Here is a 57,671-nt window from a genome sequence, read left to right on the forward strand (position 1 = left end):
CCGCCCTGGCCAGCGCCTGCCACCGGTCCTGCCGTGGCAGGCTGCTGATGCGCTCCAGCAGGGAATCCGCGTGGAAGCGGTTGAAGACCGTGTAGTAGACGGCTGCGATTTCCTCCACTGGGTCCTTCCGGACGCGGGCAATCTTGGCAATGTCCAGCAGGACAAAGCTTTCGAAGAGCTCGGCCCAACGCAGGGCCAGCCCTTCCGGCAGCTCCCAATCCCGCGCCTTTTCCAGCCAGCCGGCAACCCTGTCCCGGTCATTGCCGCGCAGGTACTCCAGCAGGCGGGCCCGCATGGGATCCAGGAGGGGTTTGAATTCGTCCACGACGTCGGCAATCGGCTGGGAAACACTGCCCTGCCCCAGCAGCCAGCGAACGGCCCGGTCCAGCAGCCGCCGGATGTCCAGGTGGACGGTGCTCCAGTGCTCGGTGGGGAACGAGGCCGGCAGGTTGTTCAACTCCTCCACCATCACGTCGAGCTCGTACACCTCCCTCAGCGCAACGAATGCCTTGGCTACAGCCACTTCCGAGGCCGACGTTTCTTCCATGGTCCGGAAGGCAAACGTAATTCCACCCATGTTGATCATGTCGTTGGCCACGATGGTGGCGATAATTTCGCGCCGCAGCGGGTGGGTGTCCAGCTCCGCGTCAAACCGTTCGCGCAGCTGCTTCGGGAAGTAGGCACGCAACGTCTTCCTGAACCAGGGATCGTCGGCCAGGTCGCTGTCCCGCAGGGCGGAGGTCAGCTCGATCTTGGCGTAGGCGGCCAGCACGGACAGCTCAGGCGAAGTCAGGCCCTGTCCCTGCTGCAGCCGCTCCCTCAACACTTCCGTGGTGGGAAGCGCCTCCAGCTCACGGTTCAGGTCAGCTTTCTTCTCCAGCCAGTCCATCAGCCGTTCGTAGCTCGGGCTCCACTCGGCCACCCGGGTCCGGTCATTCAGCAGCAGGATGTTCTGGTCAATGTTGTCTTCCAGCACCAGCCGACCCACCTCATCGGTCATCGAGGCCAGGAAGCCCGGGCGCTCTTCGGCCGACAGCTTTCCGGCAGCAACCATCCGGTCCACAAAAATCTTGATGTTGACCTCATGGTCGGAGCAGTCAACGCCGGCAGAGTTGTCGATCGCGTCGGTGTTGAGGATGACCCCCTGCAGTGCGGCCTCGATGCGGCCACGCTGGGTCATGCCCAGGTTTCCGCCTTCACCCACCACCTTGACGCGCAGGTCCTTGCCGTCAACACGGATGGCATCGTTGGCCTTGTCCCCCACGGAGGCGTTGGATTCGGTGCTCGCCTTGACGTAAGTGCCGATGCCGCCGTTATAGAGCAGGTCGGCGGGAGCCAGCAGGATTGCACGCAAGAGCTCCGGCGGGCTGAGCTCGGTTGTTTCGGCGGCAAGCCCCAGAGCTGCCCGTACCTGGGCTGAAACAGGTATCGACTTTGCCTGGCGGGGGAACACTCCGCCACCTTCGCTGATGAGGGACTTGTTGTAGTCCTCCCACGATGACCTCGGCAGTTCAAACAACCGCTGCCGCTCCACAAAGGAGGCTTCTTCGTCCGGGTTGGGGTCCAGGAAGATGTGTCGGTGGTCAAAGGCTGCCAGGAGCCGGATGTGGCGCGAGAGGAGCATACCGTTGCCGAACACGTCGCCGGACATGTCCCCCACCCCCACCACGGTGAACGGCTGGGTCTGCGTGTCCAGGTCAAGCTCGCTGAAGTGCCGCTTGACGGATTCCCACGCGCCCCGGGCGGTAATGCCCATGGCTTTGTGGTCATAGCCCACCGATCCCCCGGACGCGAACGCATCGCCCAGCCAGAATCCGTATTCCTTGGCCAGCCCGTTGGCGATATCGGAAAAAGTCGCAGTTCCCTTGTCGGCCGCCACCACGAGGTAGGAATCGTCGTCGTCGTGCCTTACAACGTCCGACGGCGGCACCAGCCTTTCGCCGTGGCTCTCGGTGACGAGATTGTCAGTGAGGTCGAGGAGTCCGCGGATGAAAGTTTTGTAGCTTTCGATGCCTTCGGCCATCCAGGCGGACCGGTCAACAGCGGGGTCCGGAAGCTGCTTCGCAAAGAAGCCGCCCTTGGCCCCTGTAGGCACGATGACGGCGTTCTTTACAGTCTGTGCCTTGACCAGGCCCAGGACCTCGGTGCGGAAATCCTCGCGGCGGTCGGACCAGCGCAGCCCGCCGCGGGCAACCTTGCCGAAGCGGAGGTGGACGCCCTCGACGCGCGGCGCGTAGACCCAGATTTCGAACATGGGGCGGGGGAAGGGCAACCCCTCAATTTGCGCCGGGTCGAGCTTGAAGCTCAGGTGGGACTTGTACTGGTAGAAGTTGGTCCTGAGCGTGGATTCGATCAGGTTCACAAAAGTCCGCAGGACCCTGTCGGCGTCAAGCGTGGCCACTTTTTCGATGGCTGCGGCTAGTTCTTCACGGACGGAAGCCTGCGCCTTGAGCCGTTCTTCTTCATTCAGGGAAGGATCAAAGCGGGCGGCGAAAAGCGCACTCAGCCCCTTGGTCACTTCCGGATTCGCCAGCAGGGTATCGGCCATAAACCCGAAGGAGTTGGCATTGCCCATCTGGCGCATGTATCGGGCATATGCGCGCAGCACGGTTATCTGGCGCCACTGCAGTCCCTCGCGCAGGACCAGCCGGTCAAAGGCGTCCGATTCAGCGGCGCCGGTGACTGCAGCGGAAAAGGAGTCAGCCAGCAAATGGCCCGTGGACACAGGATCAACTCCCGCCGGGTACTTCAGCCCCAGGTCGTAGAGGAAGAAATCCCTCCGGTCCGCCGTCTCAATTTCGAACGGCCGCTCGTCAAGCACCTCCAGGCCAAGGTTGTGGAAGAAGGGCAGGATCTGGCTCAGGCTTTTCGGTTCCAGCATGTAGAGCTTGACGCGTGCGTCCTCCTCCAGCGTCGCACCCGCTCCTTCGGGGAGGTAGACGTGCACGCCTGGCCGCTCCTGCTTGGCACCAGCAGTGCGCTCCGCCGTCGCGCCGTATTTCTCGAAGCGGGCAATGTCTTCAAGTGCATCCTCAACCTCGTAGTCCACGCGGTAGGTGGCGGGGAAGGCCTCGGACCAGATGGCGGCCAGCTCCTTGGCCTCGGCAACGTCCCGTCCTTCACGCAGCACCTCGGCGATGCCCTCGCTCCACGAGCGGGCGGCGCGAACCAGCCGCTTTTCCAGTTCCTCGGTGTTGACGTTGCTGACGTCCGCACCCTTGGGCAGGCGGATGCGGAAGAACAGCCGGGCGAGCGCGGACTCCGTCATCCGTGCCTCGTAGTCGATGGACACGGCCTGGAACGTCTCGCGGAGTTCCTGCTCAATGCGGAGCCGGACATTGGTGGTGTACCTGTCCCTGGGAAGGTAGACGACGGCGGACATAAACCTGCCGTAGATGTCCGGCCGCAGGAAGAGCCGGGTGCGCCTGCGCTCCTGCAGTTTCTGGATGCCAAGGGCTGTGGCGGCAAGGTCCGGAACCTCGATCTGGAAGAGCTCATCCCTGGGGTAGGTCTCCAGGATTCCCAGCAGGTCCTTCCCGGAGTGCGAGTCCGGCGGGAAGCCCGCGCTGGCCAGAACGGCATCAACCTTTTCCCTGACAATGGGTATGTTGCGGACGGAGCCGGTGTAGGCACTGGTGGCAAAGAGGCCAATGAAGCGGCGCTCGCCGTTGACGTTCCCTGCGGCATCAAAACTCTTGACCCCGATGTAGTCGAGGTATGCCGAACGGTGGACGGTGGAGCGGGAATTGGCCTTGGTGATAACGAGCGCACGCTTTTCTCGTGCCTTTTTCCGGCCCGTGTCCGTGAGGTGCTGGATGTGCGGTGAATCCGCGGCTGCGCGCAGCAGTCCCAGGCCGCTGTCTTCACGCAGCTCCAGGACATCTTCGCCGTCCACATTGACCAGGTCGTACTCACGGTAGCCAAGGAATGTGAAGTTCCCGTCGTCCAGCCAGTGCAGGAGGTCCTGCGCCTGGCGCAGCTCGGCGATCTGCGCCGGGTTCGCCACCTTGTTTAGGCTTTCCGCGATCTGCAGCGCCTTTTGGCGCATGTGCGGCCAGTCTTCTACCGCCGCCCGCACATCGCTCAGGACCCGCTGCAGGCCTTCGAGCAGCGCTGCTTTCGCTTCATCGGATACGCGGTTGATTTCGACTGCAATCCATGACTCCATGTGCGAGGCGTTTTCACCTTGCGCTATGAGGTGGGACAGATTCGGCATGGCAGCGGTATCGCCGCTGGAGATGCCCAAATGGGAAGGAACCTTGTTGACCTTCATCAGCGCCGCGGATTCCCTGTTGCGGGTAGCCACGAAGAGAGGGTGGACCACCAGTCTGATGGCCGCGTGCTGGCGGACGAGTTCAGCGTTGACGGAATCGACAAGGAACGGCATGTCGTCGGTGACCACGAAGACGACGCTGCTGTCCTCCTCGTCGACGATGGAGACGTTCGCCTGGCCTGGCTTCCGGACCGACGCGACGTTGCGGTGCGCTTCCGCGCGCGCGGTCAGCATGTCTGAGGGATAGCTCCGCGCATCCTCTTCGGCTAGGTGCTGATAGTAGTCCCCGATGAAGCCTTCATGGGCTTCAATGGAAAGGGGCTGATCCTCCACGCTGGATCCAGACGACATCGACACACGCCTCCATCACAAGATATTCGCTGCTTCCTTGCAGCTCTTACGGCGAGCCTAGTCTTTTAGCCTGCGGGCTGCTGTGGAAGAAAAGACAGAGGTTTTGGATTTTTGCTGGTCGGGTGCACAAACGAGTTGTGCGATGGCCCGACGAAGGGGAGAGTCAGGTGCCGCCTCCAGCAGCAGCGAACCACCCAGCAGGGCGGCGTCCGCCGCGGCACTGTCTTCAGGCAGGAAGGCTTTCAACTGTGACGCCGGTCCGAACCTTTCCCACGCGTCCTGCAGCTGCCGCTCGGGTACCCGGCCCACCGAGGAGGCCCTGACCTTGTTCATGACCACAATGGGCGCGGCTTGTGGAACAGCGGTTTCAAGCTCGGCCAAACCCCGCACGAGTCTTGGCACACCGACAGGATCGGCGGCCCCGACAGCGTAGACAGTGTCGGCTAGTTCAAGGGACCGCAAAGTAGCCGCGTTCCGCCGGGGAGCCATGGTGTCAAAACTCAGCTCCTCATCAGCCTCGAGGCAGAATCCGGTATCCACCACAACTACCTCTGCAATCTGCTTCGCCCGTTCAAGGACAAGAGCCAGTGCAGATGCCCGGAGCTCCGTCCACCGGTCCGCGCGGGTGATTCCAGTAAGAACACGGAAAGAACCGAGCTTTGTGGCCACCGGCGTGGCCACCCTTTTCAGCGCCTCCGCGTCCAGGAGCCCCTGGTCAGCCAGCCTGCATGCCTGTGCCAAACCGGCGGACTCATCCATCAGGCCCAGCACAGCCGCTATGCTCGCACCGTAGCTGTCGGCGTCCACGAGAACAACGGACTTCCCCTCGGCAGCGAGCTCGCCCGCGATGTTGGCCGCAACAAGGGTCCGTCCAGGAGCCCCTGCGGGACCCCAAACTGCGATGATCCGCCCTGGCCCCGGCTCCTCCGGGCTGCTTGGTGGTTCCACCGGAACCGGATGGAGGGCAGCGCCGGTGTCGGCGGCACTGCTCCGGTGCGCGCCCCGGGGTCCCCCGCCTGTCAGTTGGGCGACGGCCTCGGCAATCCCCTCTGACAGCACGGCGGATTCAACTCCTGTGAGGGCGGAAGCGACTCCTATACCCTGGAGCCTCGCCGCTTCCTCGGCCGAGTCGGTCAGGGCAATAATGGCGACACCAACCGCTCCGAGCCGGTCCACGAGCGAAGCGGTCAGGCCCTCGGAACCTTCGGCGACAACGGCGGCCCTCGCCAGTCCGCTTTGGCAGGCTGCCAGCAATTCGGCCAGTTCCGCGCATCTCCGGACTACAGTGACCGGACCGTGCAGGCGTTCCAGCCCACCGACCAGATCCTCGCGGCTCTGCCCGACGGTGACGACGGGAATACTCATCTGCTGCCGCCTCCGGGGTTCCACACCACAGAAATTTTGGCTTCATTCGCCTGCGCCCCCAGCAGCGCAGGCATCTGGTTATCCTCCACCAGCACCATCAACACGGTGGTACGGGACGACCCAAGGGCTGTTGAACCCTCAGTCACCTCGGCGATTTCAGCTCCCGGAAGCAGAAGTTTAGGTTCGCTAAAGCCATTGCGCGCATCGGGCTGGGCCACCCAGACATCGACCCTGGCGCCGGCCACTGCCTGCGCCGGAAGCGTCTCCTCGATGGCCAAGGCAACGGGCTTGCGGTCCAGTTCGTCCACTGCACCGAGGCTGGCCCGGGGAACCAGCTGGTCCTTGCCAATCCTTTGCACCGCCACCACGTTCTCCGGCAGGCCGGACTCGGCGCTAATGTACTGCGCCTCTGTCTCCCCCAGCCTGACCTTGGCCCGAACGACGTTCTCCGGCGTCAGCTTCTCGCCCACCGCTATGCCGTCGCGGGCCGCGTAAACCTCCGTGGTCCGGTCCGCGCTTCCCACCAGGAATACGACGCCCGCCACGGATGCCAACACCAGGAGAACACCTACCAGCAGGCGGGGGTCCTTCCACGAAGGTCGTTTCAGCCTTGCCGCCGTGGCAGATGACTCAGGAACCATTACCGTTTCTCCCCCTATGCGCCGGGACTGCTTGCTGTGACGGACTCCTCATTGTTACGGCAGGGACGCCGGAACAAAAGTCATAAGTCCAAACGAGGCCAAATTGTGGATAACAGCAGCAAACTGCCCGTTCGGTGGCAATATGGATACATGCCCCGGTTTCTTACACTCGCAGACGTCGCCGAGCAGCTTCAGATCAACTCTCCGGCTGCTTACGCCCTGGTCCGCAGCGGCGAGCTCAAAGCTATCCAGGTTGGCGGCCGGGGACAGTGGCGGGTCGAAGAAAAAATGCTTGAGCAGTACATCGAGGAACGGTACGCCGAAGCCAGCCGGATGATCCAGGAATCCCGGTCCAAGTCAGTCTGACTTTCCCTTTCGACGTAGCGCTCCGGCCTTCCTGGTCATTCCGGCAGTGTGCGCCGGCACTTAGATCTCGTTGGCCCGTCGCGACCTGATCGCCGCCAACGCGGTAAAGGGAATTGTCGTCACCTGGCTAACCCGATGGCTGCGGCGCGCTTCGCCCGGGGTGAGGACAGCAAGCTCGAAGTAGTCCCTGCCAACCCGGTCTATGACTCCTGCCATCCGCAGCGCACCCCCGGCATTCCCGATAAGGACCGACAGCTCGGCCCGGTCCCGGGCCATGCCGCGCAGGGCGCTGGCGAGGCCAATTCCCCGGCGCACGGACGACGATTCCGCCAGCGACAGCCGGCCGAGGCCCGCGTAGCGCACCGCTGCCGCGTAGGGAATGAGCAATTGGTGCTGTTCTTCATCCAGCACCAGCGCGTCTCCACCGGCGTGGGTGAGCGTCCCTGAAAAAGATTCGCCGGACGACAAATAGACGGTCAATCGGCAGCCCAAAACCGCCCGCAGCCGGTCAGCCAGTTCCAGGCCAACCATCTCCGCCCGCGCCCGCTCATTGACTTCGGCGTCTAGAGCAAGCCGCTCCGCCTCCGCGAGTTGGCTCTCGAGGTCCTCAAACAGTGCATCCCAGCGCATTCGGCCAGCGTAGGGCCCATGCCAGACAGCGTCAATAACACAACTTTTTCTCTCCAACGTCTGGACAAAGGAAGAAAAAGCAAGGCAAACTGTCCCTACTGATGTCAAACCGCATCAAACTGCATTAAAAGGAAAAGTAATGACTCAAGCAGCAGCAGAACCTGGCCGAGGGACCGATGTTATAAGCGCGACGGCCATATTGCTCTTGGGTGTCCTGCTTTATGCGGTCGGTTCCGGGATTCTGGAGCAATGGCAGCAATCCTCCGCCCGGCACCAGGGACTTCAGGCGGAGCACCTCCTGGGGGCAGCCGCGGCAGCCGCCGGAGCTGGATTGGTGGGCTGGTGGTTTCTTGCATTGCTCTTCGCTGGCGCCACCACTCTCCTTGATCGAAACGGCAAGACCCGTGCGGCGGCACTAACCCGGAAACTCTCGCCCGCCCTCATGCAGCGGCTGGTGCTTGCTGCACTTTCGGTTCAGCTCGTATCCGGTCCGGCCGCGAATGCGCACCCGATGCTGTCCGGACCGGAATGGACCCCCACCCAGGACCATGCAGCATCGGCTCCCGCGAGTCCCGGGAGCCACGTCAACCAGGCATTGGAGCCGGCGGTCGAGGCAACAGCAAAAGCCCGCACGGCTTTAAGAGAGATCAACCCGGGTTGGCAGCCGGCTGCCCCGGTCCCAAGCCCTGGACTGCTGGCGCCTCCTGCAGCACGCGCCGACGACGACACGGAAAGCGGCGCCGGCGCCGTGACCGTCCTGGCCGGAGACACACTTTGGGACGTTGCCGCCCACGCTATGGGTCCAGGGGCCTCGGACGTGGAGATCGCGATGCAATGGCCGCGGTGGTACGAGGTCAACCGGGCGCTCATCGGCCAGAATCCGGACGTGCTGCTACCGGGACAAATACTTCAGCCGCCCTCCGCAGCATAGGCACGGCGGGGCTTCAACCATTCGAGCGATAACTCAAGCCACTAACCAAAGGGGAAAGCAATGACCGCAGCCACACCAATTCGAACCCTCCAAGCACCCGGAAGCGAGGGCAGCCCCACCCCCAGGCGCGTTCCACCGCAGCCTCCCGCCAGGACTTCCCTCCAGCACAGACTGGTACGGCTCCGGCTCTACGTCCGGTCGACTCGTTATCGGAGGTACGGGCGGTCACCCGCGGCACCATCCAGGCAGCCATGGAAGTGCTTGCAGGAATCCGCCCTGTCCATCAGCTGGCACGTCGGCTTGACCCACAATGCCTGGCAGCGCTGCAGCACCGCGCGTGCCTGATCAGGCGCGAGATCACCCGTACCGGCAACCCGGCCCTGGCACGGCTGCACAGGAATTCCATTGTTCGATCGGTCCGCGTTTGCGAAGTAGCGGACGGAGTTTACGAAGCCAGTGCCGTTGTGGTGGACGATGTTCGCGCCAGGGCTGTGGCCGTGCGGCTCGAGCGGGGCAAACAGGTGTGGCGGGTGACTGAGCTTGTTATTGGCTGACGGACTTGCAGCAACGAGCCCTGGCAGTAGCGGGCACCGGCAGATGCAGCGGGACGACAGCAGGGCCGGGGATCATGCCCCGGCCCTGCCCTATCTTCGACTATCAGCTTTCACGTAACCAACGTGTCAGCGCTTTTTCTTCTTAGCCTGCCGCCTGGCAGCGTCCTGGCCCGCGGCTTTAGCAGGATTTCCTGAGCGGCCGGAGGACCGGGTTTCCACCCGGGTCTGCGTGCCGCCATCTTCGCGGGGAGCGGTGTACTGCAGCTGGGCAGGCTGAGCCGGCGCTTCCAGCCCGGCGGCCCGGACCTGCGGCTCCACGTGTTCGGTGTGTTCACCCTCATCGTCCGCCACAACGACGTCCTGGGCAGGAGTGACTTCCACTTCGAGGTTGAAGAGGAATCCTACGCTTTCCTCCCGGATGGCCTCCATCATGCCCTGGAACAGGATGAAGCCCTCACGTTGGTACTCAACGAGAGGATCACGCTGTGCCATCGCGCGCAGGCCGATCCCTTCCTTGAGGTAGTCCATCTCGTAAAGGTGCTCCTGCCATTTGCGGCCGATGACCGACAGGACAACGCGGCGCTCCAGCTCGCGCATGCTTTCAGAACCGATGGCTTCTTCCCGTGCCTGGTACACCAGGCGGGCGTCGGACAGCAGCTCCTCCTTGAGGAACTCAACTGTAAGCCTGGACTTTCCGCCGGCTTCCTCGATGATCTCGTCGGCCGTGACGCTGACCGGGTACAGGGTCTTGAGGTTGGTCCAGAGCTGGTTGAAGTCCCAGTCGTCGCCGTTGCCCTCCGCTGTCGCAGCATCAATGAGGGCGATGATCGTGTCCTCCACGAAGAACTGCACCTTTTCGTGCAGGTCATCGCCTTCGAGGATCCGCCGCCGGTCGCCATAGATGGCCTCGCGCTGGCGGTTCAGGACGTCGTCGTACTTCAGGACGTTCTTGCGCTGTTCGGCGTTGCGGCCCTCCACCTGGCCCTGCGCGGAAGCGATGGCGCGGGAGACGAGCTTGGATTCCAGCGCGACGTCGTCCGGCACCGAGCTGTTCATCAAGCGCTCTGCTGCACCGGAGTTAAAGAGCCGCATCAGGTCGTCAGTCAGCGAAAGGTAGAAACGGGATTCGCCGGGGTCACCCTGACGGCCGGAACGGCCGCGCAACTGGTTGTCGATGCGGCGCGACTCGTGCCGTTCAGTGCCCAGCACGTAGAGGCCGCCCAGGTTGAGGACCTCCTCGTGTTCGTCTTTGACGGACTGCTTGGCAGCTTCAAGGGCTGCCGGCCAGGCGGACTCGTACTCCTCGGAGTTCTCTTCCGGATCCAGCCCGCGCTTGGCGAGCTCGGCCACGGCGGTGAACTCGGCATTGCCGCCGAGCATGATGTCGGTACCGCGCCCTGCCATGTTGGTTGCCACGGTGACGGCGCCCTTCCGGCCCGCCTGCGCCACGATGGCTGCTTCCCGGGCGTGGTTCTTGGCGTTCAGGACTTCGTGGCGGATTCCTTCCTTGGAAAGGAGCCGGGACAGGTATTCGCTTTTTTCCACGCTCGTGGTGCCCACCAGGACCGGTTGGCCCTTTTCGTGCCGTTCGGCGATGTCCTTCACGACGGCGTCGAACTTCACGGTCTCGTTCTTGAAGACCAGGTCCGACTGGTCGAGCCGCTGCATGTCGCGGTTGGTGGGAATGGCAACCACACCGAGCTTGTACGTGCTCATGAACTCGGCTGCCTCAGTTTCGGCAGTTCCGGTCATGCCCGAAAGTTTGCCGTACATACGGAAGTAGTTCTGCAGCGTCACGGTGGCCAGAGTCTGGTTCTCGGCCTTGATCTCCACGCCTTCTTTGGCCTCGATGGCCTGGTGCATGCCCTCGTTGTAGCGGCGGCCGGCAAGAATGCGGCCGGTGTGCTCGTCAACGATCAGGACTTCGCCGTCCAGGATGACATAGTCCTTGTCCCGCTTGAACAGTTCCTTGGCCTTGATGGCGTTGTTCAGGAACCCGATGAGCGGCGTGTTGGCCGATTCGTACAAGTTCTGGATACCGAGGTAGTCCTCAACCTTTTCGATGCCGCTTTCCAGCACACCGACGGTGCGCTTCTTTTCGTCGACTTCGTAGTCCTTCTCCGGCTGGAGACGCAGGACCACCTTGGCAAATTCGCTGTACCAGCGGTTGGTGTCGCCCTGCGCGGGACCGGAAATGATAAGCGGCGTACGGGCTTCATCGATGAGGATCGAGTCCACTTCGTCAACGATGGCGAAGTTGTGCCCGCGCTGGACCAGTTCGGACTTGTCCCAGGCCATGTTGTCGCGGAGGTAGTCGAAACCGAACTCGTTGTTTGTGCCGTAGGTGATGTCCGAGGCGTACTGATGACGGCGAACGGCCGGGTCCTGGTTGGCGAGGATGCAGCCGCTGGTCAGGCCGAGGAAACGGTAGACGCGGCCCATGAGGTCGGACTGGTATTCGGCCAGGTAGTCATTGACGGTAATGACGTGGACGCCTTTGCCGGTGAGCGCATTCAGGTAGGCAGGAGCAGTTGCCACCAGGGTTTTGCCTTCACCGGTTTTCATTTCCGCGATGTTCCCCAGATGCAGTGCTGCCCCGCCCATCAGCTGGACGTCGAAGTGGCGCATGCCCAAGGTTCGTGCGGACGCTTCCCGGACAGCGGCAAAGGCTTCGGGAAGCAGGTCATCAAGCTTCTCCCCCCCGTCCTGGTGGCGTTCACGCAGCCGGTCCGTTTCTTCGCGGAGTTCGGCGTCCGTGAAGGTCTTGAACGAATCTTCCAGGGCGTTGATGGAGTCGGCGTAGTTCCGCAGTTGCCGGAGGGTTTTTTTATCGCCGGTGCGGAGAAGTTTTTCGATGAGTGATGCCACGTGAAGATGCTCCCAGTCTTTGCCGCCGAATTCTGGCGTTTTTAGTCTACGGGAGAGACACCGCCCCGCGGCTCGTTTGTTCCCTGAGAGCGGATACGGGCTGAGTGCCGGCCACTGCCTTTCCGAGGTTCGCCGCCAGATCGCCGCGGTCACCCACCTCCACGTCCGGCAGTCCCAGCCAATCTGCCATCAATCGAAGCTCCGCGGCGAGTTCGACGGCGGTGTCCGCCGGGGCGCCGGGCTCGGCGAAGGCGGACTTGGCCAACAGTTTCCCACCTGCGCGGTCAGCCTTCAGGTCCACCCGCGCCACAATCCGGTCCCGTAGGAGAAAAGGAAGGACGTAGTACCCGTAGCGCCTCTTGTGCTCCGGAGTATAGATCTCAATCCGGTAGTGGAAGCCGAAAAGTTCCTCCAGTCGGCGACGTTCAAAGACCAGGGAATCGAACGGGCTCAGCAGGGCCCGGCCGGCCGCGCGCCGGGGAAGGGTTGCCTCGACGTGGCGGAACACCTCACGGTTCCAGCCGGCGACGGTCACGCGCTCCAGCCTGCCGCAAGCCACCAGACGTTCCACGGATGCAGCTGCGGCCTTGACCGGCGTGCGGAAGTAGTCAGCGAAGCAGCGCACCGTTCCGATGCCGTGCGCCTGGGCAGCCGCATCGATAAGGCGGTGCAGGGCAGGGGCGGGATCCGGTTCACCCGGCTCAGCAAGGTGCACGGCCGGCAGAACCCTGGCGGCCAGCGTGTACTTGCGCTCAAACTGCTCGGTCCGGGAAGCTGCCGAAACCAAGCCCTCCTCAAACAAGTGCTCCAGGACCCGCTTGACGGCGCTCCAGTTCCAGCCCCAGTTGCCCGACTGCTTTTCCTCGATGTGACCGATCCTCGACGCTATTTCGGCAGCTGTCATGGGGCGTGAGGATGCGAGCGTTTCCAGGATCCTGGCCGAGATGGTGGCCCGCACACCCGGGTCCATGCCGGCGGCGCCCACCCAGGCCCTCTTCTGCCAGAGACGGAGGTCGGGAAAATGCTCAGGGCGGATAAAGCTGGCTTCGTGCGCCCAGTACTCCACCATGCGCCGCGGATGGTTACCGGACATCCGCTGGAGGATGGTGCGGTCGTAGTTCCCCAACCGGGAAAAGAAGGGGAGGAAATGACTGCGGGCCAGAACGTTGACGGAATCAATCTGGACGAGCTGGAGCCGGGCAAAGGTGCGGCCCACCGTCCGTGATGTCACGGGGCCGGTGGGCCGTCCTTTGTCGAGTCCCTGTGCCGCCAGAGCGATCCGCCGGGCCTGATCCAGGCTCAGCGTCGCTGGCACATCAGTCCTCTCTGTGGATGGTGTTCACAACCTAAGCGTTTGCTGCTGCGTCATCCGAACGGTACGCAATGATTTTTTCTTCGACCACGGTGTCACCCGGTTCGCATTCATGGTCAAGGGTGATGACCCCATAGGTCCAGCCGCGGCGCCGGTAAACGACGGACGGCGTATTCGTAGCCTTATCCACGAACAGGTAGAAGTCGTGGCCGACAAGTTCCATGTTGTCCACGGCGTCGTCGAGGGAAAGTGACGCCGCCGGGAAGACCTTTCGCCGGATCAGGACCGGGGAATCGCCGGCCGGGATGTCGTTGTCCACATCGTAGGGGGACGTCTCTGCGGGGGCCTCCGCGGTTTCATTCCGGTGGCTCGCCTCGACATAGAGGGGTTCGCGGGTACTGGCAGGCTCCAGCGTGGCGGTTGCTTCCCGGACAGCTTTCGGCGTGTGCCTGCCGTGATGGACCTTCTTGCGGTCCTTGGCCCGGCGGAGCCGCTCAAGCAGCTTGTTGTATGCGAGGTCGAATGCGGCGAATTTGTCAGCGGCGCTTGCTTCGGCACGGATTACCGGTCCCCTGCCCAGTACTGTCACCTCGACTGTCAACTGATCGCCGGTCTGCCGCGAGCTGGTCTCCTTGGAAACTTTCGCATCAACCCGCTGGACTTTGTCTCCCAGCGACTCGATCTTCGAGATCTTCTCCCCGGCATATTCGCGGAACCGGTCTGAAACTGTCAGATTTCGTCCGCTGATCATAAACTCCATGGTGCCCTCCAAATGACTTCGGTGACACGACGGCAGCGCTTCCCTGGGCCGATCTGTTTGACAGTCAAGCCCCTCTCCGAGCCGCCATCGAAAGGTACATTCTGTTCTTGGTACCCACCACCGACGTTAGTTCATAGCCACATGTTATTCATCCTTTCTTGGTTTATTTTTTTCTAAGTCATGCTCCATTCCCCGGGGTTCCGCGGATGCGGCGCCGGTGCCCGAAGAGTCGGGCGGGCGTGTCGCTGCCAGGACCACAGCACCGGTCACGACGGCTCCAGCGAGGTGCAGTGCGCGGGCTGCCTCCGCAAGTGTCGCGCCGGTGGTGAGGACGTCGTCGACGATGATGCAGCGTTGTCCGGCCACCTTGTTTCGTCCGCGCCTGCGGACCCGCATGGAGCCCCGCACGCGCTTGGCGCGGCCGCCACGGTCCAGGCCCTTTTGGCCTCCGGGCAGCTGCAGCCCGGAGGGGCCGGTCTTTTCCAGTACGTCCTGCACAGCGGGACCCGGCAACTGACGTGACACTTCACCCAAAAGCAGGTGGACCGGGCTGAATCCGCGCTTCAGGAAGGCCGCGTTGCTGCTCGGCACCGGAACCAGGCAGTTCGCCTCCGTCCCCGGTAATGCCGAACGGAGACCACCGGCGAGTGCCCGGCCCAGGCTGCTCCTGAGCTGATACTGGCCGTGCCGTTTGAAGGACAGAAGGGCCTGGGCGAGCTCCTCCCGGTAGACGCCGGCAGCCACCACGGGCAGCAGCACGGCCCCGCCGACGTCCATCAGGGCAGGTGCTCCGCTTTCGGCCCGGAAGGGGTCGCGCGTCAGGCGGCGGATGTGGCGGTCGCACTGGATGCAGAGGGCCCGGTCTTCGGCTCCGCAGCATACGCAGTCCACCGGAACAACCAGCGCAAGGAGGTCTGCCGCGGCTCCGGCTGCCTGGTCCGCCAGGCGCAGGAGGACGCTCTGGTACTCGGAGCGGTGCGTGCCGGACCGTTCCGCCGCTGGTAGAAGGTCCGGGTCCAGCCGTATCCTTCTCTCCGCTCCGGCTACATCGAATCTTTTCCTCATCCGGACAAGCTTCCGCCTGAAGTTCCTCAACGGGCAGGCCGTTCCCCGCTATGTGGACAACTTTTGTGTGGGCAATGGCCAGGTGGGCAAGGCGCACCTGTTTACGGCGTCAGCCGGGGAACGACAGGTCGATGGGACCCTTGATCTGCGGGGACCAGCCGTTGCCAAGCCTCTGGAAAACGCCCTCCGCAGACTGCGCGTAGATTTCCTCGGCGCCGTTGCCGGCGCTGAGTGACACCAGGCCTGGCCACGGCGCCAGCTGTTGGGGCTGGCCTGAAGTGAGGGAGAGCAGCTCAGGCGTAACATTCGACGCCGCGGCCCCCTTCATCACGGCAACGGTCGTGTCGCTGACCCACACGCCCTGGTCGGGTTCGCTGTCGGTAACCAGGGTGACGGGCGGAGTCAGCTCCCGGGGTGTTCCGTCCCCGGCCCTGATAATGCCGGTGACCTGCACGCGGGTCTTCCCGTTTTGTTCAGAGATCACCAGCGCACGCACTCCTTCGCGTGAAATCCGAAATTCCTTGACGGTTTTCCCCGCCAGCCAGGCAGGCGCAAGGGTTACTGACGGTACGTTGGCTCCCTCGGGCACGTCGGTGGGCCGGAAGGCAACCACCTCAGTTCGCCCCTGAGCTCCCGGTCCCGCCGACCACACCCAGTCATCCAGGCTGAAGGAGGGCCGGGTCAGGGTACTCCGTGTGGTGAGTGCCCGTGCCGGCTGGCCTGGATTGATGCTGTAAAGGGTGGTGCGGCTGTTGTTAAGGAAGGCCGCGGTCTGCGATACCTGGGATTCTGCGGGGAACCGCGGTTTAAGCGACGACACCGGTTGCATATCCGGCAGCGGTGACACCCTGTTGTTCTCGTAGCGCACCAGCTCGTTGCCACTGACCGCAATCTGGCGCGGGGGCACGCTCTTGTCCAGCACCGGCGGCAGGACCGAACCATTGTCCTCCACCCGGACCAGGTCCTGGTTGGCGCGCAGCTCAACGTTGACCACGTCCGGCTGGCTGCGGAAAGTCAGCGTCAGCTGCATCTGCATCCGCAGGCGGTCTTCGGGAGAGGTTTCGGTAAGTTCCTTGGCCGTCAGGTCCACCTGTGCCGCCCCCGAGACGACCGGCACCGACTCACGGGCCAGCTTTATCCCCGAAGGAAAGGCACTCACCACAGCACCACGCAGGTACGGGGCAGGCCCGGCAAGCAGCGCACTGGTCATCGCCTTGACTGTCTTGTTTTTGATGAACCAGCGGACATCCGGCACCGCGTACGTGAAGCTCGGATCGTAGAAGTAGATGGGGTAGGCGCCGTAAATCACCTTAAACGTCTCTTCGGCAATGGCTGTGCCGTCCGGAAGGGCGGAGATGCGCCATTCCCCGTCCACCTGCGTGACCGTCACCGGGATCTTCTCGACGGTCCCTTCGGGTGACTGGGTAGCGATGCCGTCGGCATCAACCGTATAGGCGACGTCGAGCTCGTAGTTATAGACATTCTCGACCTCTGCCGCCACCACGCGCGCTTCGCGGTAAACAAGGGCGCGCTGGTCTGGCTTCCAGGATACGGACGACGCCTGGGTCAGGTACTGGCGGGCGACAGCGTAGTCGTCCTCATAACCGCTGCCGGCCCGGTAGAAGTAGTCGATGATGGTTTCCGGCGAAGCGCCGGCCTGCGGTGCCGCCGGCAGGAACACGGGTGCGCTCAGGTTGCCTGCGCTTCCCTCGCTGCTTTTGCCCACCGGCCCGGACGTGGGTATGCGGGCACAGCCTGCCAGCAGGACCACCAGCAGGACCAGCAGTAAAGTCAGGGGTCTTGCCCGGCGCGGGGCATGGCCCGTCATGTAGTCTCCTTCGACGTCGACGCCGGAGCCAGCGGCGCTCCGCCGGCTTCCAGCACCAGCATGTTACGGTTGTCCATTTCGCCGGGGATGGTGATGTCCCCCGGTTCCAGCTGGACCGGCGACTTATCGATCTCCTCGCCCTGGCGGAGGGGCAGGGTCAGCCGGAAGTTCGCGCCGCTGCCCTTCTTCCCCCACGCCTGCAGCCAGCCGTTGTGGAGCTTGGTGTCCTCCATTGCGATGGACAAGCCCAGGCCGCTGCCTCCGGTGGTGCGGGCGCGGGCAGGGTCTGCGCGCCAGAACCTGTCAAAGACGCGGGCGGCTTCCGCCGGTGCCATGCCGATGCCATAGTCCCGGACGGCTATCCCGACGGCGGTCTGGCTCGCGGCCACGGTAACCCTCACCGGTTTCCCTTCGCCGTGTTCCACAGCATTGAGGATGAGGTTCCGCAGGATCCGGTCGATCCTGCGGGCGTCCATTTCCGCGATGACGGCGCCGGCGGGGGCACTGAGAATGATTTCGGAACCATATTCAGCCGCGACGGGCGCAGCGCCTTCAATGACGTGGGCCACCACCTGCAGGATGTCCTCGGGCTCGGCGTCAAGCATGGCCACGCCGGCGTCGAAGCGGGAAATCTCCAGCAGGTCCGAGAGCAGGGACTGGAACCGCTCCACTTGGTTGTACAGGAGTTCCGCGGAGCGTTTGTTGATGGGATCGAAATCTTCCCGGGCGTCGTAGAGCACTTCCGCGGCCATCCGGACGGTGGTCAGGGGGGTCCGCAGTTCGTGGGACACATCGGACACAAAGCGCTGCTGCATCTGGGACAGCGTGGCCAGTTGGGTGATCTGCTCCTGGAGGCTGGCAGCCATGTGGTTGAAGGAGGCGCCCAGGCGGGCCACCTCGTCTTCACCGCGGACCACCATCCGCTCCTGCAACTGTCCCGCCGCCAGCTTTTCCGACACCATCGCGGCGTGGCTGACGGGGCTGACGACGTTGCGGGTGACGTACCAGGCGATGGCACCGATCATCAGGACCAGCACGGCGCCGCCGGCCCACAGCACCCTCTGGATCTCGTCGAGGGTTTGCTGCGCCGTGTTGAGATCGTAAATCAGGTACAGCTCATACACGGTGCCGTTGAAGGTCACCTTGTTGCCCACCGCAATGCCCGGACGGTCCTCAGTTCCAACCGGGATAACGGTGGATGCCCAGTATTGGTCCTTCCCGGACTCCTGCACGGATTTGCGCAGTTCCGGCGGGATGACGCTGACCGTCAGCTGGTCCGAAGCCCGCGACTCCACCCACCGGTTGCGCGGCTTGGTCTGTTCGGGCATGGCTTCGAAGACATACCTCCGCTGGATCACCGAACCGCGGCCCTCCACGGCGTTGAGCGTGTCGTACACCAGGGTGATGACGCTGGACTGATCGGTGACCTGGGCGCCGTCGAACGTGTCCTGGACCTGCTTGACGTTGTACCGGGTCTCCGACTCGGCCTGGGTCAGCCGCTCCTGGAAGAGGTTGTTGGCGATCTGGTTGGACAGGTACGCGCCCACTACTGCAAACGAAGTGACGGCCAGGAGCAGCGTGGTGAGAACGGTGCGGAACTGCAGCGAGCGGCGCCACCGCTGGTGCAAGGCCTGCCCTATGTAGCGCAGCGCCGGAAGGAACCGCCGGAACCCTGTTCGGACCAGGCGGGCAACGCGGAGGGTGACGATCAGGGCGCGGCGTTGCCAGATCCGGGCGCGGAAGGACAGCCTCTGGAGGCGGGCTGTTACGGCGTCGGTGTGCTCCGGGGACTTGCCGGGCTCAGGCCGGTCAGGCCCGCCGTGGGGTTCCGGAGAACTTCCCGCAGCGGGCGCGTTGGCAGTTCCCCTCTGAGGAACCTCGGGGTCAGGCCCCTGCTTTGTAGCCGACACCACGCACCGTTAACACAACTTCCGGAGCTTCCGGATCCTGCTCGATTTTGGACCGGAGGCGCTGGACATGGACATTGACCAGCCGAGTGTCGGCGGCGTGCCGGTAACCCCAGACCTGCTCGAGCAGCAGTTCACGGGTGAATACCTGCCATGGTTTGCGGGCAAGGGCCACCAGGAGGTCGAACTCCAGGGGCGTGAGGGAGATCCGCTCGCTGCCCCGGCTCACGGTGTGCCCGGCGACGTCGATGGTGATGTCGGCGATGCGCAGGGTTTCCGGTGCTTTCTGGTCGCCGGGCCGAAGCCGCGCGCGGACGCGGGCCACGAGTTCGGCCGGTTTGAACGGCTTGGGCACGTAGTCGTCGGCACCGGATTCCAGGCCGCGGACGACGTCGGACGTGTCCGCCTTGGCGGTGAGCATCACGATGGGCACGTCCGACTCCCCGCGGATCTGCCGGCAGACCTCGATGCCGTCCACGCCGGGAAGCATAAGGTCCAACAGCACAAGGTCCGGCCGGGATGAGCGGAAAACGTCAAGCGCCTTGGCGCCGTCTGCGCAGAAGACCGGCTCGAAGCCGTCATTGCGAAGAACAATCCCGATCATTTCGGCCAGCGCTTCGTCATCGTCTACCACCAGGATGCGTGCCTTCATAGTTATATATTCCCTTATCAGGCAGGCTTTGTCCTGTTCAGGGCGTTGCGGCATGGCGTAGCGCTAGGTGGCCTGCTTGCCGAACTATAGGCTGGGACCATGCCGGGCATCCCCCGGTGCCCACCGTACGCTGCGGCCCGGGCGCCGGCAGCCGAGGCACTGGACAGGGGGAAGGAACACGGGTGTCACAACAGGATCCTGACGCGCAGCAGCCTGAGGGCGGGGACCGGCCTGCAGAGGACGGCGGCGACCGCAGCAAGAACCCGGGCATCGACGGCGGCCGGGACGCCCAACGCCGTGCGCACAACGACGGCGGGCCGGGCTTTGGCCCGAACTTTCCGCCCGCGCCCCCCAACGGCCAGCCCGGGTGGGGTGCGCCGCCCGCATGGGGCGTGCGGCCTGGAGCGGGTAACCAGCCAGGGTGGGGCGTGCCGCCCGCGTCCCAGCCAGGGCAGCAGCAGTGGGGCGGACCCCAGCCCCCTTACCAGGGCTCACCCTACGGCCAGCCATCGTACGGCCAGCCGCCTTACAACCAGCCCCGCTACGTGGCCCCGCCCAAACCGGGGATCGTTCCGCTGCGCCCCCTGATGTTCGGTGAGATCCTGGACGGTTCCTTCCAGACAATCCGGCGGAACGCAAGAGCCATGCTGGGTGCCGCCGTCCTCGCCCAATCGCTTGCAGCAATCCTCGCAGCGGTCATCACTGCCGTGACCGCCACTTCGGTGGGCTCCTTTGAAGCATGGGTGGAAACCGCCAGCCCAGCCGACCTTGCCTCGCTCGGCATGGGGTTTCTGGCTGCCATCCTGGTGGTGGTTATCCTGACGCTCTTTATCTCGGCCGTGCTCCAGGGCGCGATGGTGGTGCCGGTGGCACGGTCCATCCTTAACCGCCCCACGGGGTTCAGGCAGATGTGGCGCCTGGCCCGTTCGCGTGCCTGGGCGCTGGCCCGCCTCGCAGCGCTGATAATGGCGGCGGGCCTACTCGCGTTCCTGGTACTGGCCGGGATCGCCGTGGCGCTGGTCGCCGGCATGGAGGGCACCGGTGCCCTCCTGCTCATTCCCCTGGTGCCGGCTTTTATCGCCCTGTTCGTGTGGATCTATACCAAGCTGATCGTGGCCCCTGCCGCCGTCGTCATCGAGGAACTGGGCGCACTTGACGGCCTGCGCCGTTCCTGGTCACTAACCCGGGCCAACTGGTGGCGGATTTTCGGGATCACTCTGGTAGTGAGCATCATGGTGGGCGTTATCGGGCAGGTGGTCATGATCCCGGTGAGCCTGCTGCCCACCTTCCTTGGCGGAACCATCTCCCCGCACGGCGGTACCGAACAGGCGATCGGCCTTGCGGTTGCGGTGGGGGTTGCCACTGCCGTCCTGGGCGCCCTGGTCGGCGCCGTAGGCTACGCCTTCCAAACCTCTGTGATGGCGTTGATCTACATGGATCTTCGGATGCGGAAGGACGGACTGGACATCGCCCTGCTCCGGCTGCTGGAAACGGGCGCAGACCCTGAAGGCATTCCGGGACGTGGGATGACTGCCGCCGGGCCGGGCCCATATTCCGGGAACGGCCCCGGCGGAGCATGGCCGAATGGCCGCTGAACCTCCCGTGCTCCCGGGGGCCGAGGAAGCCCGGCGATGGGCAGCCGAGGAACTGGCTAAATCCGAATACCTGGATGCCGAGCCAAGCTGGCTTGAATCGCTGTGGCGCAGTTTCCTGGACTGGCTGCTGTCCCTGGACGGGCCATCCGGCGAAGCGGGCCCGGTACCGAGCCCTGTCATCGGCATCGTCATCGCCGTGGTCATCGCCATCGCCGTGATCCTGGCCCGGCCCCGCCTGAACCCGAAGGCCCGGCAGAACAAGGAAGTCTTCGAACCGGACAGCGAACTGACAGCTTCTGACTACCGGCAGCGCGCGGAAGCTTCGGCTGCGGCAGGCAAGTGGGCGGACGCCGTCGTCAACCGTTTCCGCGCGCTGGTCCGGTCCGCGGAAGACCGTACAGTCCTGGATCCACAGCCGGGCCGGACGGCGGACGAAGTGGTCCTCGCCCTGTCCATCCCGTTCCCGGCCGAGGCGGCGCGCCTGGACCAGGCCGCCAGGACCTTCGACGCAGTCCGCTACGGAAACTGGATGGCAGGCAGCTTTGATTACCAGGCCATAGCGGCCCTCGACCAGGACCTCGAGGCAAGCAGGCCCGCTAAAAGCTTCGGGCCGCAGGATGACTCCGTGGGGCAGGATCCGGCGGTGCTGCCATGACCGGAACGGCTTCCGAAGTCACTGACAAGGAAAGCCACAGCCCGGAAACCAAGGTTCCCAGCAGGAATCCGCTCCGTTGGCTCCACCGGCACCGGGCGCTCGCGGCCGTGGCCGTTGTGGTGGCCGCGGCGCTGGGACTGGTTGTCTGGGGACAGTTGGCGCCCAGGGGAGACGGTGTTTCCCTGTCCGTCCACAATCCGGGACCCAACGGGGCACAGGCAGTCAGCCAGATTCTGGGCCGTCACGGGGTGAACGTCCGCGACTCCAACACGTACAAAGACGCCACGACGGCCTTGGAAAACAGTGACTCCCCCACCCTTCTGCTGCACGACCCGAACGGGTTCCTGGATGAGTCCCGGCTGAGGGAGTTGTCCCGTGCGGCGGAGCGGGTGGTGGTTGTATCGCCCCGGCTGCAGACACTTGCCGCACTGGACAGCGGAATCAGCCAGGCAGGTGTAGTTCCCGAGGCATCGCCGGTGCTGGAGCCCGGCTGTTCGCTTCCGGATGCGCAAGCAGCCGGCGCCGTCTCCGGCGAGTCAGGCTTCGTGTACGACGGCGGGACGTCCTGCTACCGGCCGACGGCGTCCACCGCCGGGCTGCTTGCCGTCGGCGGGGACGGGCACGTTTCGGTCCTGGGCAGCACCGCCATCCTCAGCAACGCACGGCTCGACGAACTGGGCAACGCCGCCCTCGCGATCAGGATGCTGGGCAACTCGCCGGACCTGGTCTGGTACCTGCCGTCCGTGGCAGACCTGGATACTTCCGGCTCCTCGCAAACGCTCGATGAACTTGCACCGGACTGGGCTCGTTTCCTTGGCCTGTGGCTCGCTCTGGTGGCCCTGGCCGCGATCCTGTGGCGGGGCCGGCGCCACGGGCCGCTGGTTTTCGAACCACTGCCCGTGGTGGTGAAGGCCTCGGAGACGGCTGAGGGAAGGGCACGGCTTTATCACGACTCGCACGCCATCGACCAGGCACGGGACAACTTACGGGCCGGAACACTGGTGAGGCTTGCAAGGAAGCTGCGGCTGGGGCCGGGGGCCACCGCGGACGGCACGGCCGAAGCTGCGGCCCGCTTCCTGGACCGGCCGCCCCACGACATCAAACAACTCCTCAACGAACGTCCACGCAATGAGGCACGGCTTGTGGCCTGGTCGCAGGAACTGGACACCCTAGAGAAAGTGGTCAACAGCCGATGAGCGAACAAGGCAGCGGCCCCCGGGTCCTTGACAACACCCATGATTCGGCCCGGCAGGCGCTGCTGGACGTGCGCCATGAGGTGGCAAAGGCTGTGGTGGGGCAGGATGCCACCGTCACCGGCTTGCTGATTGCCCTGCTCTCCCAGGGGCATGTGCTGCTGGAAGGAGTACCGGGTGTGGCCAAGACCCTGTTGGTGCGGGCGTTGTCCGCAGCCCTGAGCCTTGACACCAAACGCGTGCAGTTCACCCCGGACCTGATGCCGGGTGACGTCACCGGGTCCCTCGTGTATGACTCACACAGTTCCGAATTCTCGTTCCGGGAAGGGCCGGTGTTCACCAACCTGATGCTTGCAGACGAAATTAACCGGACCCCGCCCAAGACCCAGGCGTCGCTGCTCGAAGCAATGGAGGAGCGGCAGGTCTCCGTGGACGGGGTTTCCCGCCCGCTGCCCTCACCGTTCCTCGTTGCCGCCACCCAGAACCCGGTGGAGTACGAAGGCACCTATCCCCTCCCCGAAGCCCAGTTGGACCGGTTCCTGCTCAAGCTCACCATGCCGCTGCCGGAGCGCCGCGATGAGATCGAGGTCATCAGGCGGCACGCCGCCGGCTTCGATCCCCGTGACCTTGCAGCCGCCGGCGTCAGGGCAGTGGCAGGTGCCGCCGACCTGGAGCGGGCCCGGCAGGCGGTGGCGACCGTTGCTGTGGAGCCCGAAATCATTGGCTACATCGTGGACCTGGTGCGGGCCACCCGCTCGGCGCCGTCGTTCCAGTTGGGCGTCTCACCCCGCGGTGCAACGGCGCTGCTGAACACGTCCCGGTCCTGGGCATGGTTGTCGGGACGGGGTTTCGTCACCCCGGACGACGTCAAGGCGCTGGCCTTGCCCTGCCTTCGGCACCGGGTGGCACTGCAGCCTGAAGCCCAGATGGACGGGGTCCGCGTGGACGACGTTCTGGCCAGCATCCTCGCATCCGTACCCGTACCGCGCTGATGGCCATTTCCGGGCGGTTTGTGCTCTTGGTGCTGCTGGGCCTTTTGCCGGTCCTGCTGCTGCCCGGTTGGGGAACGGTCCTTGTAGTGGCCGGCTGTCTGCTGGCCCTGGCAGCCGTGGACCTGGTCCTGGCCGGCTCGCTCCGCCAGGTCCAGGTTGTGCGCCGGGAACCCGGGAACGTGACGCTGCATGGGACGGCCGAGTCCGTGCTTGCTGTCCGCAATAGCGGACGGCGCCGGTTGCGCGGGACGTTGCGGGACGCCTGGCAGCCTTCCGCCGGGGCACAAAAAGCCCTTCAGGACATCAACGTGCCGGCCGGCGAAGGCCGGCGGACCACGGTGCGGCTGAAGCCCGTCCGCCGCGGCGACCTCAAGGCCCCGCACGTCACCGTCCGCTCCTTCGGCCCGATGCTGCTGGCCGCCCGCCAGCGGACTATCGACTGCCCCGGGTTACTGCGGGTCCTGCCCCCTTTTCATTCCCGGCGGCACCTGCCGTCCAAACTGCGTAAGCTGCGCGAACTCGACGGTAAGGCCGCCGTCCAGATCAGGGGCGCCGGCACTGAATTCGATTCCCTGCGGGATTACGTCCGGGGTGACGACGTCCGGTCCATCGACTGGCGGGCAACGGCACGCCGGACTGCGGTAGTGGTGCGTACCTGGCGGCCGGAACGCGACCGGCGGGTCGTAATGGTTCTGGATACATCCAGGACGTCGGCCGCAAGGATCGACGATGAGCCCCGCCTGGACACCGGCATGGAAGCAGCCCTCCTGCTGGGAGTCCTCGCGGAAAGGGGCGGCGACCGTGTGGACTTTCTGGCCTTTGACCGCCGGACCCGGGCCAGGGCTGGATCTGCCGGCCAGGGTAACCTCCTCGGCCGGCTGGTCCAGGCGATGGCCCCGCTGGAGGCGGAACTCATCGAACTGGACTGGTCAGCGATCCCGGGGCAGGTCCGCGCCGTATCCGTGCACCGGTCGCTGGTGGTGCTGTTGACCTCTTTGGAGGGCGGTGCGCCGGAGGAAGGCCTCATCCCCACCGCGGTGCAACTGGCCCGTCAGCACGTCGTGGTGGTCGCAGCAGTCCGTGACCCCCAGCTCGGGCTGATGCTGCGGGAGCGCGACAGCGCTGCAGGTGTGTTCCGCGCCGCCGCCGCCGAACGCGCCCTTCTGCAGCGCGCGGCGGTGACTGCCGAGCTCCGGCACCACGGCGTGGAAGTGGTAGACGCCGAGCCGCAGGAACTGCCGCCCCAACTGGCTGACATGTACATCAGGCTCAAGGCTGCAGGTAGATTGTGAAGTCACAATCTACCTGCAGATGCCCCCAGGAGGTCTCCATGAATGTACCGATCTATCAGCAGGCCCTGGGATCGGACTTCCGCCGGCTGCAGCCCGAACTGCAGCAGTACTTTACATTGACGCCGGGCAGCGGAAAGTATGGCGTGGGCGAGGGAACGTTCGACGTCGTGGGTTGCCGGCAGGACTGGCTGCGTCCCCTGTTGCGGCTGACCAGAGGGGAGGAAGCGTTCTTTCCCGAGTACGGCGAGAACATTCCGTTCCGTATCGAAAACCATGCCCACCAGGATCCCTTCGGCCGCTCCAGCCTGACGGCCCGGCGTGAAATCCGCTTCCCGGAGCGGACCCGGATCTTTCAGGACACCACCAGCGTGACCCGCGGGAACGGGGCACCCCAACTGGTCGACTACGTAGGCCGGTACCGGCGGCTCGTGACAAATCTGAACCTGACAGTGACACCGGAGGGACGGCTCCGCGGCGTTTCAGAAGCTTCCCGGCTTTTCCTTGGCCCCCTCCGCATTCCGCTTCCCGCCGCCTTGGATGCCAAAGCCTACGCGGAACAGTGGTGGGACCCGGCCGACGGCAGCAACGGCCGGCACCACATCCAGGTCAAGGTGATCCAGCCCCAGATCGGCCTCGTGCTGGTCTACGCCGGCAGCTTCGACTACAGGCTGCGCCCCTACACGGGCGGAAGCTCCGCACAAAGCTTCCTGCCGCGGTACGCACAGCCGGACCGTTGGGAAAACCGGGTCTGAGCAGCTGCCTGCGGTGGCGCTTCGTCCTCGGCGCTAGCCCTGCGCGAGCTGGTTCAGCCCATCGGCGAGCTGGGTAATGCGTCCAAGGACGGCCTTAGCCTGGGCCGGACTACTGCCGGCGAGCCCGGCAGAGGGTGTGACGCGCAGGGTGCTGAGGGCCGTTGCCGCCAGGCCCAGCTGCCGCCAGGGGCGCCACACCGCCTCAACGCAGTCAGCCACTCTGGGCAGGGAGTTTCCTGCCACGTCCAGCGCGCCAAGCCACAGACGCTTTTCCGATTCCACGGCACCTGCCAACTGCTCCCATTGCCGGGCGGTCAGTGCCTTCAGCGGAACGGCAATACCATCGGCTCCGGCCGCGAGGATCTGCTCGAAGGGCGCCTCAATTTCAGGAACAGCTATAACGATTTCAGCGGCGCCCGCGGCCCGCAAAGCATCCAGTACCACCCGCCAGGACTCGCGCGCTTCAGAGGCCGCCACGGAACGCAGGGTGCGGTAGCCGCTGGAGGTGGGAATGGTGCCGGCCAGGACAGCCGCGATATCAGGCTCGTCCACCTGTACCACCAGCCGGGCGCCGGGCACAGCTGCGGACACCCGCGAAAGATAAGGCCCGACGCCGGCAGCAAGTGAGGCAGCCAGATCCCGCCGCGCGCCGTAGTCAAGCAGGGCGCGCTCGCCGTTGTGCAGGTGGAGGCCGGCAGCCAGGCTGAGCGGACCCACCAGCTGGACCTTGACCTCGGCAGCAGGCTTTTCCTCGGCCCCGGCTACGTCAGCGAGGATGTTGATGTCAGTGGCAAGGGCAGAGGCGGCGCGGCGGAAGTCCTTGCCGGGTCGGTCCACCAGGCGCCAACCGAAAGGCTGGACGTCCACCGCCAGCTCCTCCAGGAGGCTGGCAGTGCGCCCCAGGGCATCTGAACCGACGCCCCGGTCCGGCAGTTCGGCGAGGAACGGCAGGTGGGGGCTGCCCAGCTCGCCCCGGATGATTTTTGCCGCTTCCACCGGAACCTCGCCCGGCCATGGGCCCAGCCCGGTGGCGGTTACTTCCCGCGGCGGCGCCTCGTTCCCGCGGATGGCACCGGAACCTGCTTGGTGCTGTTCACCCGCGCTCACGCGAGTGCTGATGCCTGCGGGTGCTGTCCCGAGGCGGCCTCATGGTCCTCAGCGATCGCCTCGTGATGCCGGATGACCTCGCCGATGATGAAATTGAGGAACTTCTCCGCGAACGCCGGATCCAGGTGGGCGTCTTCGGCCAGCCTGCGGAGCCGGGCGATCTGAGCCGCCTCACGCCCCGGGTCACCGGCCGGCAGCCGGTGGGCCGCCTTGAGGAACCCCACTTTCTGGGTGGCCTTGAAGCGCTCGGCCAGGAGATAGACCAAGGTGGCATCGATGTTGTCGATGCTGGAGCGGATGGACAGCAGTTCAGCCATCACCGAGTTGTCCACCTGGCCGGCCAACGAACTGGCGGAGGGGTCGAAGTCATCGGAGTCAGGAGTGTGAAGGTTGTGCTGCGTCATGGTTCAAGTCTATGGGAGGGCAACTGAATCGACCGGGTGTTAAGCGCCGGTGCCGGCATTGCTCACCGGCGCTAAACAGGGGTTTGGACCTCTACCGGTCAGATGCCTAGCAGTGCCCGGTGTTCTTCACGCCGCCTGGCCTGTTCCTGCGGATCCGGTACGGGCAGGGACGCGATGAGCCGCCGCGTGTAGTCATGCTGGGGGTTGCCCATCACCTGGCTGCCGATCCCCTGCTCCACCAGCCTGCCCTTGTACAGCACGCCCACCCAGGAGGACAGCGTGTCCACCACGGCCAGGTCATGGCTGATAAAGAGGCAGGCAAAGCCGAACTCCTGCTGGATGTCCTTGAACAGCTCCAGGACTTTCGCCTGTACCGAAACGTCCAGGGCCGACGTCGGCTCGTCAGCTATCAGCAGCCGCGGATTCAGGCTGAGGGCCCGCGCCAGGGACGCGCGCTGGCGCTGGCCGCCGGACAGTTCGTGCGGGTACCGTCCAGCGTACGACGCCGGCAGCTGGACTGATTCGAGCAGCTCGCCTACGCGTTTCCGCGCCTGCGCCGGGCTTGGCTTGGTGTGGATAACCATGGGTTCGGCGATGCAGTCCCCGATGGTCAGTTGCGGGTTGAAGGAGGCGGCCGGGTCCTGGAACACGAAACCGATGTCCTTCCGGAGCGGCTTGAAGGTGCGTTCCCGGAGGTTCAGCATCTCGTAGCCCAGCACGCGGAGGCTGCCGCCGGTGGTCCTGCTGAGGCCGGCGATGGCGCGCCCGATGGTGGTCTTTCCGGAGCCGGACTCCCCCACCAGTCCGAACACTTCTCCCCTGGACAGGGTGAAGCTGACCCCGTCCACGGCCTTGAATGCAGGCGTTCCCAGCCTCCCGGGGTACTGGATGGTCAGGTTGCTGGCCTCCACCAGGACTTCCTCATCCTGGTGCGCCCGGCCGGTCAGCCCTTTCGAGGCGGAGTTGTGTCCAAGGTGGGGCACCGCAGCCAGCAGCTTTCGCGTGTAGTCCTGCCGCGGTTCTGCAAACAAGGTGCGGGCGGGCGCTTCCTCGACGACGTCTCCCTGATACATCACCACCACGCGGTCTGCGAGGTCTGCCACCACCCCCATATTGTGCGTGATGAGCACGATGGAGGTCCCGTACTTGTCCCGCAGGTCCCGGAGCAGTTCCAGGATTTCGGCCTGGACTGTGACGTCCAGCGCGGTGGTGGGTTCGTCGGCGACGATCAGGCCGGGATTCAGTGCAAGCGCCGCGGCGATGACCACCCGCTGCTTTTGCCCGCCCGAGAACTGGTGCGGGTAGTAGTTGACGCGGTTTTCCGGATCGGGGATGCCGACCTTACGGAGGGCCTCGATGGCCCGGGCCTTGGCTTCCTTCGCTGAAACCCGTTTCCCTCCGGCGCCCGCGTGGGCGCGGATGCCTTCGGCAATCTGCCAGCCGACGGTGAAGACCGGGTTGAGTGCTGTGGACGGTTCCTGGAAAACCATGGCCACGTCCCGGCCACGGATTTGGCGGAGGCGGGCGGCACTGACGCTGATGACATCAGCCCCGTTGATCACCACTGTCCCCAAGCTGCTGGCCGTTTCCGGCAGCAGGCCGAGGATCGTCTTGGCGGTGACCGTTTTTCCGGAGCCGGACTCCCCGACGATCGCGAGCACTTCTCCCTTCCTGACCTCCAGGCTGACGTCCTTGACTGCATGGACAGGACCGCCGTCGGTGGCAAAAGTGACCTGGAGGTGATCGATGTCGAGGACTGGGCGGCCGCCGACGGACTGGCCTTCGCCGGAATGCCGGCCGGACAAGGGATTGATGTTGACGGTCATGATGCCCTCACTGCTGTCTCGACGGCGGATGTGTCCACCGGCGCCGGGGAGTTGCCGCTTGTGCTCTTGCGTCCGCGCAGGCGCGGATCGTTGAGGTCGTTGATGCTCTCGCCCACCAGGGTCAGGCCCACCACGGTCAGGACGATGGCGAGGCCCGGGAACATGCCGGTCCACCAGATCCCGGAGGTGGTGTCGGCGAGCGCCTTGTTGAGGTCGAAGCCCCATTCGGCGGCCGAGCTGGGTTCGATGCCAAAACCCAGGAATCCCAGTCCGGCAAGGGTGAGGATGGCCTCGGAGGCGTTGAGCGTGAAGATCAGCGGCAGGGTGCGGGTGGCGTTGCGGTAGATGTGGCGGCTCATGATGCGGATGTTGGAAGCACCCACCACTTTGGCGGACTCTACGAACGGCTCAGCCTTCAACCTGACGGTCTCGGCCCTGATGACGCGGAAATACTGCGGAATGAAGACCAACGTGATGGCTGTGCCGGCGGCGAAGATGCCGCCGATGAGGCTGGACTGGCCGCCGCTGATGACGATGGCCATCACGATGGCCACCAGCAGCGACGGAAAGGCATACACGGCGTCGGCGATCACCACCAGGATCCGGTCCAGCCACCCGCCCAGGTAGCCGCTGACCAATCCAAGGACGACGCCCACGACGATGGACATGGCCACGGCGACCACGATCACCAGGATTGCGGTCTGCGCTCCCCAGATCACCCGCGAAAGGACGTCGTAGCCGCCTACCGTCGTTCCGAGGAGGTGCTTGCCGCCCGGGGCCTGTTGCGTGGGAAAGTTGCCGTCGGCGTCGGAAAGCTGGGAGAAGCCGTAGGGCGCGAGCAGCGGGGCAAAGATCGCCGTCAACACAAAAGCGCCGGTGAGGATCAGGCCCGCCACCAGCATGCCGCGCTGGAGCCCGACACTCTTGTTGTAATGCGAGATGACGGGAAGGCGCCGGTACCAGGGGGCCCGGGGACTTTCCATGGGGACGGGAACTGCTGGGATGCTCATGGTCAGTACCTCACGCGGGGATCGATCAGCGCGGCGATGATGTCCACGATGAAGTTGGTCATGGCCACGATGATGGCGAGCAGCACCACGATCCCCTGGACGGCGACGAAGTCACGCGCCGTGAGGTAGTTGGCCAGCTGGAATCCCAGGCCCTTCCACTCGAAGGTCTTCTCCGTGAGCACCGCACCGCCGAGCATCACGGCGATCTGCAGCCCCATCACGGTGATGATGGGAATCAGGGCCGGCTTGTAGGCGTGCTTGGTGACCAGGCGGTATTCGCTGACTCCCCTGGACCTGCCGGCCTCCACGTAATCCCTGCCCAGGGTTCCAATCACGTTGGTCCTGACAAGGCGCAGGAAGATCCCTGCTGTCAGGAGCCCAAGCGCCACCGCGGGAAGCACAGCGTGGGCAAGGACGTCGCTGAGCGCCGCCATGTTTCCGCTTCGAAGGGCGTCCAGCCAGTAGATCCCGGTAGGGGCCTCGAGGGATGTCAGGGCAAGTTCGCTGGATGTTTTGGCCCTGCCCGCCACCGGGAGCCAGCCCAACCAGACAGCGAAGGTGAGCTTGAGCAGCATGCCCGCGAAAAACACGGGGGTGGCATAGCAAAGAATGGCGAAGACCCGCAGGACGGCGTCGGGCGCCTTGTCCCTGCGGTGCGCGGCAACCATGCCGAGGGGGATGCCTACCAGGAGGGCGACGAGCAGTGCGTTGATGGTCAGCTCGAGTGTCGCTGACCCATAGGTGGTGAGCATTTCGACGACGGCCCGGTTGTCCGTGAGCGTGCGGCCGAAGTTGCCCGTGGCCAGTTGGCCGAGGTATTCGAAGTACTGGACCAGGAGGGGCCTGTCGTAGCCTGCGGCCTGAATCCGCTCCTGAAGCTGGTCCGCGGGGAGCCGTCCGCCCATGGCTGCAGTGATGGGGTCACCGGTGATCCTCATCAGGAAGAAGACCATGGTCACGAGGATGAAGATCGTGGGGAAGATCAGCAGGAAACGGATCAGGATGTACTGTCCCAGCCCCCCGCCGGAGGATTTCTTGGTGGCCGGCAGAAGGTTGTCCGCGTCGCTTGGGGGCGCGTCTATGAGTGTTGTCATGGGTACCTAAGGTTGTCGTTTCCGGCGCTGCGGCCCAGCAGGAGGGCGGCGCCGTGACCAGCCCACTGGGGCGGGACGCCCAGCAGGCGTCCCGCCCCCTGTGCGGTCATAACCGGGTGGCGCTTGGACCTACTTGGACATCACGCCAAGACGGGTCTTGAACGACGCGTCCAGGGTCTTTTCGACTCCCTGGACATCCGTTCCCGCCACCATCACCTGGGCACCCTGCAGCAGCGGCAGCGTGGAGAGGTCCTTGGCGATCGCTTCCTGGGCCTGGCCCAGCAGTTCACTCCGCTCCGCCTTGTCCGTGGTCACCAGCTGCTTCTTGACGATGTCCGTCACGGCCGTGTTCTCGTAGTGGTTGCCGAGGAAGTTGCCGGGAATGAAGAACGGGGTCAGGTAGTTGTCCGCGTCCGAGTAGTCAGGGAACCAGCCAAGCTGGTAGGCCGGGTAGGCGTCCGCCCGGCGCTCCTTGGTGTAGGTGGTCCACTCCGTTGACTTGAGGTCCACTGTGAAGAGACCTGACGTCTCAAGCTGTTCCTTCACGAGGGCATACTCGTCTGCGGCGGAGGTGCCGTACCGGTCCGTGTACTGCAGCTTGAGGTCAACCACCGAGGTGATGCCGGCGTCCGCGAGGACCTTCTTGGCCTTGTCCAGGCTGGGCTTGCCGCTGCCGTCCCCGTAAAGGCTCTTCAGCGGCTCCGTGGCTCCTTCGAATTCCTTGGGGACGTAGGAGTAGACGGGAGTGTAGGTGTTCTTGAAGACCTGGGAAGCAATGACGTCGCGGTCAACGAGGTGGGCGACGGCCTGCCGGACGGCCAGGGACTTGGCGGCATCAGCCTCGGGTGTCTTCGCGCCGAAGGGCATGGTGTCGAAGTTGAACACGATGTAGCGGAGCTCACCGCCCGGACCCTTGTGGACCTTGACCTTGGAATCCTTCTCCAGGTCCGAGACGTCTGTGGCAGTGAGGATGCGGCCGGCGACGTCGATGTTGCCCTGCTGCACATCAAGCTTCAGGTTGTTCGGGTCCGCGTAGTGCTTGAGCGTGGCGCCGTCGTTGGCTGCCGCGCCCAGGAGCCCCTGGTAGTCCGGGTTGGGCTTGAAGCTGACCAGTTCGTTCTTTTTGTAGCTTTCAATCGTGTACTGGCCTGCGAACGGCTTCGCGGCGATGATGGCGTCGTCGTCCATGATCTTGTCCGCCGGGAAGACCTCCTCGTCCACAATCGGTCCCGGGTTGGAGGCGAGGACGCCGGGGAACACCTGGTCGTTTCCGGCGGCGAGGGTGAACACGACGGTGTTGGCGTCCGTCGCCTCAATCTTCTCCATGTTCGAGAGGAGCGAAGCGGGGCCGTTGGGATCGTCGATAGCCTTCACGCGCTGGAAGGAGAAGACGACGTCGGAGGAGTCGAGGGTGTTGCCGTTGGCGAACTTCAGGTTTGGCTTGAGTTTCACCGTGTACTCGGTGGGGCTGGTGAAGGAGGCCGACTCAGCGATATCGGGGCTGGCATCGGCGGTACCGGGCTTGTAGTTAAGCAGGAAGGGGTAGATCTGGTTCATCACCATAAACGAACCGCCGTCATACGATCCGGCGGGATCCAGCGTGACAACCTTGTCCGTGGTTCCGTAGGTGATGGCACCGCCGCCGGCTTCACCGGTCGAGGTTCCGCCGCCGCCTGAGGGGCCCGTGCAGGCAGTCAGTGCCAGTGCGGAAATACCTGCCAGCGCGATAGCGCCGTGCAGTGCCTTGTTGCTCTTCGTCATCTGTGAACTTTCTGTTCGATGAATACGCGCCCCGCCGACCCTTGTAGGGTGCCTCTGCTGAGGCGGGAGCGCGCTGTGCTGATGCGTAGATTCAATCAGAGAGTCAACCCCCGGACGGGACCATTCAGTGAGTTGAGACACAAAATTTACCTGAATGATGCGGGGCTCTCATTTACCGCGCATTACCGGCGCACAACGAAGAACGCCGCCCCGGCGGATCCGGGGCGGCGTTGGGTTTTTCGGGTTTAGAGCTCGGCGCGCTGGAGTGAGCGGGCGGCGTCGATGGTTGCCTGGCCGAGTACCCTGCTGCCTTGATAGAGGACAACGGTCTGCCCTGGGGCAACGCCACGCAAGGGTGTGGTCAGTCTGACCACCAACTGACCGGCGGCAGTGCCCGCGCCCTCTTCGGCGGGTTCCATGTGCGCTGTCGCGGGGACTGGGTCCCCGTGCGCGCGGACCTGGGCGTAGCAGTCGAACTCCGTGCCCGTCTCCACCTCGGCGATGGGCAGTCCCGCCCAGGACACCTTGATGCCCCGAATTTCGTCGATGGCCAGCAGGGCTTCCGGACCCACCACCACCTTGTTCTCCTTGGGCCGGATCTCGAGGACGAACCGCGGCTTGCCGTCGGCTGCGGGGGTCCCCAGCTTGAGGCCGCGGCGCTGGCCCACGGTGAAGGCGTTGGCACCGGGGTGCTCCCCTACCTTGGCGCCTGTTTCGTCCACGATGTCGCCGGTGGACATGTCGATTTTTTCAGCCAGCCAGCCGGCGGTATCGCCGTCAGGGATAAAGCAGATGTCGTGGCTGTCGGGCTTATTGGCCACCGACAGGCCGCGGCGCTCGGCCTCTGCACGCACTTCAGCCTTGGAAGGAGTTTCAGCCAGCGGAAACATCGAGTGCTTGAGCTGCTCGTGGGTCAGGACACCCAGGACGTAGCTCTGGTCCTTGGCCCAGTCGGCGGCGCGGTGCAGTTCGCGGTTGCCGTCGGCGTCCTCGATCACCTTCGCGTAGTGGCCGGTGCAGACGGCGTCGAAGCCCAGGGCTATCGCCTTTTCCAGCAGCGCGGCGAACTTGATCCGCTCGTTGCAGCGCATGCAGGGGTTGGGCGTGCGGCCCGCAGCGTATTCATCGATGAAGTCCTGGACGACGTCCTCTTTGAAGCGTTCGGAGAAGTCCCACACGTAGTAGGGAATGCCCAGGACGTCGCAGGCGCGCCACGCGTCCCGCGAGTCCTCAATGGTGCAGCAGCCCCGGCTTCCGGTGCGCAGCGTTCCGGGCATGCGGGAGAGCGCCAGGTGGACCCCGACGACGTCGTGTCCCGCCTCGACGGCGCGGGCGGCGGCGACGGCGGAGTCAACTCCGCCGCTCATGGCTGCTAGAACTCGCATACTGGCTTTCTGTTGGGGGTGTTTCCGGCCTGGCCGGTGCTACGGGCCGGCTTTGACTGCAGCAAAGGAGGCAGGCAGGCTTCCGGAAACGATCTTCGCCTATCTAGTCTACGGCCTGCGGCGGAGGCACTGTCAGCGGGTGCCTAAACCTTGGCGGGCCACGGTACCGGCGGTCTGGATGGAGGACTCGTGGCTGGCCATTCCTGCTTGCCGTGCCCGCGAGTAGGCATCGGGAAGAGCGGCCAGCAGCACATCGACATCCTCGGCTTTCGAGGAGTGCCCCAGGCTGAAGCGTTGGGCCCCGCGCGCCGTTGCCTCATCCAGTCCCATGGCGAGCAGCACGTGCGAGGGGCGAGGCACACCCGCGGTGCAGGCTGACCCGGTGGACGATTCCACACCTGCCAGGTCCAGGAGGAACAGCAGGGAATCCCCCTCGCAGCCGGGGAAGGTGAAGTGCGCATTGCCCGGGAGGCGCCCATCCCCCGCTGCGCCGCGCAGGACCGCTTCCGGCACCCGGTCCTGTACGCCGTCGATGAGGCGGTCACGAAGGGCTGCAATGCGTGCGGACTCCGGGCCGAGGTTTGCAGTTGCAGTCTCGGCGGCCGCGGCGAAGGCCGCGATCGAGGCGGTGTCCAGCGTGCCGGAGCGGACGTCGCGCTCCTGGCCGCCGCCGTGCTGGACCGGGGTGAGTTTCACGGCCCGTCCCAGCAGCAGCGCGCCGACTCCTACCGGTCCCCCGATCTTGTGCCCGGAGACAGACATGGCGTCCAGGCCGGACGCCTTAAAATCAACGGGCAGTGACCCGAAGGCCTGGACCGCGTCGGAGTGGACGGGAACACCGGCGGCGTGCGCCAGTTCCACTATGCGCGCGATGGGCTGGATGGTACCCACCTCGTTGTTGGCCCACATCACGGTCACCAGGGCGATGGTGTCCGGGTCGCGGGAAAGCTCAGCTTCCAGGAAGGCCAGATCCACCGTCCCGTCGGCGTCCACCGGAAGCCAGGTGACCTCCGCGCCTTCGTGCCGTTCCAGCCACTCCACAGTGTCCATCACTGCGTGGTGTTCGACGGCGGAGCACAGGACGCGCCGTCGCGCCGGGTTCTCGCCCGCCCGGGACCAGTACAGGCCCTTGACTGCAAGGTTGTCCGCCTCGGTGCCGCCCGAAGTGAAAATCACCTCGGAAGGATGGGCGCCTGCCGCTGCGGCGAGGGCTTCCCGCGCATCCTCCACGGCGCGGCGGGCCCTGCGGCCGGAGCCATGGAGGGAGGACGGGTTTCCGGTCCGGGCAAGTTCACGCGTTAGGGCAGCCAGCGCTTCGGGAGAAAGAGGCGTGGTGGCTGCATGGTCGAGGTAAACGGGCACCCTGTAATTCTAGCCGCCTTGCCCTCCTGGCTCCCGGCCGCAGGTCTGCGCCGCTCAGGCCGGAGGCATGATCCGGGCGCAGCAGTGGCCGGGCAGGTCTGCGGGCGCGACGCGGTCTGCTGAAGCGTCGAAACGGGTTACGGCGCCCCGGAGGAATGCACCGTTCATGGTGCAGACCACGCCCGGATGCTTGTCCGAAAGGCGGTGGAAGGGGCAGTTCGGCAGGAGGAAACCGCCGTCGCCATCCGGCTCCGGGCGGTAGCCCGCCTGGACCAGGAAGTCCTCCAGGGTTTCCGCGGCCACAGCCTGGGAGCGCCCTTTACGGAATGACTCCGCAGGCAAGGCTTCGGCGACGGGCTCACCTTCTGTTGTGGACCTTTCGATCGCCGCGGCCATCAGTTCGCCGGCGAGGTCGTAGTTCCGGTCCGGCACGGAGGCACCGATCTCACCTGCAACGGGGCGGTACATCTTGGCGGGACGGCCTGAGCCCGGCCCCGATTTCCCCGGCGGCTTGTGGAACTCAACGGCCAGCAGGCCGTCCTGCACCAGCCGGTCCAGATGGAAGGAGACAGTGCTTCTGGGAATTCCGGTGGCACCGGCCACGTCATCCCGGCCTACAGCTCCGGGCGAGGCCGACACAAGCTCGAAGAGTTGCAGGCGCTTTTCATCGCCAAGGGAGGCGAGTGCCGCCATCCGGTTCGCCCAGGAAAGTCTGCTCATCTGCCCACCCATCCAAAGTCAAGATGCGTTGATTATAGACCTCGTCAACCTGCTGCTGCCCTTCTTCGATGTGGCACTGCTTGACTGTGCTGGCCGGTGCCCTCGCCTTTTACATCACGCCACGCTGTTCCACAACGTCCGTGAGAACTACGCCTAGGGCAAGTCCTGCCTCCAGAGCGGCCGTCGGGGCTGTCATTCTCACGCCTCTAAACGCCGCCGGCACCAACAACCCGGGCCCGGGAAACCTGCAAGCCGGCGCGATCGTTGTCAGGGCAAAGGCCGATATGCTGGGCCCACAGGGCTGCCCCCGGGGACTGGCCATACCAACAGAAGGATGAGTGCTTGACCGAGAGCAGCTCCCACTACCAGGTGCTTCGCGTGGCAGTCACCGCCACCGAGAAGGAAATAAAGGTGGCCTACCGGCGCGCCGCCCGCACGGCCCACCCGGACCACGGCGGGGACGCCGCAGCTTTTCGCCGGGTAACCAGCGCCTACGAAACCCTCATCGATCCACAACGCAGGAAAGCCTACGACCGCTCCTACGCTGCAGGCACCGCCGGGGAGAAAGCGGATTCGGAACCGCACTTTGATGCGCCGGCCGCAGGCAGCCGGGCTTCGGCCACCGTGCACAGGACCGGCGGCAGCCGCAACACTGCCGGGGACCCTCCCGTCTACATTCCGCCCTACAGTCCTGCGGCCGGCGACCTGGTCCCCCTGATCCCCCTGGCAGAAGCCAGCCAGCAGGTCCACGGCATGCCGCGGAAGCGCGGGATCTTCGGTGCCGAAGCGCGGATACAGCGCGAGATGCGCACAGTCCAGCTCTTGACCCGCCAAGTGCTGCCCGCGATTCCGGCCGCGCGGCTCATCAATGGCCTCCAGTCACCGGCGGACAACAGCCACATCGACCACGCCGTGCTCTCCGGCTACCGGCTGGCGCTGATCGGCTCCATGCTTTTGCCCAAGGGCGCGTATGCCTGGGACGGCAGGACCCTCAATCACGGCGGACGCTCCGTGGCCCCGCCGCAGCTGGCACACGTAGTACGGGCGATGCAGGACATTTTTCCGGAATTGAACATCACCGGCTGGACCGTGGTGCACAGCCCCGGCGGAAATCTTCACGAGCCCGTGATTGACCAGCACCGCCGCTCGGCCGGTGCGCTGGAAAGCGTCAGGATCGTCAACGCAGCCGGAATGGTCCGGGGACTGAAGGAGTTCCTCGCGTCCGGCCCGGCTCCCAACACCGTCAACGTGCCGGTCCTGGCCAGGTTGCTGCGCGGCATGCACTGACCGCGTTGACTAGGATGGAATGGTGTTCCGCATCCTCTTCCACGCCCCCGAAATCCCCGGCAATACCGGAAACGCCATCCGCCTGGCAGCCATCACCGGCGCCGAGCTGCACCTGGTGGAGCCCTTGGGCTTCGACTTCTCGGATGCGAAACTCCGCCGGGCGGGCCTCGATTACCACGACCTCGCGGTGGTCACCGTGCACGGAAGCATGGACGAGGCCTGGCAGCATCTCCAGCCGGAACACGTGTATGCGTTCACCTCTGACGGAAGTGCCAGCTACACGGACATTGCCTACCAGCCCGGTGACGTGCTGATGTTCGGCCGGGAATCGGTAGGCCTGCCGCCGGAACTGAAGACGGATCCACACGTCACGTCCACCGTACGGCTGCCCATGTTGCCCGCACTGCGCTCGCTTAACCTGGCCAACGCCGCCTCCATCGCCGTCTACGAAGCATGGCGCCAGCAGGGTTTCGCCGGTGCGCGGATCTGACACCCCACAGACTTCGATTTCAGGGCGGCACATTTTGCTGCGGCCACGGAACCAAGCGGGTAAAACTTTTGGGCCCGGCCCATCCACCCCGGCTGCCGTGCCGAATCACTTGTGAGAACAATCCACAGCGATCAAGGAGCGGCAGGTGACACTTCTCGGGGCAGCTCCCAGGACAGCCCACCGCTTCCCCGGCGGGACTGCTGAGGTTTCACCCCCTGGAGACTTATGCTTGGTAGTGATGGAAACTCCCAACGCGCCTCATTCGGAGGCCCCGGCCACCGTGACAGACACGCCGGCCGACGTCAGCCACCGCCTTGCCGCGCTGCTTGAACAGATAGCCCAAGGCGACCGGGCCGCCTTCGCGGAGTTTTACCAGCTGACGTCCCGACGCGTCTACGGCATGGCGCGCAGGGTCCTCATCGACGCCGAACTCAGTGAGGACACCACGCAGGAAGTATTCCTGCAGGTCTGGCAAAACGCGGCGAAGTTCGACAGGGCCGCCGGCAGCCCGCTCTCCTGGCTAATGACCATCTCGCACCGGCGTGCGGTTGACAAGGTCCGGTCGGCACAGTCGGCCACCGACCGTGAAGCCCGTTACGGTGCCAGCACCCAGGACATCGACCACGACAGTGTTTCGGACGAAGTGGGCAGCAGGCTCGAAGCGGAGGCCGTGGTCCGGTGCCTTGGCACGCTGACCGAGACGCAACAGGAATCCGTCCGCCTGGCCTACTACGGCGGACTGACCTACCGGGAAGTCGCAGAACGCCTGAACGCGGCAGTTCCCACCATAAAGTCCCGCATCCGCGACGGACTGATCCGCTTGAAGACCTGTCTGGGGGTGAGTTGAAATGACCGATATGAATAGTGGACGCAGCGGCCGCCCTGGTGCCTTCGGCGACACCGTCTCCGCTGACCTCGCTTCGGGCCGTGCCGTTGACTTGGCCGAGCTGTACGCACTGGATGCAGTGACCGAACAGGAACGCAGTGCCATAGATCAGTACATTTCAGCGGCACCGGCAGCGGAACGGGACTCCTTCTACGAACGTGTCCGCCAATCGAGGGAAACGCTCACGCGCACCTTCAAGGCGGAGGAGGAACCACCGGCTGACCTTTTCGACCGGATCGTCGCCCAGTTGCCGGCCCAGGACGCGCGCCGGGATCCGGGCGCGCCCGCTCCTTCCGGCGCATTCACGTCTGCCGCCGCAGGTTCCAGTGACGAGCTCGCCAAAGCGCGGCAGCGCCGGGAAGAACGACGGCGTCCAACCGGCGCCCGGCGCTGGCTCGCCGGGATCGCAGCGGCCGCAGCGATAGCCCTGGGCGGGGTCGGCGTCGGTTCCTACTTCGCGGACCAGAACGACCCCCTGAACCAGGTGGTCCGGGCAGGAGACCTCCGGGAAGCCTCGGTAGACGTGGCCGGCGGCGGCACTGCCACCGTCCAGATTTCCTCGTCCGAGGACGCCGTGGTGGTCAGGATGAAAGACGTTCCTGCCCCGCCCGAGGGCAAGGTTTATCAGATGTGGCTCATTCCCAAGGACGGTTCAGCACCCGTCTCGCAGGGGCTGATGGACGCCGAGGCGCTGTCCAAACCCGCAGTAGTGGAGGGCATCTCCTCCGCCGCAGCACTCGGGATCACGGTGGAGCCCGTCGGCGGCTCCGAGTCCCCCACGATGCCTACCGTCGCTGCCGCGCCGTTGAACGCGTAGCCCTGGCCAACAGAGCAGCATAAAGGCGCCCTGCGGCCTTCCGGATGGAGGGCGGCAGGGCGCCTTTATGAGTTCGAGAGGCAGTTGCCTAGAAACCCGCGATGGTTCCGGGCCCGTTGACTGCCACTACATGGAACGCTTCAGCGCTGTGCCCGGCCGGGAGCCCGGCCCGCGCAGCATTGGCGTGCATGCCCTGGCGCACTGTTGCTTCCATGGCCTCGACATCCGGGTGCTGGCTGACGTGGACATGGATGGCTTCAAGCTTCGCCTCCACGTGCCCGGTGACATCTACGAAGTGGTTTTCCCGTTCGTCCGGCCCGGCGTACAGCCAAAGCCACGGAAGCTTGTACGCTTCCAGCCCGGTCTCGGCCAGTTCTGGGTAGGCGAACGGATTCTCCAAGGCAGGGTAAACAGCGCGGGTCACAGCCTCCCCCACCGCAAGATGGTCCGGGTGGCTTTTTTGGATACGGCGCCAGTTCCGTTCCGGATGCATGGCCAGCACGACGTCGGGGCGCAGTTCGCGGATGAGCTGCACCACTCCCCTCATCACCTCGTGCGAGGGTTCGAGGTAGCCGTCGCGCTGGTGGAGGTAATGGATGTCCGAAACCCCCACCAAAGCGGCGGCTTTGCGCTGTTCAGCGTCCCGCATGGCAATGATGTCCGCCCGGTGGGCCGGCTCAAAGCCGCCGGCGTCGCCGTCGGTCATGATGCAGTAGCTGACCTGGACACCCGCCGCCGTCCAGGCCGCGATGGTGCCGGCAGCACCGAAGTCGATGTCGTCCGGGTGGGCAGCAAAACAGAGCACCCGCCCAATCCGGTCCGTGGCCGGGTTGAACGGGCTTTCTGCCTGCGCAGCGAAGACAGCCAATAATCAGCCTTTTCGCTTCTTGATCTCTGCCGTGGCCTGCGGGAGGACGTCGAAGAGGTCTCCGACGATGCCAAAGTCCGCGATCTCGAACACCGGTGATTCGGCGTCCTTGTTCACTGCGACGATCACCTTTGCCGTCTGCATGCCGGCTTTCTGCTGGATGGCACCGGAGATGCCGGCGGAGATGTACAGCTGCGGCGAAACGGTCTTGCCGGTCTGCCCCACCTGGGCGTCATGGCTGATCCAGCCGGCGTCGGTTGCCGCACGTGAGGCTCCCACAGCGGCTCCCAGTGCGTCTGCGAGTTCTTCCACGGGTCCGAAGTCGCCGTCGAGGCCGCGTCCGCCGGCCACCACGATGCGGGCGTCGGTCAGGTCCGGGCGGCCGCTGGCCACCTTCTGCTCGCGCGCGGTGATCCGGGCGGCGGCATCGGTGCTTCCAACGGGAACGTCAACCGTGACGACCTCCGGCGCACTGGGTGCCGCCGCCGGCTCTGGAGTCACGTTGTTGGCCTTGAGGGTCAGCACGGACACGGGCGTGGTGGCTTTGCAGGCAGTGTTGTAGGAACCGGCGAGGACGGACTTGTGGGCCGTTCCGTCGGCATCCACGCCAACGACGTCGGTAATAACGCCGGCGTTGAGGCGGATTCCCAGGCGGGCGGCAACTTCCTTGCCCTCCGGGGAATTGTCCAGCAGCACGATGGTGGCTCCGGTGCTTTGCGCTGCGGCGGCAAGGTAGGCGGCCTTGGGTGCGACCAGGTAATCGTTCAAGTCCTGCACGGAGGGGCGGAGAACGGCGCTGACGCCGTACTCGCCGAAGGCAGCTGTTACCTCGTTGTGCAGTTCCCCGTTGAGGGCAACGACGCTTTCCCCGAGGGACCGTGCCAGGGTCAGCAGCTCGAGGCTGCTCTTCTTGAGCGCGGCGCCGGGGTTGTCAATAAATACAAGTACTTTTGCCATGTCGGTGTTCCCTCTTAGAGCAGCTTCTGGGCGGCCAGGAAGTCAACCAGCTTGATGCCGGCGTCGCCTTCGTCGGTGATGATGGTTCCGGCGGTCCGGGGCGGCCGTTCCTCCGCGTTGGTCACCGCGGTCCAAGAGCCGGCGTGGCCCACCTGGGCAGGATCCACGCCGATGTCGGCGAGGGACAGGGTGGTGATGGTCTTGCGCTTGGCGGCGATGATGCCCTTGAAGTTGGGGTACCGCGGCTCGTTGATCTGGTCCGTCACGGAGACCAGCGCCGGGAGGGCGGCCTCTACGGTCTCTGAGCTTGTGTCCGCGTCGCGGCGCGCCACGAGCCGTCCGCCGTCCACGTCCAGGGACGAGGCAAACGTTACCTGGGGAAGGCCCAGGCGTTCGGCGAGCTGCGCGGGCACCAGGGAGGTCTCGCCGTCGGTGGAGGCCATGCCGGTGATGATCAGGTCCACCGGTGCATCCTGGTTCAGGTACCGGACTGCTGCCGAAAGCGCCAGCGAGGTGGCCGCAGCGTCAGATCCTGCCAAGGCCGCATCGGTCAGGTGCACGCCCTCAGTGGCCCCCATCTGAAGGGACTTCTTGACGGAGTTGACCGCACCGGCCGGACCCATGCTCAGGGCGATGACCTGGTTGCCGGCCTTGCTGCCGCCGCGCGCCTCGGCCAGCTGCAGTGCGGCCTCCAGGGCATACTCGTCCAGCTCCGACAGGATGCTTTCGTCACGGTCAGTCGTGTTGCCCTCCCCGTTGAGGTGACGGTCGAACTGGGCGTCCGGTACATGCTTGACCAGGACGATGATCTTCAATGTCTTTTCCACTGTATCGACAGAAGCCTTCCATGCTTGTGGACAGCCAGCCGGGTAGGGTCATGGCCGCGGAATGCCCGGCATACGGGTAGCTCCTAGCTAACCATATAGGCGCACCCGTGCGCCGGTTTCCGTTAACGCCTGTGTCAGCCGCCGGCGTTGTTGGCTTGCCGTAAGTCTTAAGCAGATGACGATGGCGGCGTCCCCGCCAAAGTGGGGACGCCGCCGTCGGACTTTTCCTAAGCCCCTGTGCCCGGGGGGTAAGGCCTGCTGTCAGCTGGCGGCCGCGCCGAGGGTGACGTCCAAAGTCTGTTCGGCACCGTTGCGCAGGACAGTGATCTTGACCCCGGATCCGGCAGGCTGTTCCCGGACTGCGGCGGTCAACTGCTCCGGTTCACCAATGGCGAGGTCATTGAACTTGGTGATCACATCGCCCACCTTGATCCCGGCTTTCGCTGCAGCCGAATTTGGCTCAAGCGTGGCAACCTCCGCGCCTACCGAGAACCCGGAATCGCTACTCGAAGCAGACTTCTTTTTGACGCTGACGCCCAGCTGTCCATGCGACGCCTTTCCGGTGTCGATGATCTCCTGCGCAACCCGCTTGGCATGGTTGATGGGGATGCTGAAGCCCACACCGATGTTGCCGCTCGAGGAGGACAGTGAGTTCGACCCGGCCGAGGCGATGGCCACGTTGACGCCGATGATCTCGCCGCTGCTGTTCACCAGGGCACCGCCCGAGTTGCCGGGGTTGATGGCAGCATCGGTCTGGATCACGTTGATGGAGATTTCATTCTGGGCCGCACTCTTCTGGCTTTGGCCGCCGCCCGGAGGCGCGAACTGGAACCCGCCCTCATCGTCGCCCTCTGCGTTGTCTCCCTCTTCGGGGGCCGCGGCCGAGGCGACGCTGATGGTCCTGTTCAGCGTTGAAACAATTCCGTCAGTTACCGTTCCCGTCAGGCCCAGCGGCGAGCCGATGGCTATGGCGGTGTCGCCCACGTTGAGCTTTCCCGAGTCGCCCAGAGTGGCAGGTGTAAGGCCCGAGGCGTTATCCACCTTGATCACAGCAAGGTCTGACAACGGGTCGGTGCCAACAAGTTTGGCGGTGAGCACCCTGCCATCGCTGGTCCGGACTTCGAGCGCTGCATTGGCGGACTGGCCATCGAGCGTAACGACGTGGGTGTTGGTAAGGATGTGGCCCTGGTCGTTCAGGATGATGCCTGAACCTGTGCCGCCGGCTCCGCCGCTGGAAGCGCTGATGGTCACCACGCTGGGTGATGCCTTCACTGCGGCCGCCGTTATGGCGTTCACATCTTCCTGGTTATTGACGATGACGGTTCCGGGCTGGCTGTTGCTGCTGGTAGCGGCTGTGGAGCCGGAGCTGTCAAAGAACTCACCGGCACCAACAGTCGCTACTCCGCCGCCCACCAGGCCGGCCGCAAGGATGCTGGCTACCAGGGTACCGACGCCGAAAGAGGCCTTCCTGCGCGGAGCGTCCTTCGGGTTTGGAGCCAGGGGTGCATAACCGCCAGGGGCTGTGTGCTGGGCATTGTGCTGGCCCTGGCCGTAATAGCCATAGTGGGGCTGGGGCCCGTGGGGTTCGTGGTGTGCGGGCTGGCTGCCCTGCGCGGACTGACCGGAATTGTTCTGGTCGGACGCGGACTGCCCGTAGAAGGGCTGGTGCTGGGGGTACGGTTGGCGCTGCGGGTAAGCGGGGCGCGTTCCGGGGAGTTGCTGGGTGGGGTTTTCCCCCGAGAGCGGCTGATCCAGCCGTTCAGTGGGGTACTGGCTTGTGCCGGGCTCCTCGTTGGCTGCTGCCGCCGCCGCGGGGCCAGAGGTTGCTGTGTCATCCGCGTCCCGAGCCTCCCCGGCACTGTTCCCGGCAGGGGCGGTGTGCTGCTGCCAGGGATCCTGCCGGCCCGGGCCGCGGCTCTCGGGAGGGGCGCCGGGAGTTTGGTTCTCAGTCATGGGACTTCCTTTCATCCTCGTCTGAATTAACTATGGACCCCTTGCCTGTATCAAGCTCGGATGTTTGCTGAGAGCTTGCTGGAGCTTTCCCAGCGCCCGTTTTCGCAGTATTTCCGCCGTTTCGCTGGTGGCATATTCGGCTCAATGGACTGCCTGTGGGGTGCACCATAGAATCAAGATGATTGCCACAGCGACCTGCGGCTACACACATGCGTGGGGGCGCTGCTGCATTCTGAGACGACCGGTTCGTCCCGAATCGGTGTCAGGCGTGCTGAAGGGTTGCACATGCGGTCAAAGTTCAAACGTATTCTCGCCGTGATCGGCCTGACCGGCCTGCTGGCGGTGCCCGCCGGCGCGGCCTGGGCAGAACCGCCGGTCACCATTCCGCCCGGCACAAACATCGTGGACGACGCGAATGTCCTCGGGAGCCGCAAGGGTGAAGTCCAAGAGGCGATCCAGAAGCTTCTAAAGGATGACAAGTACAACCTCTATGTTGTGACTGTGGACAGATTTACAGACCCAACCGTCCCGGCAGACTGGGCCGCAGCCGCTGCCAAGAAGAAGGGCATGGGCAGGTCAGACGCCATCCTTGCGATAGCGAAAGATGACGGCAAATTCAGCTTCGCCCTGAACTCTGCCAGCCCCATCAAGTCCAAGCAGGGTGCCATAAGCCAGAACGCGGTTACGGCCAACCTGGCCGGTGGAAACCCCGATTTCGCCCAAGCAGCAATTGACACCGCAGCCGCGATCGGGGATGCCGCCAGTGGAGGAAGTGGCAACGTCCCTTCCGATAGTGGTGCCGGTGCTGCGGTCCTGGTAGGAACCGGTGTTGTGGCTGCCGGTGGTGCCGGGGCCTACCTGTACTTCCGCAATAAGCGCAAGAAGGCTGCCATCCAGGCGTCCAGCGCGAGCTACGGCCCGCAGGGTGCCGAAGTCGATCCGTTGGCCTCACACACCATCGAAGAGCTGCGCCGCAAGAGTGGCTCCCTCCTCATCGAGGCGGACGACGCGATCAAGTCCAGCGAGCAGGAACTGATGTTCGCCCAGGCGCAGTATGGCGATTCCGCCGTCGGCAATTTCACCAAGGCACTGGACGAAGCCAAGGGCCACATGACGGAATCGTTCAAGCTGCAGCAGCAGCTTGACGACCACATTCCGGACACCGAAGAGCAGCAGCGTTCCTGGCTGGGCGAGATCATCCGCCGCTCGGAAGCGGCGCTGGCGTCGCTCCAGGAGCAGAAGGCGGACTTCGATTCCCTCCGCGAACTGGAAAAGAACGCCCCGCGGGCACTGGCGGCCGTCAACACCGGAGCACGGGAAGCCGATGCGAAAATCGCCAGCGCCGAGCAGTCCCTCACCGCGCTTCGGGGCAAGTATGCCGAGAGCGCGCTGGCACAGGTCTCGGACAACATTCTGCAGGCGAAGGAGCGGCTGGCTTTCGTTCAGAACGCTTCCGCCACGGCGGAACAGAAACTGGGTGAAAATGAAGGAAGCCTCGCAGCCGTAGCTGTCCGCGCGGCGGAAGAGAGCCTGCACCAGACGAACGTACTCCTGGATGCGATCTCAAAGCGCTCATCAAGCCTGGACGAGGCCCGCAACGGCCTCCAAGCGGCAGTGGTGGACACGTCGCAGGACCTTGCCCAGGCAAGGGCGATGATCCAGTCCGGCGCGCACTCGGAGCTTGCAGGCCCTGTTGCCGCCGTCGAAGCTGCACTGGCCCAGGTCAAGGCGGAAATCAAGGGCGGAAAAATCGACCCGATCGCCACCCTACAACGCGTAGAGACCGCCCACCAGTCGCTCGATCAGGCGCTCAGTGGTGTGAGGGACCAGCAGGAACAGGCCCGGCGGGCCCAGGCATCACTTCAGCAGACCATCATGTCTGCCCAGGCCCAGATTAGCGCCACTTCCGACTACATCACCGCCCGGCGCGGCGGCGTGGGAACAGAGGCCCGCACACGTCTGGCGGAGTCGCAGCGGAACCTGGACTACGCGCTGTCCATCGCCCGCACCGATCCCGTAACCGCCCTGACATACGCCCAGCAGGCCCACGCCCTGGCTGCCCAGGCAGCCCAGCTGGCCCAGGCGGACGTCGACCACTTTGATGGCTACGCCAATCAGGGTTACGGCCGCGGCGGTATGTTCGGCGGAGGCGGTGGCGGCGGACTCGGCGGCGCTATTCTCGGCGGCATCCTCATCAACTCCATTCTCAACGGAGGCGGTGGCGGCGGCTGGGGCGGCGGCCACGGCGATGGGGGCGGCGGCGATTTCGGCGGCGGCGACTTTGGCGGAGGGGACTTCGGCGGAGGCGACTCCGGAAGCTTCTAACAGCTTTGCGCCCGTCATCACCCGAAAAGGTTTCACTGTCTGACGGATAGAAGCACCCAACTGTTCACGGATTTCAGTGCTCAACAAAGAGCAGGACGAAAGGTAACACCATGGTTAAACAGTCCATATTCGGCCGTATCGCACAGCTGGCAAAGGCGAACATCAACACTCTGCTGGATAATGCTGAGGATCCACAGAAGATGCTGGACCAGATGGTCCGGGACTACACCAACAACATTGCTGAGGCGGAGTCCGCCGTGGCGCAGACCATCGGCAACCTCCGCATGCTTGAGGACGACTACAACGAGGACGTCAAGAATTCCCGCGACTGGGGCAACAAGGCCCTTGCCGCGTCACGCAAGGCTGATGAATACCGCGCCAGCGGCAATGCGGCTGATGCCCAGAAGTTCGACAACCTGGCCAAGGTGGCCCTCCAGCGGCAGATATCGGCTGAAAATGAGGCCAAGGGCGCAGAGCCGAGCATCGCTTCCCAGCGCGAAGTGGTGGACAAGCTGAAGACCGGCCTTGACCAGATGAAGGGCAAGCTTAACCAGCTGACCAGCAAGCGCAACGAACTGGTTGCCCGTTCGAAGACTGCAGCGGCGCAGTCGCAGGTGCATGATGCCATCAAGAGCATTGACTTTATGGACCCCACCAGCGAAGTAGGCCGGTTCGAAGAGAAGATCCGCCGCGAGGAGGCCAAGGTCCGCGGGCAGCAGGAACTCACCGAGTCCAGCCTGGATGCGCAGTTCAACCAGCTTGAAGACCTCGGAGAACAGGTGGAGATCGAGGCACGTCTTGCCGCGTTGAAGTCCGGCGGCACGGCAAAGCCGGCTATCGGCGCGGGTGCCGGCGGCTCAGCAGCCTCCGAGTCCACGGTGAATGAAGCTGATTTCGACAAGCTCTGACGGTTGACGGGGGCATCCCCTAACAGCAAGTAAGGCCGGGGCCACCCCGGCCTTACTTGTGCCCTGGTGTGTAGCGTGGGGGCATGGCTTTCTCCGATGAAACTTCCGTCGTCTGGTTGCGTGACGATCTCCGCATGGATGACAACCCTGCACTGACCGACGCGGCAGCGCTGGGCCTGCCCGTAACGGTCGTGTTCATACTGGACGAGGAGTCAGTTGGGATCCGGCCGCTGGGTGGAGCCAGCCGCTGGTGGCTGCACCATTCCCTGGCCGCGCTGGCCAACGCTCTGGAGGACAAAGGCTCGCGCCTCCTCCTTCGCCGCGGGCCTGCGGCAGCTGTTCTCGCGGAGCTGGCCACCGAGACAGCTGCTGCCCACCTCTTCTGGAACCGGCGGTACGGACTGCCGGAGCGCACCGTGGATGCCGCCGTGAAGACGTGGGCGGACGGCAACGGCGTCAACGCTTCCAGCTACCAGGCAAACCTCCTGTTCGAGCCCTGGACCATTCGCACCGGCGCCGGCGGACCCTACAAAGTGTTCACGCCCTTCTGGCGGGCCTGCCTCGCCAAGGACGACATCCGCGAGCCGCATGAAGCACCGGATCAGCTTCCTTCCCCTGCCACAAGCAAAGGAGGGTCACTTCCTGGGGGCGAGGACCTCGACAGTTGGAACCTCCTGCCGCACTCCCCCGACTGGAGCGGCGGCCTTGCCAAGACCTGGGAACCAGGAGAGGACGGAGCCCGGCGTCGCCTGGAAGACTTCCTGGCCGGACCGGCGGAAGACTACGGGACGGGCCGCAACGTGCCCGCGGTCGAAGGAACCAGCCGTCTGTCCCCGCACCTGCGTTTCGGCGAGATCAGTCCGTTCAGGGTGTGGCGGGAAATCCGCCGGCGGTTCCCGCGCCAGGTACCGGCCGACGTCGGGATCTTCCGTTCCGAGCTCGGTTGGCGGGAGTTCTGCTGGCACCTCCTGTTCACCAACCCGGAACTGGCCACCCGCAACTACCGCCCGGAGTTTGACCGCTTTGAGTGGCAGTCGCTCAGCACCGGCGAGCTTAGAGCGTGGCAACAGGGCCGCACCGGCTACCCCCTTGTTGACGCCGGAATGCGGCAGTTGTGGCAGACAGGCTGGATGCACAACCGCGTGCGGATGGCGGCGGCTTCCTTCCTGGTGAAGAATCTCCTGGCAGACTGGCGTGTGGGCGAGCAGTGGTTCTGGGACACCCTCGTTGACGCGGACGCGGCCAGCAACCCCGCCAACTGGCAGTGGGTAGCCGGCTCCGGAGCTGATGCTTCCCCCTACTTCCGCATCTTCAACCCGGTGACGCAAAGCAAGAAATTCGACTCGGCCGGCCGCTACCTGCGCCAGTTCATCCCGGAACTTGCCGGCCTCGACGGGAAAGCCATCCACGAGCCCTGGAAAGCCGGCGAGGTGCCCGGATACCCGGAGCCGCTGGTTGGGCTGCCTGAGTCCCGCGAGAGGGCCCTGGAGACCTACAGCAAACTCAAGGACTAACAGACACGGGTGGTGCCGTCGCCGGCAGCCGGGGCTACCGGCTGACCTTGCCCATCAGGGACGCAACGGGACGCAGGAAGATGGGACGGGCAAGGAACCAGGCCGCAGCCATCACCGCTACCGAGGCGAGGAAAACCCAGAACCCGAACCAGCCGTCGTCGTCCCGTACGCCGTACATGTGGTTGAGGTTGCGCAGGGCTCCGGTGGCGAGGACCAGGAAGACGTGCACCACAATGAAGGCAACAAAGTAGATCATCACCGGGAAGTGGACGGCCCTGGCCCATTCGATGGGGTAGGCCTTGTTGAGGCCGGCTGCCTTCTTCGGCCACGCCGAAGACATGCGCAGGCCCGTGATGAAGGCCAGGGGCGCCGCGACGAAGACCGTGACGAAGTAGGAGAGCAGCTGAAGGGCGTTGTAGTTCACCCAGCCGTTCTCGGTGGGCCAGTTCAGGGAGGCGTACTGAAGGGCGGCCGAGAGCGCATTGGGGAACACATCCCAGCTGGTGGGAACGATCCGCATCCATTGTCCCGTGGCGAACAGCAGCACCGCGAACACCAGGCCGTTGAGGATCCACAGGGCGTCCAGCGTGAGGTGGAACCACAGCTCAAGAGTGATCTTGGTGGGCGGGTTCTTCGTTTTGATGAATCCCTTGTTGTTGCGGGTCCAGTGGCCGCTGGGGCGCGTGGTGGTCCGGACCTGCCACCCGGTGCGGATGATCAACAGCAGGAAGAAAGCGTTCAGGAAGTGCTGCCACGCAAGCCAGGCGGGGAAACCCAACGGGGCTGCCGCCGGCAGTTCGGAATGGCCAGGGTAGTCGGCTACGAAGGAAGCGACGGCGGGCAGGCCCATCAGCCACTTGGCGATCAACACCACGAGGACCAGCACCGCGAGGACCGCGGGGACACCCCAGTAGAGCCGGGACCGCTTGCCCGCGGCAGTGCCGGACTTTTTCGTGGGTGTGGACATCGAGCAACATTCCTCTCGAGAATGACTGGCGAAGTGCTCACAATCTGTGAGGCTCTGCGAAAGAGAATACTAGGAACTACCGGCATTCAAGGAAAAAAGAAGACCCCGCCCGGCTTGTCTGCCGGTCGGGGCCTTCTCATAGTTGCGGGGACAGGATTTGAACCTGTGACCTCTGGGTTATGAGCCCAGCGAGCTACCGAACTGCTCCACCCCGCGTCGCTGGAACAACATTACCCTACTTCGGCGCAAGGTTTTTACACGGCCCACTTCAGGCCCCATTTCAAGGCCATCGCCACGGGCCCTTTCCTGCCGCCCAGCCCGTAGGCGGAGGGCCGCTAACCACTAATCCCCAAATTACAACGCCTCAGGGGGATGCTTAAACCAAAAAGTCCCGGAAACTGTTTCCAGTGTCCGGGACTTTTACCAGTTGCGGGGACAGGATTTGAACCTGTGACCTCTGGGTTATGAGCCCAGCGAGCTACCGAACTGCTCCACCCCGCGTCGCAAGAACTACTTTACCGGCCGGTGAACAGCAGGCCAAATCGCGAGGGCGTGATCTCCGTCTCGCCGGCCCGGCACCCGCTCCGGATGGAGCGGACGCCGGGGCCGCCGTCGTGATCTGATGCCGGTGGTCAGCTGCCGGGCGAGGGCGATGGCGTGGCCTGGGGTGTCGCTGTGGACGCCGGCGCCGGCGATGCCTCGGGAGCGGCAGCCGGGATCTTGCCCTCCGCTTCCACTGCCTTCTGCAGGGCAGCCGCAAGGCGCTTCTGCGCCTCGCCGTAGGCAGCGAAGTCACCGGCGGCCAACGCAGCCTGGCCGGCCCGGATAGCGGCGTTGGCCTCGTCCAGTGCCGTTTTCAGATCTGCCTTGGCATCCGCTCCCCCTGGGCTGGCAGGGGTCGCAGGATCCGCCGGAGTTTGGCCGTTGTTGTCCGAGTCGCCTGCGGCCGCCCCGGAGTCGCCGCCGAAGAGCTGCTTCAGCGCTTCGTCGAGGGTCGGGGCGAAGCCCACCTTGTCGCCGAAGGCCACCAGGACCCGCTGCAGCGTGGGGTAGGACGTCTCACCGGTGGACTTGAGGTAGACCGGCTGGACGTAAAGGATGCCGCCGCCCACGGGAAGCGTGAGCAGGTTGCCGTTCAGCACGTCAGATGCGCCCTGGCGGAGCAGGTTAAGGGCCTGCGAAACAGTGGGATCGGAGTTGAACTTGTTTTGCGCCTGGCCGGGACCGGGGACCTGGATCTCCGGCGGGATCTGCAGCAGCCGCAGCTTGCCGTAGCTCTCGGCCTTCACACCCGCCTGGTTGCCTGCGTCGGAGTCCGCTGCGAGGAAGCCGTAGAGGACGTTGCGTGCGTTCCCATTGACAATTTGGGGAATGAACGAGGACGTCAGCTGGAAAGCCGGCTTGTCCTGGTCCGGCATCTGCAGCGACATGTAGAACGGCGGCTGCTTGACGTCGGTGTTCGAATCCACTGTGGGATCCGCCGGAACGCTCCACGCGTCGTTGGTCTTGTAGAAGCTGGACGGATCCGTCACGTGGTACTCGCCCAGCAGCTGGCGCTGGACCTTGAACAGGTCCTCCGGGTACCGGACGTGGCTCATAACATCGCCGGACATCTCCGAGAACGGCTTCAGCGACGTGGGGAACACCTTCTGCCAGGACTTCAGCAGCGGATCCTGGTCATCCCAGGCGTACAGGGTGACCGAACCGTCGTAGGCGTCAACCGTAGCCTTCACCGAGTTGCGGATGTAGTTGACCGTGCTGTTGGGCAGCGCGACCGCACGGCCGGACGTAGTCTGCGAGTCCGCAGTCGCGTCCGAAAGCTGCTCCTGCTGCGAGTAGGGGTAGTACTGGCTGGTGGTGTAGCCGTCCACGATCCACTTGACGCGGCCGTCCACCACTGCCGGGTAGGCATTGCCGTCAACCGTCAGGTACGGGGCAACCTTCTCCACGCGGTCACGGGGATTGCGTTCGTACAGAATCTGCGACTCCGGGTTGACACCATCCGAGAGCAGCAAATCCGAGGACTGGAACTTGATGGAATAGAGCACCCTGTTGAAGAAAGAACCGACGTTGGGCCCGCCGTTGCCTTCAAAGGTGTACTGGGTCTCACCCTCCCCTTCGCGTCCGGAAGGCCTGTCCTGCTCGCGTGCAGGGGCACCGTCCGGCGCGCCCACAATCGAGTAGTCCGGCGAGGATTCGCCGAAGTAGATCCGGGGCTCGTAGCTTGAGTCATCGCCCAGCACGCCCGTCGAGGGAATGCCCGACTGCAGGAACTCGGGCTTGCCGTCCACAGTGAACTTGTTTCCCTTTGCTGCCACCACACCGTAACCGTGTGTGTACACAACGTGCTGGTTGAGCCAGCCCTGCTGGTTTGTTGCCACGTTGGCGGGGTTCAGCTCGCGGACGGCGATAACCGTGTCTTGAATCTTGCCGTCCACCTCGTAGCGGTCCACGTTGAGGGCTTCGGGGAACTGGTAGTAGGGACGGTACTGCTCCAGCTGCGAGAACGCGTCAGAGATCAGGTTCGGGTCCAGCAGCCGGATGTTCGCCGTCGTCTGAGCGTCCGGTGCCAGCGCGCCCGTCGTGGCCGTGTTGGTGGCGTCGTACCGGTCAACCTGGATTTTGTCCAAACCGTAAGCCGCACGCGTGTTGTCGATGTTGCGCTGGATGAATTCCCTTTCCAGCGTTTCCTCCGAGGGCCTTACCTGGAACTGCTGGATAACCCAGGGGTAGACGCCGCCCGCCAGGATAGACGTGATGACCAGCATCGCAGTGCCGATCAGGGGCAGCCGCCAGCGGCCAATAACCGCGGCCACGATGAACAGGATGGCAACCAGCGCTGCAGCCACGGCCAGGATGGACTTTGTCGGGATGACGGCGTTGACGTCCGTGTAGAGGGCCCCGGCCCAGCGTCCGTTGTTGCTCTGCACTGCCGAAAAACGGTCCAGCCAGAAATTGATGCCCAGGAGCACGAGGAAGGCCGCACCGGCGACGGCGATGTGGATTTGCGCGGCGCGGCTGGTGAAGACACCGCGCTCCATCAGCCGGATACTGCCGTAGAGGTAGTGCGTGAGGATGCCTGCGATGCCGGCGATGACCACCACGCTGATCAGGAAGCCGGTGACGAAGCCCAGGAACGGCAGCGTCATGAGGTAGAAGCTGATGTCCATGCCGAATTGCGGGTCCTGCTTGCCGAACTGTTCCTGGTTGAAGAACAGGAGGACCTTCTGCCACTGGCTGGCCGCTGCACTTCCGGCGAAGAGGCCGAACAGGACGGGCAGGCCCACCATAACAACCCGACGAACAGGTTCGAGTTGCGCCTGGTAGCGGTTCAGGTTGTCGCGGATTTCCGAGTCAGGGGCGTAGACCGGCCGGGACTGGTAGGCGATGCGGATGGCGAAGAAGACGGCCAGGAACATGATGGCGAATCCGGCAGCGAAGATCGCGATCCGGGCCAGGTTCTCAGTAATAAACACTTCGATGAAGCCAAGCTGCCGGTACCAGAGGACATCGGTCCAGACGTTGGCAAAGAAGATGAAGCCCACAACCACCAGGGCAACAACGATCAGGGTGGGCGTCAGCGGCCCCCGTCTTGAGGGGGGTTTACCTGTGGACATGGTGCTGGCGGGACGGGACAAACTCGGTACCTCATAGCTGGTCGTCAGATTATTCGAAGCGTGCGTGCAAGCGACGTACTAACCGTCAAACCCTGGTTTCGTCCGTCTTAATTGCCACGAGTGGCGGTAAAGCTTAGTTCCTGCCCAGTCTAGTTGGTTGTGCATGCCGGAAGGCCGGATGTGTCCCCGCCGGAACCGGCAAGCTCGACGGCGCGCCGGGCCTCAGCGAGGTTCTCCACCTTGACCACTTGCAGGCCGTCCGGAATATGGCCCACTACTTCCCCGCAGTTGGCTGCAGGAGCGAGGAACAGGGTGGCTCCCCCGGACCTTGCGCCCTGCATTTTCTGCCCGATGCCGCCAATGGGCCCAACCACACCGTCAGGGGTAATGGTCCCGGTACCGGCGACGTGTTTTCCTCCTGTGAGGTCACCGGGAGTGACGGTGTCGATGATGCCGAGGGAGAACATCAGTCCCGCGCTGGGCCCGCCTACTTTTTCGAGCGAGATCTCCACGTCGAAGGGGAAAGTAAACAGGTACTTGAGCATCACACCCAGGATGAAACGCCCCGCACCGTTGTCCTTCGGACTGATCTCGCGCGTGACCTGCCGGCCATCGCGTTCCAGCACCACGTTGGCGGGCGCACCTTTGCCTGCCGCCAGCTCCTCCTGGATAACAGCGAGGGAAGTGATCTCCTTGCCGTTGATGGTCTTGAGGATGTCTCCCGGCTCGATTTTTCCGGCGGCGGCAGAACCCTCGGAAAGGTTTGCAGCCTGAAGCTGCTGCCCGAAGGGAATGTCCAGCTCGTTCAGGGCTGAGGCCACAGCGTTCTCCTGCGAGGTGGTCATGGCCACCGAGCTCTGTTCCTCGGCCTCTTCCTTGGTGGTGCCGGTGGGGTAGATCAGCTCCTGCGGGTATACAGCTTTTGAGGGGTCCAGCCAGGCCGAGAAAACGCCCATGATGCTCACCGGGCTGCTGGGGCCGCCGCTCACGTACACCGTGGTCAGGTCAAGGTTTCCCGCTGCCGGATAGGTTTCCCGGCCGCTGACACTGATGACCGGGCTTCCTTGGCTCTGGCCCAGCGTGTTGTATGTAGGGCCGGGTGTTTCGACGACGTACGGGACCGGCAAAGTGCCCACAGCGATTCCGAGCCCCAATGCAGTTACTCCGGCCACCATCATGGCCGAAACTTTCCTGTCCCGGCGGGCCGGACCGCCGGGGAACTGCGCAGGTTCAGCCGCCGGCCAGGTTTCCGGTGCACCTGCCGGCGCGCCGGCTTCAGGGTTGCCTGATACCCCGCGCGGGGTACCGGAAGGGAGCTCGGCAGCGTGGTCCTCGGAGGGGTGGCCGCCACGGGTTGTAGTCACTGAACCAACACTACCGGTGCCCCGCACGCGGAGTTCTTTGCCTACAGCGAACGGTGACGCGGTGCGGCAGACAGCCGACCACCACCGGGGTACCGTGAAGGTTGATCAACAGTCACACCGACGATCGGCGGGATCATGACCTCCAATCCACTTAATCCGTCCAACGGCGACGACACCCCCAAGGACCCGTTGACAGAAATGCTGCAAAACCTGATGGGCGGCAAGGGGATGGAAAACTTCGACCCCGCCGAACTGGCCAAGGCTGCCGGCCTTCCCAACGACCCCAACCTGCTGGCCCAGATGTTCTCCCAGGTCCAGGCCATGATGAGCGCACCGTCCGAGGGACCCGTGAACTGGCAGCTGGCCCACGAGAACGCCCGGCGGGTCGCAGCCGGCAGCGCGGACCCCTCCGTCACCCCGCAGCAGTCCCGCGAAGTGGACGAAGCCCTGCGGCTCGCCGAAATGTGGCTGGACCCCGTCACCGATCTTCCCGCAACCGGCCTGATCGGCCGGGCGTGGTCCCGTGCGGAGTGGGTGGAAGCCACCCTTGGCACCTGGAAGAGGCTGACCGAGCCGGTGGCCAACAGCATCGCCAATGCGCTCTCATCCGCCATGACGGAGCAGATGCCTGAAGAGATGAAGTCCATGATGGGCGGAGCCTCGTCAATGCTGCAGAACATGGGCGGCGCCATCTTCGGCATGCAGCTCGGGCAGGCCATCGGCGCCCTTTCCACGGACGTGGTGAGCTCCACCGACATCGGCGTGCCCCTCGCTGACCTTGAGATGGCCCTGCTCCCCATCAACGTAGCCGCCTTTGGCGAAGGGCTTTCCCTGCCTGAGAACGACATCCGGCTCTTCCTCGCTGTCCGGGAAGCTGCCCACGCCCGGCTCTTTGTCCAGGTTCCCTGGCTGCGGGGCCACCTGCTGGGCGCCATCGAGGCTTACGCGCGGGGCATCCATATCGACACTTCCCGTATTGAGGAACTGGCTAGGGATCTCGATCCCAGCAATCCCGAGGGCATCCAGGAAGCCCTTTCGCAGGGCGTGTTTATGCCCCAGCGGACCCCGGCCCAGGATCAGGCCCTGGAGAAACTGGAAACAGCACTCGCACTGGTGGAGGGCTGGGTGGACGAACTCACTGCAGCCGCCACCGAGAAGCTGCTGCCGTCTGCCGGCGCCCTTCGGGAAACTGTCCGCCGCCGCCGTGCCACCGGCGGCCCGGCCGAGCACGCGTTCGCTTCGCTGGTCGGGTTGGAATTGCGGCCCCGCCGGCTGCGGGATGCAGCCACCCTATGGGCAACGCTGAAGGAAGAACGCGGTATTGAAGGCCGCGACGCGATCTGGCACCACCCGGACCTGCTGCCCACAGCCGAGGACCTTGACGATCCCCGCGGATTCAGCGGACGCCGGAAACTGGCGGAAGCCAGCGACACTGAGGTGGATGACGCCTTGCAGAAGTTGCTGAGCGGCGGGTTTGACGACGCTCCGTCCAACGGAAGAGAAGAAACCGACGGCGGGCAGGACGGCAAGGCAGCTGACGGCCCCGAAGCGGGTGGGCCTGACGCTGAGGCCCCGGACGCTGACGGACAGGATGGCGGGCCCAAGAGCTAGGCGAGCCTAGTCGGCGTCGTCCGCCCAGCGCTCCTGCCCTGGCTGGACGGCGCGGGTTCCGTCACCCGGATCACTACCCGGCAGGCCGCGGGCCATGGCAAAGGACACACCCTCCAGGAAAGCCTTCGCCCGCGCAGTCTCCGGGTAAGCCTCCAGCAGCTTCCAGAAGGCGGCGTTGTGCCCGGCCACCAGGAGATGTCCGAGCTCATGGAGCAGCACATAGTCGATGACCCACTGGGGCATTGGGCGCAGTTTGTCCGAGAGACGGATGGTGCCGTCCGCCGGGGTGGCCGAACCCCACCTTGAGTTCTGGTTGCTGACCCAGCGTACCGACGCCGGTGTGGCCTTTCCGCCGAGGTACCTTTCGGAGAGCTGGCTCGCGTGGGCGGCGAGGGCGGCGTCCGAGGTTGGGCGCTTCCTGCCGGAAGCCGAGCGCCGCTCCCCCTGGCGGTGCAGCTTGGCCAGCATCCGCTGGACCCATTCTTTTTCCTGTGCTGCGGTGAACCGCGCCGGGATGGCAACCACAGCGGTGCCGTTTTCCCAGAAGGCCGCAACGGTCCGGGTCCGGCGGGCGGAGCGTCGGACCTCAACGGGAGCGCCGCCCTCGGTAGTGATCACAGGGACGTGCT

46 protein-coding genes and 2 tRNA genes (2 of these 48 only partly in view) are annotated in these 57,671 nt (G+C 64.7%); 17 read left to right on the forward strand and 31 right to left on the reverse strand.

The features are described from left to right. The 3 genes in view from AC50X7_RS04560 to AC50X7_RS04570 are tightly spaced (at most 57 nt apart) and all read right to left on the reverse strand, a layout consistent with a single transcriptional unit that may run on beyond the window. Positions 1–4,624: the 5' portion of an NAD-glutamate dehydrogenase gene (locus AC50X7_RS04560; protein ID WP_494977947.1), read on the reverse strand. The gene continues 230 nt to the left of window position 1, outside the view; the window shows 4,624 of its 4,854 coding nt (coding positions 1–4,624); its start codon is at positions 4,622–4,624; its stop codon lies beyond the left edge, outside the window. A gap of 57 nt (positions 4,625–4,681) precedes the next feature. Then, a complete protein-coding gene (locus AC50X7_RS04565) occupies positions 4,682–5,989 on the reverse strand; it encodes a CpaE/TadZ family protein (RefSeq protein WP_494977948.1) in 1,308 nt (435 codons plus the stop codon). Continuing rightward, a complete protein-coding gene (locus tag AC50X7_RS04570; protein WP_494977949.1) occupies positions 5,986–6,630 on the reverse strand; it encodes a hypothetical protein in 645 nt (214 codons plus the stop codon). The genes AC50X7_RS04565 and AC50X7_RS04570 overlap by 4 nt, the downstream gene beginning before the upstream one ends. Before the next feature lie 150 nt (positions 6,631–6,780). Between AC50X7_RS04570 and AC50X7_RS04575 the strand changes: the two genes are divergently transcribed. Further along, entirely contained in the window at positions 6,781–6,996 is a 216-nt protein-coding gene (locus AC50X7_RS04575; RefSeq protein WP_018768505.1) for a helix-turn-helix domain-containing protein, read from the forward strand. Positions 6,997–7,056: 60 nt separating this feature from the next. Here AC50X7_RS04575 and AC50X7_RS04580 read toward each other — a convergent pair whose 3' ends face one another. After that, positions 7,057–7,626 carry a hypothetical protein gene (locus AC50X7_RS04580; protein WP_494977950.1) on the reverse strand — a complete coding sequence of 190 codons (570 nt, stop codon included), beginning with the start codon at positions 7,624–7,626 and terminating at the stop codon, positions 7,057–7,059. 139 nt (positions 7,627–7,765) lie between these two features. On the opposite strand from AC50X7_RS04580, the gene AC50X7_RS04585 reads away from it, so the two are divergent. Beyond that, positions 7,766–8,557 (forward strand): LysM peptidoglycan-binding domain-containing protein, encoded by a 792-nt coding sequence (locus AC50X7_RS04585; protein ID WP_494977951.1) that lies wholly within the window; start codon positions 7,766–7,768, stop codon positions 8,555–8,557. 251 nt (positions 8,558–8,808) lie between these two features. Beyond that, positions 8,809–9,111, forward strand: coding sequence for an Rv3235 family protein (locus AC50X7_RS04590; RefSeq protein ID WP_494977952.1), 303 nt, complete (start codon positions 8,809–8,811; stop codon positions 9,109–9,111). Between the two features lie 126 nt (positions 9,112–9,237). On the opposite strand, the gene secA is transcribed toward AC50X7_RS04590, so the two are convergent. From secA to mtrA, 7 genes are all read right to left on the reverse strand, one after another. Continuing rightward, a complete protein-coding gene (secA, locus tag AC50X7_RS04595; RefSeq protein WP_494977953.1) occupies positions 9,238–11,979 on the reverse strand; it encodes a preprotein translocase subunit SecA in 2,742 nt (913 codons plus the stop codon). Between the two features lie 46 nt (positions 11,980–12,025). Continuing rightward, complete coding sequence (locus tag AC50X7_RS04600) at positions 12,026–13,294, reverse strand: winged helix-turn-helix domain-containing protein (RefSeq protein WP_494977954.1); 1,269 nt, start codon at positions 13,292–13,294, stop codon at positions 12,026–12,028. A gap of 31 nt (positions 13,295–13,325) precedes the next feature. Next, positions 13,326–14,051 carry a ribosome hibernation-promoting factor, HPF/YfiA family gene (gene hpf / locus AC50X7_RS04605; protein WP_494977955.1) on the reverse strand — a complete coding sequence of 242 codons (726 nt, stop codon included), beginning with the start codon at positions 14,049–14,051 and terminating at the stop codon, positions 13,326–13,328. A 144-nt stretch (positions 14,052–14,195) separates the two neighbouring features. Beyond that, complete coding sequence (locus AC50X7_RS04610; protein WP_494977956.1) at positions 14,196–15,116, reverse strand: ComF family protein; 921 nt, start codon at positions 15,114–15,116, stop codon at positions 14,196–14,198. Positions 15,117–15,225: 109 nt separating this feature from the next. Further along, positions 15,226–16,944, reverse strand: a complete 1,719-nt coding sequence (locus tag AC50X7_RS04615) for an LpqB family beta-propeller domain-containing protein (protein ID WP_494977957.1) — start codon at positions 16,942–16,944, stop codon at positions 15,226–15,228. After that, on the reverse strand, positions 16,941–18,692 hold the full coding sequence (gene mtrB / locus AC50X7_RS04620; RefSeq protein WP_307097810.1) for an MtrAB system histidine kinase MtrB: 1,752 nt from the start codon (positions 18,690–18,692) through the stop codon (positions 16,941–16,943). Before mtrB ends, AC50X7_RS04615 begins: the two co-directional genes overlap by 4 nt. Before the next feature lie 136 nt (positions 18,693–18,828). Continuing rightward, entirely contained in the window at positions 18,829–19,503 is a 675-nt protein-coding gene (gene mtrA, locus AC50X7_RS04625) for an MtrAB system response regulator MtrA (protein ID WP_307094517.1), read from the reverse strand. Positions 19,504–19,685: 182 nt separating this feature from the next. On the opposite strand from mtrA, the gene AC50X7_RS04630 reads away from it, so the two are divergent. Genes AC50X7_RS04630 through AC50X7_RS04655 form a run of 6 tightly spaced genes read left to right on the forward strand, consistent with a single transcriptional unit; the run spans position 19,686 to position 25,982 of the window. After that, positions 19,686–21,098: a proline-rich domain-containing protein gene (locus AC50X7_RS04630; protein ID WP_494977958.1), complete on the forward strand. Its 1,413-nt coding sequence runs from the start codon at positions 19,686–19,688 to the stop codon at positions 21,096–21,098. After that, positions 21,088–21,753 (forward strand): DUF4129 domain-containing protein, encoded by a 666-nt coding sequence (locus tag AC50X7_RS04635; protein WP_494977959.1) that lies wholly within the window; start codon positions 21,088–21,090, stop codon positions 21,751–21,753. Before AC50X7_RS04630 ends, AC50X7_RS04635 begins: the two co-directional genes overlap by 11 nt. Further along, on the forward strand, positions 21,750–22,949 hold the full coding sequence (locus tag AC50X7_RS04640; protein WP_494977960.1) for a DUF4350 domain-containing protein: 1,200 nt from the start codon (positions 21,750–21,752) through the stop codon (positions 22,947–22,949). The genes AC50X7_RS04635 and AC50X7_RS04640 overlap by 4 nt, the downstream gene beginning before the upstream one ends. After that, entirely contained in the window at positions 22,946–23,938 is a 993-nt protein-coding gene (locus AC50X7_RS04645) for an AAA family ATPase (RefSeq protein WP_494977961.1), read from the forward strand. Before AC50X7_RS04640 ends, AC50X7_RS04645 begins: the two co-directional genes overlap by 4 nt. Further along, positions 23,938–25,230, forward strand: a complete 1,293-nt coding sequence (locus tag AC50X7_RS04650) for a DUF58 domain-containing protein (RefSeq protein WP_494977962.1) — start codon at positions 23,938–23,940, stop codon at positions 25,228–25,230. Before AC50X7_RS04645 ends, AC50X7_RS04650 begins: the two co-directional genes overlap by 1 nt. A 38-nt stretch (positions 25,231–25,268) precedes the next feature. Continuing rightward, positions 25,269–25,982, forward strand: a complete 714-nt coding sequence (locus AC50X7_RS04655; protein WP_494977963.1) for a DUF4166 domain-containing protein — start codon at positions 25,269–25,271, stop codon at positions 25,980–25,982. A 33-nt stretch (positions 25,983–26,015) separates the two neighbouring features. On the opposite strand, the gene AC50X7_RS04660 is transcribed toward AC50X7_RS04655, so the two are convergent. The 9 genes from AC50X7_RS04660 to AC50X7_RS04700 form a co-directional block, all read right to left on the reverse strand. Beyond that, entirely contained in the window at positions 26,016–27,050 is a 1,035-nt protein-coding gene (locus AC50X7_RS04660; protein WP_494978244.1) for a uroporphyrinogen decarboxylase/cobalamine-independent methonine synthase family protein, read from the reverse strand. 35 nt (positions 27,051–27,085) lie between these two features. Next, positions 27,086–27,493 (reverse strand): chorismate mutase, encoded by a 408-nt coding sequence (locus AC50X7_RS04665; protein ID WP_104042356.1) that lies wholly within the window; start codon positions 27,491–27,493, stop codon positions 27,086–27,088. Positions 27,494–27,591: 98 nt separating this feature from the next. Further along, the gene (locus AC50X7_RS04670) at positions 27,592–29,319 is read right to left on the reverse strand and encodes an ABC transporter ATP-binding protein (protein ID WP_494977964.1); all 1,728 of its coding nucleotides are present in this window, start codon (positions 29,317–29,319) and stop codon (positions 27,592–27,594) included. Then, on the reverse strand, positions 29,316–30,329 hold the full coding sequence (locus AC50X7_RS04675; RefSeq protein ID WP_494977965.1) for an ABC transporter permease: 1,014 nt from the start codon (positions 30,327–30,329) through the stop codon (positions 29,316–29,318). The genes AC50X7_RS04670 and AC50X7_RS04675 overlap by 4 nt, the downstream gene beginning before the upstream one ends. 2 nt (positions 30,330–30,331) lie before the next feature. After that, positions 30,332–31,423, reverse strand: coding sequence for an ABC transporter permease (locus AC50X7_RS04680; RefSeq protein ID WP_494977966.1), 1,092 nt, complete (start codon positions 31,421–31,423; stop codon positions 30,332–30,334). Between the two features lie 129 nt (positions 31,424–31,552). Then, complete coding sequence (locus tag AC50X7_RS04685; protein ID WP_494977967.1) at positions 31,553–33,184, reverse strand: ABC transporter substrate-binding protein; 1,632 nt, start codon at positions 33,182–33,184, stop codon at positions 31,553–31,555. Between the two features lie 245 nt (positions 33,185–33,429). Next, entirely contained in the window at positions 33,430–34,569 is a 1,140-nt protein-coding gene (gene mnmA / locus AC50X7_RS04690; RefSeq protein ID WP_494977968.1) for a tRNA 2-thiouridine(34) synthase MnmA, read from the reverse strand. A 132-nt stretch (positions 34,570–34,701) separates the two neighbouring features. After that, the gene (locus AC50X7_RS04695) at positions 34,702–35,931 is read right to left on the reverse strand and encodes a cysteine desulfurase family protein (protein WP_494977969.1); all 1,230 of its coding nucleotides are present in this window, start codon (positions 35,929–35,931) and stop codon (positions 34,702–34,704) included. Positions 35,932–35,985: 54 nt separating this feature from the next. Beyond that, positions 35,986–36,651 carry a helix-turn-helix transcriptional regulator gene (locus tag AC50X7_RS04700; RefSeq protein ID WP_494977970.1) on the reverse strand — a complete coding sequence of 222 codons (666 nt, stop codon included), beginning with the start codon at positions 36,649–36,651 and terminating at the stop codon, positions 35,986–35,988. A gap of 342 nt (positions 36,652–36,993) precedes the next feature. Here AC50X7_RS04700 and AC50X7_RS04705 point away from each other — a divergent pair, with 342 nt between their 5' ends. The 4 genes from AC50X7_RS04705 (at position 36,994) to AC50X7_RS04720 (ending at position 40,131) form a co-directional block, all read left to right on the forward strand. Beyond that, a complete protein-coding gene (locus AC50X7_RS04705) occupies positions 36,994–37,938 on the forward strand; it encodes a J domain-containing protein (RefSeq protein WP_494977971.1) in 945 nt (314 codons plus the stop codon). A 22-nt stretch (positions 37,939–37,960) separates the two neighbouring features. Continuing rightward, positions 37,961–38,428: a tRNA (cytidine(34)-2'-O)-methyltransferase gene (locus AC50X7_RS04710; RefSeq protein WP_494978245.1), complete on the forward strand. Its 468-nt coding sequence runs from the start codon at positions 37,961–37,963 to the stop codon at positions 38,426–38,428. Positions 38,429–38,666: 238 nt separating this feature from the next. Continuing rightward, complete coding sequence (gene sigK / locus AC50X7_RS04715; protein WP_104042365.1) at positions 38,667–39,275, forward strand: ECF RNA polymerase sigma factor SigK; 609 nt, start codon at positions 38,667–38,669, stop codon at positions 39,273–39,275. Between the two features lies 1 nt (position 39,276). Further along, complete coding sequence (locus AC50X7_RS04720; RefSeq protein ID WP_494977972.1) at positions 39,277–40,131, forward strand: anti-sigma factor; 855 nt, start codon at positions 39,277–39,279, stop codon at positions 40,129–40,131. Positions 40,132–40,219: 88 nt separating this feature from the next. Here AC50X7_RS04720 and AC50X7_RS04725 read toward each other — a convergent pair whose 3' ends face one another. From AC50X7_RS04725 to AC50X7_RS04740, 4 genes are all read right to left on the reverse strand, one after another. Further along, on the reverse strand, positions 40,220–40,999 hold the full coding sequence (locus AC50X7_RS04725; RefSeq protein ID WP_494977973.1) for a PIG-L deacetylase family protein: 780 nt from the start codon (positions 40,997–40,999) through the stop codon (positions 40,220–40,222). A 3-nt stretch (positions 41,000–41,002) separates the two neighbouring features. Then, positions 41,003–41,956, reverse strand: a complete 954-nt coding sequence (locus AC50X7_RS04730) for an electron transfer flavoprotein subunit alpha/FixB family protein (protein WP_494977974.1) — start codon at positions 41,954–41,956, stop codon at positions 41,003–41,005. A gap of 14 nt (positions 41,957–41,970) precedes the next feature. Next, positions 41,971–42,771, reverse strand: a complete 801-nt coding sequence (locus AC50X7_RS04735; protein WP_494978246.1) for an electron transfer flavoprotein subunit beta/FixA family protein — start codon at positions 42,769–42,771, stop codon at positions 41,971–41,973. A 273-nt stretch (positions 42,772–43,044) separates the two neighbouring features. After that, positions 43,045–44,736 (reverse strand): S1C family serine protease, encoded by a 1,692-nt coding sequence (locus AC50X7_RS04740; protein WP_494977975.1) that lies wholly within the window; start codon positions 44,734–44,736, stop codon positions 43,045–43,047. 285 nt (positions 44,737–45,021) lie between these two features. Between AC50X7_RS04740 and AC50X7_RS04745 the strand changes: the two genes are divergently transcribed. The 3 genes from AC50X7_RS04745 (at position 45,022) to AC50X7_RS04755 (ending at position 49,483) form a co-directional block, all read left to right on the forward strand. Further along, positions 45,022–47,061 carry a TPM domain-containing protein gene (locus tag AC50X7_RS04745; RefSeq protein WP_494977976.1) on the forward strand — a complete coding sequence of 680 codons (2,040 nt, stop codon included), beginning with the start codon at positions 45,022–45,024 and terminating at the stop codon, positions 47,059–47,061. A gap of 110 nt (positions 47,062–47,171) precedes the next feature. Continuing rightward, positions 47,172–47,969, forward strand: a complete 798-nt coding sequence (locus AC50X7_RS04750; RefSeq protein ID WP_307094496.1) for a PspA/IM30 family protein — start codon at positions 47,172–47,174, stop codon at positions 47,967–47,969. Positions 47,970–48,052: 83 nt separating this feature from the next. Continuing rightward, positions 48,053–49,483, forward strand: coding sequence for a cryptochrome/photolyase family protein (locus tag AC50X7_RS04755; RefSeq protein WP_494977977.1), 1,431 nt, complete (start codon positions 48,053–48,055; stop codon positions 49,481–49,483). A gap of 34 nt (positions 49,484–49,517) precedes the next feature. Here AC50X7_RS04755 and AC50X7_RS04760 read toward each other — a convergent pair whose 3' ends face one another. From AC50X7_RS04760 to AC50X7_RS04780, 5 genes are all read right to left on the reverse strand, one after another. Then, a complete protein-coding gene (locus AC50X7_RS04760) occupies positions 49,518–50,450 on the reverse strand; it encodes a cytochrome b/b6 domain-containing protein (protein WP_494977978.1) in 933 nt (310 codons plus the stop codon). 142 nt (positions 50,451–50,592) lie between these two features. Continuing rightward, a tRNA-Met gene (locus AC50X7_RS04765) sits at positions 50,593–50,666 on the reverse strand. A gap of 211 nt (positions 50,667–50,877) precedes the next feature. Beyond that, a tRNA-Met gene (locus tag AC50X7_RS04770) sits at positions 50,878–50,951 on the reverse strand. A gap of 131 nt (positions 50,952–51,082) precedes the next feature. Then, positions 51,083–54,067, reverse strand: a complete 2,985-nt coding sequence (locus AC50X7_RS04775) for a UPF0182 family membrane protein (RefSeq protein WP_494978247.1) — start codon at positions 54,065–54,067, stop codon at positions 51,083–51,085. A 149-nt stretch (positions 54,068–54,216) separates the two neighbouring features. After that, the gene (locus tag AC50X7_RS04780; RefSeq protein WP_494977979.1) at positions 54,217–55,431 is read right to left on the reverse strand and encodes a YlbL family protein; all 1,215 of its coding nucleotides are present in this window, start codon (positions 55,429–55,431) and stop codon (positions 54,217–54,219) included. Positions 55,432–55,566: 135 nt separating this feature from the next. Between AC50X7_RS04780 and AC50X7_RS04785 the strand changes: the two genes are divergently transcribed. Continuing rightward, the gene (locus AC50X7_RS04785; protein ID WP_494977980.1) at positions 55,567–57,042 is read left to right on the forward strand and encodes a zinc-dependent metalloprotease; all 1,476 of its coding nucleotides are present in this window, start codon (positions 55,567–55,569) and stop codon (positions 57,040–57,042) included. 6 nt (positions 57,043–57,048) lie between these two features. On the opposite strand, the gene AC50X7_RS04790 is transcribed toward AC50X7_RS04785, so the two are convergent. Continuing rightward, positions 57,049–57,660 (reverse strand): M48 family metallopeptidase, encoded by a 612-nt coding sequence (locus tag AC50X7_RS04790; protein ID WP_494977981.1) that lies wholly within the window; start codon positions 57,658–57,660, stop codon positions 57,049–57,051. Continuing rightward, positions 57,657–57,671, reverse strand: the 3' portion of a protein-coding gene (locus AC50X7_RS04795; protein ID WP_494977982.1) for an ATP-dependent DNA helicase UvrD2. It continues 2,118 nt past the right edge of the window; 15 of the gene's 2,133 nt are visible here — the last part of the coding sequence; the start codon falls outside the window, past its right edge — the gene reads right to left on this strand; the stop codon is at positions 57,657–57,659. The genes AC50X7_RS04790 and AC50X7_RS04795 overlap by 4 nt, the downstream gene beginning before the upstream one ends.

This window comes from Pseudarthrobacter sp. Hb11, assembly GCF_059383655.1.

Coding starts and splice junctions, on each gene's coding strand:
- AC50X7_RS04775 (WP_494978247.1), bottom strand. CDS start 54,067: ATGTCCACAGGTAAACCCCCCTCAAGACGGGGGCCGCTGACGCCCACC.
- AC50X7_RS04755 (WP_494977977.1), top strand. CDS start 48,053: ATGGCTTTCTCCGATGAAACTTCCGTCGTCTGGTTGCGTGACGATCTC.
- AC50X7_RS04565 (WP_494977948.1), bottom strand. CDS start 5,989: ATGAGTATTCCCGTCGTCACCGTCGGGCAGAGCCGCGAGGATCTGGTC.
- sigK (WP_104042365.1), top strand. CDS start 38,667: ATGGAAACTCCCAACGCGCCTCATTCGGAGGCCCCGGCCACCGTGACA.
- AC50X7_RS04585 (WP_494977951.1), top strand. CDS start 7,766: ATGACTCAAGCAGCAGCAGAACCTGGCCGAGGGACCGATGTTATAAGC.
- AC50X7_RS04685 (WP_494977967.1), bottom strand. CDS start 33,184: ATGACGAAGAGCAACAAGGCACTGCACGGCGCTATCGCGCTGGCAGGT.
- mtrA (WP_307094517.1), bottom strand. CDS start 19,503: ATGAAGGCACGCATCCTGGTGGTAGACGATGACGAAGCGCTGGCCGAA.
- AC50X7_RS04675 (WP_494977965.1), bottom strand. CDS start 30,329: ATGAGCATCCCAGCAGTTCCCGTCCCCATGGAAAGTCCCCGGGCCCCC.
- hpf (WP_494977955.1), bottom strand. CDS start 14,051: ATGGAGTTTATGATCAGCGGACGAAATCTGACAGTTTCAGACCGGTTC.
- AC50X7_RS04700 (WP_494977970.1), bottom strand. CDS start 36,651: ATGAGCAGACTTTCCTGGGCGAACCGGATGGCGGCACTCGCCTCCCTT.
- AC50X7_RS04650 (WP_494977962.1), top strand. CDS start 23,938: ATGGCCATTTCCGGGCGGTTTGTGCTCTTGGTGCTGCTGGGCCTTTTG.
- AC50X7_RS04590 (WP_494977952.1), top strand. CDS start 8,809: ATGGAAGTGCTTGCAGGAATCCGCCCTGTCCATCAGCTGGCACGTCGG.
- AC50X7_RS04580 (WP_494977950.1), bottom strand. CDS start 7,626: ATGCGCTGGGATGCACTGTTTGAGGACCTCGAGAGCCAACTCGCGGAG.
- AC50X7_RS04680 (WP_494977966.1), bottom strand. CDS start 31,423: ATGACAACACTCATAGACGCGCCCCCAAGCGACGCGGACAACCTTCTG.
- AC50X7_RS04640 (WP_494977960.1), top strand. CDS start 21,750: ATGACCGGAACGGCTTCCGAAGTCACTGACAAGGAAAGCCACAGCCCG.
- AC50X7_RS04740 (WP_494977975.1), bottom strand. CDS start 44,736: ATGACTGAGAACCAAACTCCCGGCGCCCCTCCCGAGAGCCGCGGCCCG.
- AC50X7_RS04610 (WP_494977956.1), bottom strand. CDS start 15,116: ATGAGGAAAAGATTCGATGTAGCCGGAGCGGAGAGAAGGATACGGCTG.
- AC50X7_RS04785 (WP_494977980.1), top strand. CDS start 55,567: ATGACCTCCAATCCACTTAATCCGTCCAACGGCGACGACACCCCCAAG.
- AC50X7_RS04760 (WP_494977978.1), bottom strand. CDS start 50,450: ATGTCCACACCCACGAAAAAGTCCGGCACTGCCGCGGGCAAGCGGTCC.
- AC50X7_RS04670 (WP_494977964.1), bottom strand. CDS start 29,319: ATGACCGTCAACATCAATCCCTTGTCCGGCCGGCATTCCGGCGAAGGC.
- AC50X7_RS04615 (WP_494977957.1), bottom strand. CDS start 16,944: ATGACGGGCCATGCCCCGCGCCGGGCAAGACCCCTGACTTTACTGCTG.
- AC50X7_RS04575 (WP_018768505.1), top strand. CDS start 6,781: ATGCCCCGGTTTCTTACACTCGCAGACGTCGCCGAGCAGCTTCAGATC.
- mnmA (WP_494977968.1), bottom strand. CDS start 34,569: ATGCGAGTTCTAGCAGCCATGAGCGGCGGAGTTGACTCCGCCGTCGCC.
- AC50X7_RS04635 (WP_494977959.1), top strand. CDS start 21,088: ATGGCCGCTGAACCTCCCGTGCTCCCGGGGGCCGAGGAAGCCCGGCGA.
- AC50X7_RS04730 (WP_494977974.1), bottom strand. CDS start 41,956: ATGGCAAAAGTACTTGTATTTATTGACAACCCCGGCGCCGCGCTCAAG.
- AC50X7_RS04570 (WP_494977949.1), bottom strand. CDS start 6,630: ATGGTTCCTGAGTCATCTGCCACGGCGGCAAGGCTGAAACGACCTTCG.
- AC50X7_RS04720 (WP_494977972.1), top strand. CDS start 39,277: ATGACCGATATGAATAGTGGACGCAGCGGCCGCCCTGGTGCCTTCGGC.
- AC50X7_RS04665 (WP_104042356.1), bottom strand. CDS start 27,493: ATGACGCAGCACAACCTTCACACTCCTGACTCCGATGACTTCGACCCC.
- AC50X7_RS04655 (WP_494977963.1), top strand. CDS start 25,269: ATGAATGTACCGATCTATCAGCAGGCCCTGGGATCGGACTTCCGCCGG.
- AC50X7_RS04750 (WP_307094496.1), top strand. CDS start 47,172: ATGGTTAAACAGTCCATATTCGGCCGTATCGCACAGCTGGCAAAGGCG.
- AC50X7_RS04645 (WP_494977961.1), top strand. CDS start 22,946: ATGAGCGAACAAGGCAGCGGCCCCCGGGTCCTTGACAACACCCATGAT.
- AC50X7_RS04745 (WP_494977976.1), top strand. CDS start 45,022: ATGCGGTCAAAGTTCAAACGTATTCTCGCCGTGATCGGCCTGACCGGC.